The 42785-nt window shown below is 59.0% G+C and carries 44 protein-coding genes (1 of these 44 only partly in view); 35 read left to right on the plus strand and 9 right to left on the minus strand.

Going from position 1 to position 42785, the window contains the following annotated elements:
- The 22 genes from yceD to ABLV54_RS01890 all read left to right on the plus strand — a co-directional run.
- Positions 1-333, plus strand: the 3' portion of a protein-coding gene (gene yceD, locus ABLV54_RS01785; protein ID WP_017900733.1) for a 23S rRNA accumulation protein YceD. 189 nt of this gene lie to the left of the window's left edge; 333 of the gene's 522 nt are visible here — the last part of the coding sequence; its start codon lies beyond the left edge, outside the window; its stop codon occupies positions 331-333.
- 16 nt (positions 334-349) lie between these two features.
- Entirely contained in the window at positions 350-523 is a 174-nt protein-coding gene (gene rpmF / locus ABLV54_RS01790; RefSeq protein WP_000290724.1) for a 50S ribosomal protein L32, read from the plus strand.
- A gap of 203 nt (positions 524-726) precedes the next feature.
- On the plus strand, positions 727-1824 hold the full coding sequence (gene plsX / locus ABLV54_RS01795) for a phosphate acyltransferase PlsX (protein ID WP_202821078.1): 1098 nt from the start codon (positions 727-729) through the stop codon (positions 1822-1824).
- 53 nt (positions 1825-1877) lie between these two features.
- The gene (locus tag ABLV54_RS01800; protein ID WP_002899288.1) at positions 1878-2831 is read left to right on the plus strand and encodes a beta-ketoacyl-ACP synthase III; all 954 of its coding nucleotides are present in this window, start codon (positions 1878-1880) and stop codon (positions 2829-2831) included.
- A gap of 15 nt (positions 2832-2846) precedes the next feature.
- The gene (gene fabD, locus ABLV54_RS01805; RefSeq protein WP_050534254.1) at positions 2847-3776 is read left to right on the plus strand and encodes an ACP S-malonyltransferase; all 930 of its coding nucleotides are present in this window, start codon (positions 2847-2849) and stop codon (positions 3774-3776) included.
- Between the two features lie 12 nt (positions 3777-3788).
- On the plus strand, positions 3789-4523 hold the full coding sequence (fabG, locus tag ABLV54_RS01810) for a 3-oxoacyl-ACP reductase FabG (protein ID WP_002899294.1): 735 nt from the start codon (positions 3789-3791) through the stop codon (positions 4521-4523).
- A gap of 210 nt (positions 4524-4733) precedes the next feature.
- A complete protein-coding gene (gene acpP / locus ABLV54_RS01815; protein ID WP_000103754.1) occupies positions 4734-4970 on the plus strand; it encodes an acyl carrier protein in 237 nt (78 codons plus the stop codon).
- A gap of 89 nt (positions 4971-5059) precedes the next feature.
- The gene (gene fabF / locus ABLV54_RS01820) at positions 5060-6301 is read left to right on the plus strand and encodes a beta-ketoacyl-ACP synthase II (RefSeq protein ID WP_002900666.1); all 1242 of its coding nucleotides are present in this window, start codon (positions 5060-5062) and stop codon (positions 6299-6301) included.
- 125 nt (positions 6302-6426) lie between these two features.
- Complete coding sequence (gene pabC, locus ABLV54_RS01825) at positions 6427-7236, plus strand: aminodeoxychorismate lyase (RefSeq protein WP_023289139.1); 810 nt, start codon at positions 6427-6429, stop codon at positions 7234-7236.
- 1 nt (position 7237) lies between these two features.
- Positions 7238-8260, plus strand: coding sequence for a cell division protein YceG (gene yceG / locus ABLV54_RS01830; protein WP_023289140.1), 1023 nt, complete (start codon positions 7238-7240; stop codon positions 8258-8260).
- Positions 8250-8891 (plus strand): dTMP kinase, encoded by a 642-nt coding sequence (gene tmk / locus ABLV54_RS01835; protein ID WP_023289141.1) that lies wholly within the window; start codon positions 8250-8252, stop codon positions 8889-8891. The genes yceG and tmk overlap by 11 nt, the downstream gene beginning before the upstream one ends.
- A complete protein-coding gene (gene holB / locus ABLV54_RS01840; protein ID WP_050534255.1) occupies positions 8888-9892 on the plus strand; it encodes a DNA polymerase III subunit delta' in 1005 nt (334 codons plus the stop codon). The genes tmk and holB overlap by 4 nt, the downstream gene beginning before the upstream one ends.
- 10 nt (positions 9893-9902) lie before the next feature.
- Positions 9903-10697, plus strand: a complete 795-nt coding sequence (locus ABLV54_RS01845; RefSeq protein ID WP_032452441.1) for a metal-dependent hydrolase — start codon at positions 9903-9905, stop codon at positions 10695-10697.
- A 296-nt stretch (positions 10698-10993) separates the two neighbouring features.
- The gene (ptsG, locus tag ABLV54_RS01850; protein ID WP_002900680.1) at positions 10994-12427 is read left to right on the plus strand and encodes a PTS glucose transporter subunit IIBC; all 1434 of its coding nucleotides are present in this window, start codon (positions 10994-10996) and stop codon (positions 12425-12427) included.
- Between the two features lie 261 nt (positions 12428-12688).
- Positions 12689-13045 carry a purine nucleoside phosphoramidase gene (hinT, locus tag ABLV54_RS01855; RefSeq protein WP_032452442.1) on the plus strand — a complete coding sequence of 119 codons (357 nt, stop codon included), beginning with the start codon at positions 12689-12691 and terminating at the stop codon, positions 13043-13045.
- 4 nt (positions 13046-13049) lie between these two features.
- Positions 13050-13424 carry a YcfL family protein gene (locus ABLV54_RS01860; RefSeq protein WP_004204572.1) on the plus strand — a complete coding sequence of 125 codons (375 nt, stop codon included), beginning with the start codon at positions 13050-13052 and terminating at the stop codon, positions 13422-13424.
- Positions 13425-13445: 21 nt separating this feature from the next.
- On the plus strand, positions 13446-14084 hold the full coding sequence (lpoB, locus tag ABLV54_RS01865; RefSeq protein WP_072096711.1) for a penicillin-binding protein activator LpoB: 639 nt from the start codon (positions 13446-13448) through the stop codon (positions 14082-14084).
- Positions 14065-14892 (plus strand): thiamine kinase, encoded by an 828-nt coding sequence (gene thiK / locus ABLV54_RS01870; protein ID WP_050534256.1) that lies wholly within the window; start codon positions 14065-14067, stop codon positions 14890-14892. The genes lpoB and thiK overlap by 20 nt, the downstream gene beginning before the upstream one ends.
- Positions 14893-14915: 23 nt before the next feature.
- Positions 14916-15926 carry a beta-N-acetylhexosaminidase gene (gene nagZ / locus ABLV54_RS01875; protein WP_072096707.1) on the plus strand — a complete coding sequence of 337 codons (1011 nt, stop codon included), beginning with the start codon at positions 14916-14918 and terminating at the stop codon, positions 15924-15926.
- Positions 15927-15961: 35 nt separating this feature from the next.
- Positions 15962-16504: an alpha/beta hydrolase YcfP gene (gene ycfP, locus ABLV54_RS01880; protein WP_002900775.1), complete on the plus strand. Its 543-nt coding sequence runs from the start codon at positions 15962-15964 to the stop codon at positions 16502-16504.
- 245 nt (positions 16505-16749) lie between these two features.
- Positions 16750-18054: an NAD(P)/FAD-dependent oxidoreductase gene (locus ABLV54_RS01885; RefSeq protein ID WP_008805997.1), complete on the plus strand. Its 1305-nt coding sequence runs from the start codon at positions 16750-16752 to the stop codon at positions 18052-18054.
- A gap of 193 nt (positions 18055-18247) precedes the next feature.
- A complete protein-coding gene (locus ABLV54_RS01890) occupies positions 18248-18787 on the plus strand; it encodes a glycine zipper 2TM domain-containing protein (RefSeq protein WP_002900781.1) in 540 nt (179 codons plus the stop codon).
- A gap of 57 nt (positions 18788-18844) precedes the next feature.
- Here the strand turns inward: ABLV54_RS01890 and ABLV54_RS01895 are convergent, their stop codons facing one another.
- Positions 18845-21034 (minus strand): TonB-dependent siderophore receptor, encoded by a 2190-nt coding sequence (locus ABLV54_RS01895; protein WP_048297236.1) that lies wholly within the window; start codon positions 21032-21034, stop codon positions 18845-18847.
- A gap of 68 nt (positions 21035-21102) precedes the next feature.
- Here ABLV54_RS01895 and ABLV54_RS01900 point away from each other — a divergent pair, with 68 nt between their 5' ends.
- Positions 21103-21225 carry a hypothetical protein gene (locus tag ABLV54_RS01900; protein WP_004140642.1) on the plus strand — a complete coding sequence of 41 codons (123 nt, stop codon included), beginning with the start codon at positions 21103-21105 and terminating at the stop codon, positions 21223-21225.
- Between the two features lie 52 nt (positions 21226-21277).
- Here ABLV54_RS01900 and ABLV54_RS01905 read toward each other — a convergent pair whose 3' ends face one another.
- Positions 21278-21913 carry a TetR/AcrR family transcriptional regulator gene (locus tag ABLV54_RS01905; RefSeq protein WP_023289148.1) on the minus strand — a complete coding sequence of 212 codons (636 nt, stop codon included), beginning with the start codon at positions 21911-21913 and terminating at the stop codon, positions 21278-21280.
- Positions 21910-22029, minus strand: coding sequence for a hypothetical protein (locus tag ABLV54_RS01910; protein ID WP_044522093.1), 120 nt, complete (start codon positions 22027-22029; stop codon positions 21910-21912). The genes ABLV54_RS01905 and ABLV54_RS01910 overlap by 4 nt, the downstream gene beginning before the upstream one ends.
- Positions 22030-22162: 133 nt before the next feature.
- Here ABLV54_RS01910 and bhsA point away from each other — a divergent pair, with 133 nt between their 5' ends.
- Positions 22163-22420 carry a multiple stress resistance protein BhsA gene (gene bhsA, locus ABLV54_RS01915; RefSeq protein ID WP_002900788.1) on the plus strand — a complete coding sequence of 86 codons (258 nt, stop codon included), beginning with the start codon at positions 22163-22165 and terminating at the stop codon, positions 22418-22420.
- A 128-nt stretch (positions 22421-22548) separates the two neighbouring features.
- On the opposite strand, the gene ABLV54_RS01920 is transcribed toward bhsA, so the two are convergent.
- Both ABLV54_RS01920 and mfd read right to left on the minus strand, forming a co-directional pair.
- On the minus strand, positions 22549-23502 hold the full coding sequence (locus ABLV54_RS01920) for a L,D-transpeptidase family protein (RefSeq protein WP_023289149.1): 954 nt from the start codon (positions 23500-23502) through the stop codon (positions 22549-22551).
- Positions 23503-23666: 164 nt separating this feature from the next.
- Positions 23667-27113 carry a transcription-repair coupling factor gene (gene mfd / locus ABLV54_RS01925; RefSeq protein WP_248860974.1) on the minus strand — a complete coding sequence of 1149 codons (3447 nt, stop codon included), beginning with the start codon at positions 27111-27113 and terminating at the stop codon, positions 23667-23669.
- Between the two features lie 39 nt (positions 27114-27152).
- Here mfd and ABLV54_RS01930 point away from each other — a divergent pair, with 39 nt between their 5' ends.
- The 9 genes from ABLV54_RS01930 to ABLV54_RS01970 all read left to right on the plus strand — a co-directional run bounded on the left by ABLV54_RS01930 (position 27153) and on the right by ABLV54_RS01970 (position 36428).
- Positions 27153-27284, plus strand: a complete 132-nt coding sequence (locus tag ABLV54_RS01930) for a hypothetical protein (RefSeq protein ID WP_032428740.1) — start codon at positions 27153-27155, stop codon at positions 27282-27284.
- 133 nt (positions 27285-27417) lie between these two features.
- Positions 27418-28617 carry a lipoprotein-releasing ABC transporter permease subunit LolC gene (gene lolC, locus ABLV54_RS01935; protein ID WP_023289151.1) on the plus strand — a complete coding sequence of 400 codons (1200 nt, stop codon included), beginning with the start codon at positions 27418-27420 and terminating at the stop codon, positions 28615-28617.
- A complete protein-coding gene (lolD, locus tag ABLV54_RS01940; RefSeq protein WP_032452447.1) occupies positions 28610-29311 on the plus strand; it encodes a lipoprotein-releasing ABC transporter ATP-binding protein LolD in 702 nt (233 codons plus the stop codon). Before lolC ends, lolD begins: the two co-directional genes overlap by 8 nt.
- Complete coding sequence (gene lolE, locus ABLV54_RS01945; RefSeq protein WP_023289152.1) at positions 29311-30555, plus strand: lipoprotein-releasing ABC transporter permease subunit LolE; 1245 nt, start codon at positions 29311-29313, stop codon at positions 30553-30555. The genes lolD and lolE overlap by 1 nt, the downstream gene beginning before the upstream one ends.
- A gap of 48 nt (positions 30556-30603) precedes the next feature.
- On the plus strand, positions 30604-31515 hold the full coding sequence (gene nagK / locus ABLV54_RS01950) for an N-acetylglucosamine kinase (protein WP_050534259.1): 912 nt from the start codon (positions 30604-30606) through the stop codon (positions 31513-31515).
- Between the two features lie 14 nt (positions 31516-31529).
- Positions 31530-32360, plus strand: coding sequence for a Sir2 family NAD+-dependent deacetylase (cobB, locus tag ABLV54_RS01955; RefSeq protein ID WP_017898959.1), 831 nt, complete (start codon positions 31530-31532; stop codon positions 32358-32360).
- A 90-nt stretch (positions 32361-32450) separates the two neighbouring features.
- A complete protein-coding gene (locus tag ABLV54_RS01960) occupies positions 32451-32795 on the plus strand; it encodes a hypothetical protein (protein WP_050534260.1) in 345 nt (114 codons plus the stop codon).
- 283 nt (positions 32796-33078) lie between these two features.
- Positions 33079-34707 (plus strand): long-chain fatty acid--CoA ligase, encoded by a 1629-nt coding sequence (locus ABLV54_RS01965; protein ID WP_050534261.1) that lies wholly within the window; start codon positions 33079-33081, stop codon positions 34705-34707.
- Positions 34704-36428, plus strand: a complete 1725-nt coding sequence (locus ABLV54_RS01970; protein ID WP_050534262.1) for an aldehyde dehydrogenase family protein — start codon at positions 34704-34706, stop codon at positions 36426-36428. Before ABLV54_RS01965 ends, ABLV54_RS01970 begins: the two co-directional genes overlap by 4 nt.
- Before the next feature lie 45 nt (positions 36429-36473).
- Here the strand turns inward: ABLV54_RS01970 and potD are convergent, their stop codons facing one another.
- Genes potD through potA form a run of 4 tightly spaced genes read right to left on the minus strand, consistent with a single transcriptional unit; the run spans position 36474 to position 40276 of the window.
- Positions 36474-37520, minus strand: coding sequence for a spermidine/putrescine ABC transporter substrate-binding protein PotD (potD, locus tag ABLV54_RS01975; protein ID WP_023289157.1), 1047 nt, complete (start codon positions 37518-37520; stop codon positions 36474-36476).
- A complete protein-coding gene (potC, locus tag ABLV54_RS01980) occupies positions 37517-38302 on the minus strand; it encodes a spermidine/putrescine ABC transporter permease PotC (protein WP_004150813.1) in 786 nt (261 codons plus the stop codon). The genes potD and potC overlap by 4 nt, the downstream gene beginning before the upstream one ends.
- Positions 38299-39156: a spermidine/putrescine ABC transporter permease PotB gene (gene potB / locus ABLV54_RS01985; RefSeq protein ID WP_004150812.1), complete on the minus strand. Its 858-nt coding sequence runs from the start codon at positions 39154-39156 to the stop codon at positions 38299-38301. The genes potC and potB overlap by 4 nt, the downstream gene beginning before the upstream one ends.
- Entirely contained in the window at positions 39140-40276 is a 1137-nt protein-coding gene (potA, locus tag ABLV54_RS01990) for a spermidine/putrescine ABC transporter ATP-binding protein PotA (protein ID WP_032452454.1), read from the minus strand. Before potA ends, potB begins: the two co-directional genes overlap by 17 nt.
- 257 nt (positions 40277-40533) lie before the next feature.
- Here potA and pepT point away from each other — a divergent pair, with 257 nt between their 5' ends.
- Together pepT and ABLV54_RS02000 are read left to right on the plus strand one after the other, a co-directional pair.
- Complete coding sequence (gene pepT, locus ABLV54_RS01995) at positions 40534-41766, plus strand: peptidase T (RefSeq protein ID WP_050534263.1); 1233 nt, start codon at positions 40534-40536, stop codon at positions 41764-41766.
- A gap of 402 nt (positions 41767-42168) precedes the next feature.
- Positions 42169-42660 (plus strand): transposase, encoded by a 492-nt coding sequence (locus ABLV54_RS02000; protein ID WP_050534264.1) that lies wholly within the window; start codon positions 42169-42171, stop codon positions 42658-42660.
- The last annotated feature ends 125 nt before the right edge of the window (positions 42661-42785 follow it).

Raw genomic sequence — 42785 nt, forward strand, 5'->3', positions numbered from 1 at the left:
GATGCGAAGGTAACGGTAACCCTCGAATGCCAGCGTTGCGGGAAACCGTTCTCCCATCACGTCCACACCACGTATTGTTTTAGCCCCGTCAGAAATGACGAACAGGCCGAAGCACTACCGGAAGCGTATGAGCCGATTGAGGTTAACGAATTCGGTGAAATCGACCTGCAGGCAATGGTCGAGGATGAAATTATCCTCTCCCTGCCCGTAGTTCCGGTGCATGATTCTGAACACTGTGAAGTGTCCGACGCGGACATGGTCTTTGGCGAACTGCCTGAAGAGGCACAAAAACCAAACCCATTTGCCGTATTAGCCAGCTTAAAGCGTAAGTAATTGAGGAGTAAGGTCCATGGCCGTACAACAGAATAAACCAACCCGTTCCAAACGTGGCATGCGTCGTTCCCATGACGCGCTGACCGCAGTCACCAGCCTGTCTGTAGACAAAACTTCTGGTGAGAAACACCTGCGTCACCACATCACTGCCGACGGTTTCTACCGCGGTCGCAAGGTTATCGCTAAGTAATCACGCGATACTCGCAGGATTTCCCGTTGCAGGCCATGGCGGGCGTGTGCGTACCTGGACACTCGGTTAACCCGGTAACCAGAAGCGTCAATGCCCGGATTGTTGCGTCTGCAGCGTGAAAATTCGCGGGTGCCAGCGTGATGAAGCTTAGTGAGGGCTCCCCGGGCAACTGGGGAATCACCGAACCGGGCAGCGACGATACCTTGACACGTCTAACCCTGGCGTTAGATGTCATGGGGGGCGATTTCGGCCCATCCGTGACAGTGCCTGCAGCACTGCAGGCACTGAACTCTAATTCGCAACTCACACTTCTTTTAGTCGGCGATCCCGACGCCATCACGTCATTACTCGCCAAAGCTGACTTCGAACAACGTTCGCGTCTGCAGATTATTCCTGCGCAGTCAGTTATTGCCAGTGATGCGCGACCCGCACAGGCTATCCGCAGCAGTCGCGGAAGCTCAATGCGCGTGGCGCTGGAGCTTGTGAAAGAAGGGCGGGCGGAAGCCTGCGTTAGCGCCGGCAACACCGGCGCGCTGATGGGCCTGGCGAAACTGCTGCTCAAACCGATCGAAGGTATTGAGCGGCCGGCGCTGGTGACGGTTCTGCCGCACCAGCAGAAGGGCAAAACCGTGGTGCTGGATCTCGGCGCCAACGTCGACTGCGACAGCACGATGCTGGTGCAGTTCGCGGTGATGGGCGCGGTGCTGGCGGAAGAGGTGGTCGGCATTGCCAATCCACGCGTCGCCTTGCTGAACATCGGCGAAGAAGAGATGAAAGGCCTCAGCAGCATCCGCGATGCTGCCGCAGTGCTCAAAACGCTGCCTTCCCTCAACTACATCGGCTATCTTGAAGCCAATGAACTGTTGACCGGAAAAACCGATGTGCTGGTTTGTGACGGATTCACGGGCAACGTCACATTAAAAACCATGGAAGGTGTTGTCAGAATGTTCCTTTCACTGCTGAAATCTCAGGGAGAGGGCAAAAAACGGTCGTGGTGGCTGCTGTTACTAAAACGTTGGTTACAAAAAAGCCTGGCGAGGCGATTCAGTCACCTCAACCCCGACCAGTATAATGGCGCCTGTCTGTTAGGATTGCGCGGTTCCGTGATCAAGAGTCATGGTGCTGCCAATCAGCGCGCCTTTAGCGTCGCGATAGAGCAGGCAGTGCAGGCGGTGCAGCGGCAAATTCCTCAACGGATCGCCGCGCGCCTGGAATCTTTATACCCAGCTGGTTTCGAGCTGCCGGAAAGCGACAGTGACGTGAACGCCCGACAGCAAAGCGGGACGAATGGACACCACTGACGCCGCGGCGGTTGAACGAGGCGGGTATATTACCCAAGAGTGACTGAGCGTACATGTATACGAAGATTATTGGTACCGGCAGCTATCTGCCCGAGCAAGTGCGTACAAACGCCGACCTGGAAAAAATGGTAGAGACCTCTGACGAGTGGATTGTCACCCGCACAGGTATCCGTGAGCGTCGTATTGCCGCAGCGCATGAAACAGTTGCTACGATGGGCTTTGAAGCCGCAAAGCAGGCGCTGGCGATGGCGGGCGTGTCCGCGGAGCAAATTGGTCTGATCATCGTTGCGACCACTTCCGGCACGCACGCGTTTCCGAGTTCGGCTTGCCAGATTCAGTCTATGCTGGGCGTCAAAGGCTGCCCGGCGTTTGACGTCGCGGCCGCCTGCGCCGGTTTCACCTATGCGCTGAGCGTCGCCGATCAGTATGTGAAAAACGGCGCGGTGGATTATGCGCTGGTCGTTGGCGCTGATGTGCTGGCGCGCACCTGCGATCCGGCCGATCGCGGGACGATTATTATTTTCGGCGATGGCGCCGGCGCGGTGGTGCTGGGCGCCTCCGAAGAGCCTGGCATTATCTCGACGCATCTGCATGCTGACGGTAGCTATGGCGAACTGCTGACCCTGCCGAACGCCGATCGCGTCGATCCGGAAAATCCGATCTATCTGACGATGGCCGGTAATGAAGTCTTCAAAGTGGCGGTCACCGAGTTAGCGCATATCGTTGATGAGACGCTGGCCGCGAATAATCTTGAACGTTCAGCGCTGGACTGGCTGGTGCCGCATCAGGCAAACCTGCGGATCATCAGCGCGACGGCGAAGAAACTGGGCATGTCGATGGATAACGTCGTAGTGACCCTCGACCGCCATGGCAACACCTCCGCGGCGTCAGTCCCTTGCGCGCTGGATGAGGCCGTCCGCGATGGCCGCATTCAACGTGGGCAGCTGATTTTGCTGGAAGCCTTTGGTGGCGGTTTCACCTGGGGTTCCGCGCTGGTTCGTTTTTAGTATAAGGATTTAAACATGACGCAATTTGCTTTTGTGTTCCCGGGACAGGGCTCTCAGGCCGTAGGCATGCTGGCCGATATGGCGGCGACCTGGCCGGTCATTGAAGAGACCTTCGGTGAAGCTTCCGCAGCGTTGGGTTACGATCTGTGGGCGCTGACGCAACAGGGCCCGGCAGAAGAACTGAATAAGACCTGGCAGACCCAGCCGGCGCTGCTGACCGCCTCCGTGGCGCTGTACCGCGTCTGGCAGCAGCAGGGCGGCAAAGCGCCGGCGCTGTTGGCAGGCCACAGCCTTGGCGAATACTCCGCGCTGGTTTGCGCGGGCGTTATCGCTTTCGCTGACGCCGTTCGCCTGGTTGAACTGCGCGGCAAATTCATGCAGGAAGCCGTACCGGAAGGTACCGGCGCCATGTCAGCGATTATCGGTCTGGACGACGCGGCTATCGCCAAAGCCTGTGAAGACTCGGCCGAAGGGCAGGTCGTCTCTCCGGTGAACTACAATTCCCCGGGACAGGTGGTTATCGCCGGTCACAAAGAGGCCGTCGAACGCGCAGGCGTCGCCTGTAAAGCCGCGGGCGCTAAACGCGCGCTGCCGCTGCCGGTGAGCGTGCCCTCCCACTGTGCGCTGATGAAGCCCGCTGCGGAAAAACTGGCGCTTGAGCTGCAGAACATCACCTTCAACGCGCCGACGATTCCGGTGGTAAATAACGTCGACGTGAAGTGCGAAACCGCGCCGGAAGCCATTCGCGACGCGCTGGTACGCCAGCTGTATAGCCCGGTTCAGTGGACCAAAACCGTTGAGTTTATGGCTGCTCAGGGCGTCACGCATCTGTATGAGGTTGGCCCGGGTAAAGTCCTCACCGGCCTGACCAAACGTATTGTTGACACCCTGACCGCTTCCGCGCTTAACGAGCCGGCGGCGATGTCTGCGGCGCTTGAGCAATAAAAGAGGAAAACCATGAGTTTTGAAGGAAAAATCGCGCTGGTTACCGGTGCAAGCCGCGGTATTGGCCGCGCCATCGCTGAAACGCTCGTCGCCCGCGGCGCGAAAGTTATCGGTACTGCGACCAGCGAAAGCGGCGCGCAGGCGATCAGCGACTATTTAGGCGCCAACGGTAAAGGTCTGATGTTGAATGTGACCGACCCGGCATCTATTGAATCTGTTCTGGAAAATGTGCGCGCAGAGTTTGGCGAAGTGGATATCCTGGTGAATAATGCCGGGATCACTCGCGACAACCTGTTAATGCGCATGAAAGATGACGAGTGGAACGATATTATCGAAACCAACCTGTCATCGGTTTTCCGTCTGTCAAAAGCGGTAATGCGCGCTATGATGAAAAAGCGTCATGGACGTATTATCACTATCGGTTCTGTGGTTGGTACCATGGGAAATGCGGGTCAGGCCAACTACGCTGCGGCGAAAGCGGGTCTGATCGGCTTCAGTAAATCACTGGCGCGTGAAGTTGCGTCACGCGGTATTACTGTAAACGTTGTTGCTCCGGGCTTTATTGAAACGGACATGACGCGTGCGCTGACCGATGAGCAGCGTGCGGGTACGCTGGCGGCAGTTCCTGCGGGGCGCCTTGGCACCCCAAATGAAATCGCCAGCGCGGTGGCATTTTTAGCCTCTGACGAAGCAAGTTACATCACTGGTGAAACCCTGCACGTCAACGGCGGAATGTACATGGTCTGACCGAGATTTGTGCAAAACGTTCAGGAACCGCGCACTTCGCACGGTTCTGTGTGCGGTTTTGTGCGAAAAGATTTGCGTTCTTAGGGCAAACGGCCTCAAAATAGCGCAAAATCGTGGTAAGACCTGCCGGGATTTAGTTGCAAATTTTTCAACATTTTATACACTACGAAAACCATCGCGAAAGCGAGTTTTGATAGGAAATTTAAGAGTATGAGCACTATCGAAGAACGCGTTAAGAAAATTATCGGCGAGCAGCTGGGCGTTAAGCAGGAAGAAGTTACCAACAATGCTTCCTTCGTTGAAGACCTGGGCGCTGATTCTCTTGACACCGTTGAGCTGGTAATGGCTCTGGAAGAAGAGTTTGATACTGAGATTCCGGACGAAGAAGCTGAGAAAATCACCACCGTTCAGGCTGCCATTGATTACATCAACGGCCACCAGGCGTAAGTGAACATCTCCAGGCGGTCATTCGACCGCCTGAGTTTTATCTTTTTTTTGTCCCACAAGAATCTATTTTCCCTCCCTGGAGGACAAACGTGTCTAAGCGTCGTGTAGTTGTGACCGGACTGGGCATGTTGTCTCCTGTCGGCAATACCGTAGAGTCTACCTGGAAAGCTCTCCTTGCCGGTCAGAGTGGCATCAGCCTGATCGACCATTTCGATACTAGCGCCTATGCAACGAAATTTGCTGGCTTAGTAAAGGATTTTAACTGTGATGACATCATCTCGCGCAAAGAGCAGCGCAAGATGGATGCCTTCATTCAATATGGAATTGTCGCTGGCGTTCAGGCCATGCAGGATTCTGGCCTTGAAGTGACGGAAGAGAATGCTACCCGTATTGGCGCCGCGATCGGCTCCGGTATTGGCGGCCTCGGCTTGATCGAAGAAAACCACAGTTCGCTGGTCAACGGTGGACCGCGTAAGATCAGCCCATTCTTCGTTCCCTCCACAATTGTTAACATGGTGGCCGGGCATCTGACCATCATGTTTGGTCTGCGTGGACCAAGTATCTCCATCGCGACCGCCTGTACTTCAGGCGTGCACAACATCGGTCAGGCTGCGCGCATCATCGCCTATGGCGATGCCGATGCGATGGTGGCAGGCGGTGCGGAAAAAGCCAGTACCCCGCTTGGCGTGGGCGGCTTTGGCGCAGCGCGGGCGCTCTCCACGCGCAATGACAACCCGCAGGCGGCAAGCCGTCCGTGGGATAAAGATCGCGACGGCTTCGTGCTGGGCGACGGCGCGGGCATGGTGGTGCTGGAAGAGTACGAGCATGCGAAAAAACGCGGCGCGAAAATCTACGCCGAGATCGTCGGCTTCGGCATGAGCAGCGATGCTTACCACATGACGTCACCGCCGGAAGATGGCGCGGGCGCCGCGCTGGCGATGGTGAATGCCATTCGCGATGCGGGCATCGAACCGGGCCAGATCGGCTACGTCAATGCTCACGGCACCTCGACGCCGGCTGGCGATAAAGCGGAAGCGCAGGCGGTTAAGTCTGTCTTCGGCGATGCGGCGAGCCGCGTACTGGTGAGCTCCACCAAATCCATGACCGGGCATCTGCTGGGCGCGGCAGGGGCGGTAGAGTCGATTTACTCTATCCTGGCGCTGCGCGATCAGGCGGTTCCGCCGACGATCAACCTCGACAACCCGGATGAGGGCTGCGACCTCGACTTCGTTCCGCACGAAGCGCGTCAGGTTTCCGGTATGGAGTACACCCTGTGCAACTCCTTCGGCTTCGGCGGCACTAACGGTTCGCTGATCTTCAAAAAAGTGTGACAGGGCTTGCCCCGGTACTGCTTTAACAAAAGGCCCGTTCGTCGGGCCTTTTTTATTCGGCTTTCTCCGCTTGTCCTCTGCTCCGTGTCCTGAGACACTCACCGACCTGTGAAAAGGAGTCCTTTATGTTCTTGATAAATGGCGTTGAACAGGACACGCTGGCGGCGAACGATCGCGCCGTCCAGTTTGGCGACGGTTGTTTTACCACCGCCCGTATACAGCACGGGCAGGTTGCGTTACTGGACGCCCATCTGCAGCGTTTGCAGACGACCTGCGAAAAGTTACGCATCCCATTTGACGACTGGCTGACGTTGAGCGACGAGATGCAGCGTCTGGCTCGGCCGCACGCCCAGGGTGTGCTTAAGGTGGTCCTCACCCGCGGCGTCGGGGGGAGGGGATACAGCACGGCGGGCTGCGCGTCGCCCACCCGCATTCTGAGCGTCTCTTCGCTTCCGGCGCACTACGCGCGCTGGCGGGAGGAGGGCATTACCCTGACCCGGAGCCCGGTGACCCTGGGGCGCAACCCCTGGCTGGCCGGTCTGAAGCATCTTAACCGTCTGGAGCAGGTGCTGATCCGCTCTCATCTTGAACAGACGGACGCCGATGAGGCGCTGGTCCTTGACAGTGACGGGTGGCTTACGGAATGCTGTGCCGCGAATTTATTCTGGCGTCAGGGACGGGATGTCTTTACTCCGCGACTCGATTATGCCGGGGTCAACGGCATAATGCGGCAGCGTTGTATCGCGCAGCTGGCACCATCGACGTTTCGCGTTGTCGAAGTGACAGCGCGTCCCGAGACGTTGCGGGAGGCCGATGAAGTGCTGATCTGCAATGCGCTTATGCCGCTGGTGCCGGTTCGTCGCTGGGAGGAGACCGTCTGGTCCTCTCGCGAGCTTTACCATTTTTTAGCCCCTTTGTGTGAGCTGTCTGGTTAGTATGAAGAAAATGTTACGTTTTATCCTGTTGCTGGTCGTGCTGTTGGGCATCGCCGCGGCGGCAGGAATGTGGAAGGTACGCCAGCTGGCGGACAGCAAGCTGCTGATTAAAGAAGAGACCATCTTTACCCTCGAAGCCGGCACCGGCCGGCTGGCGCTGGGGCAGGATCTCTATCGCGAGAAGGTGATCAATCGTCCGCGCGTGTTCCAGTGGCTGCTGCGGATGGAGCCTGAGCTGTCTCACTTCAAGGCCGGGACCTATCGTTTCACGCCGCAAATGACGGTACGCGAAATGCTGCAGCTGCTGGCCAGCGGCAAAGAGGCGCAGTTTCCGCTGCGCTTTGTCGAAGGCATGCGCGTCAGCGACTACCTTCGTCAGCTGCGCGATGCCCCCTACGTGAAGCACACGCTTGAAGACGATAGCTACGCGACGGTGGCTAAGGCTTTAGGTCTTGACCACGCCGACTGGGTGGAAGGTTGGTTCTGGCCGGATACCTGGATGTACACCGCCAATACCAGCGACATCGCCATCCTCAAGCGCGCGCATCAGAAAATGGTCACCGAAGTGGCGAAGGTCTGGGAAGGACGGATGGATAATCTGCCCTATGACGATCAGAATCAGCTGTTGACCATGGCCTCGATTATTGAGAAAGAGACCGCGGTGGCGGAAGAGCGCGATCGCGTCGCGTCGGTGTTTATCAACCGCCTGCGCATCGGCATGCGTTTACAGACTGATCCAACGGTGATCTACGGGATGGGAGAAGGGTATAATGGTAAGTTAACGCGTAAGGATCTGGAGACGCCGACCGCGTACAATACCTATACCATCAGCGGCCTGCCGCCAGGCCCTATTGCGGTGCCGGGCGAAGCGTCGCTGAAGGCGGCCGCCCATCCGGCGAAAACGCCATACCTCTATTTTGTCGCCGACGGGAAAGGGGGCCATACGTTTACCACAAACCTGGTCAGCCATAACCGCGCGGTGCAGGACTATCTGAAAGTACTTAAGGAAAAAAATGCGCAGTAACTATATCGTCATCGAGGGGCTGGAGGGCGCCGGGAAGACCACCGCACGTCAACTGGTGGTGGAGACGCTGCAGTCGGCAGGTATTCACGATATGGTGTTTACCCGTGAGCCGGGGGGCACAATCCTTGCCGAAAAACTGCGTAGCCTGGTGCTGGATATCCAGTCCACGGGCGATGAAGTGATTAACGATAAAGCGGAAGTGCTGATGTTTTACGCGGCGCGCGTCCAGCTTGTGGAGACCGTGATTAAGCCTGCTCTGGCTCGCGGCCAGTGGGTGATCGGCGATCGTCACGATCTCTCCACTCAGGCCTATCAGGGTGGCGGCAGGGGGATTGACCGCACGATGCTGGCGACGCTGCGTGACGCCGTTCTCGGCGATTTTCGCCCCAATTTGACGCTGTACCTCGACGTCACGCCGGAAGTGGGCCTGCGGCGCGCCCGCGCCCGCGGCGAACTGGATCGCATTGAGCAGGAGTCCATGAACTTCTTCAATCGTACCCGCGCGCGCTACCTTGAGCTGGCCGCGGCGGATCCTTCTATCCGCACGGTGGACGCGACGCAGCCGCTGGATGCCGTCGCGCGCGATATTCGCGCCACGATCGTCCAGTGGATGGCGGAGCAACCGGCATGAAATGGTATCCGTGGCTGCGCCCCTCGTTCGAGCAACTGGTCGGTAGCTATCAGGCCGGACGAGGCCACCACGCCTTACTGTTACAATCCCTGAGCGGGATGGGCGGCGAGGCGTTGATGTATGCGCTGTGCCGCTTCCTGATGTGCCGCCAGCCCGAAGGGCATAAAAGCTGCGGTCACTGCCACAGTTGCCAGCTGATGCAGGCCGGTACGCACCCCGATTACTACCCGCTGAGCCCCGAGAAAGGCAAGAGCGCGCTGGGTATTGACGCGGTGCGCGATGTCAACGACAAGCTCTATGAGCGCGCGCGCCTCGGTGGGGCGAAGGTGGTATGGATTAGCGATGCCGCCTTGCTGACCGATGCCGCCGCCAACGCGTTGCTGAAAACGCTGGAGGAGCCGCCGGAAAATACCTGGTTCTTCCTCGCTTGCGAGGAGCCGGCGCGTCTGCTGACCACTCTGCGCAGTCGCTGCCGCCTGCACCACCTGTCGCCGCCGACGGAATCTTATGCCCTGGCCTGGCTGGAGCGAGAGGTGAACCTGCCGCAGGAGGCGCTGCTGACCGCGTTACGTCTGTGCGCCAGCGCGCCGGCCGCCGCGCTTGAGCTGCTTAAGGAGCCGCAGTGGACGGCGCGACAGCAGCTGTGTCAGGCGCTGGCGACCACGCTGGCGAGCGGTGACTGGCTGGCGCTGCTGCCAATACTCAATCATGAACAGGCGGCGGTTCGCCTGCACTGGCTGGCATCGCTGCTGGTCGATGCGCAAAAACGACAGCAGGGAATTGCCCTGGTGAGTAATCCGGATGTCTGTCCGCTGCTGGAGCAGTTGGCGCATAGTCTGCCCGCCTCCCGGCTGCAGGCGATTGCCCATGACGTCTGTACCTGCCGCGAGCAATTGCTGAACGTCGTCGGCGTCAACCGCGAACTGCTGCTCACCGAGCGCCTGCTGCGCTGGGAACATTACCTGCAACCCGGGACGGTTTTACCCGTCTCCCACCTCTGAGTGAGACATTATGTTTTTAGTCGACTCCCACTGCCATCTTGATGGTCTGGATTATCAAACTCTGCACAAAAACGTCGATGACGTGCTGGCAAAAGCGGCCGCGCGCGATGTGAAATTTTGCCTGGCGGTCGCCACGACGCTGCCTGGCTACCGCAGTATGCGCGAGCTGGTAGGGAGGCGTGACAATGTCGTTTTCTCCTGTGGCGTGCACCCGTTAAACCAGGACGAGCCCTACGAGGTGGAGACGCTGCGCACGCTGGCGGCGGAAGAGGGCGTCGTCGCGATGGGAGAGACCGGGCTGGATTATTTTTATACCCCGGAGACCAAAGCCCAGCAGCAAACCTCATTCCGTGACCATATCCGCATCGGCCGGGAGCTGAATAAGCCAGTGATCGTGCATACCCGTGACGCTCGCGCCGATACCCTGGCCATTTTACGTGAAGAAAAGGTGACGGATTGCGGAGGCGTACTACACTGTTTCACTGAGGACAGGGAGACGGCGGGTAAGCTGCTCGACATGGGGTTCTATATCTCGTTTTCCGGTATCGTCACTTTCCGTAACGCCGAGCAACTGCGCGATGCGGCGCGCTATGTTCCGCTGGATCGTCTGCTGGTGGAGACCGATTCGCCGTACCTGGCGCCGGTACCCCATCGCGGCAAAGAGAACCAGCCGGCGATGGTTCGTGACGTTGCTGAATACATGGCGGTACTGAAGGGTGTGTCGCTGGAGCAACTGGCTCAGCAGACCACCGACAATTTTGCCACGCTGTTCCACATTGACCCCGCCCGCTTGCAACCTGCTTGATCTGCTTATTATTTTAAGGCTCGTAATTAATAGCCAAAGCGAGTAAAGTTCACCGCCACAAAAGTGGCGGTGAAGGTTTTTTGGCAACATCTGGATACAACTTATGTAAGCTGATGTAAATTTTTACCGGAAGGCTGATTGAAACGTGATAGCCGTCAAACAATCATCCCGTTAATTATTTTACTCTGTGTAATAAATAAAGGGCGCTTAGATGTCCTGTCCACGGCGCGGTTCTCCCCCCGGGCCAATGCGTGAAAACGTAAAAAAGTACCAAATACTCAGGAGCACTCTCAATTATGTTTAAGAATGCATTTGCTAACCTGCAGAAGGTCGGTAAATCGCTGATGCTGCCGGTATCCGTACTGCCTATCGCAGGTATCCTGCTGGGCGTCGGTTCCGCAAACTTCAGCTGGCTGCCAGCCGTGGTCTCCCACGTCATGGCAGAAGCAGGCGGTTCTGTTTTCGCCAACATGCCGCTGATCTTCGCTATCGGTGTGGCCCTCGGCTTCACCAATAACGACGGTGTATCCGCACTGGCTGCAGTCGTAGCTTACGGCATCATGGTGAAAACCATGGCGGTGGTTGCGCCGCTGGTGCTGCATTTACCTGCTGACGAGATTGCGGCAAAACACCTGGCTGATACCGGCGTGCTTGGCGGTATTATCTCCGGTGCTATCGCCGCGTACATGTTCAACCGCTTCTATCGCATCAAGCTGCCAGAATATCTCGGCTTCTTTGCGGGCAAGCGCTTTGTACCGATTATCTCTGGTCTGGCCGCTATCTTCACCGGCGTGATCCTCTCCTTCATTTGGCCGCCGATCGGTTCCGCGATCCAGACCTTCTCCCAGTGGGCTGCTTATCAGAACCCGGTGGTGGCGTTTGGTATCTACGGTTTCATCGAGCGTTGCCTGGTGCCGTTTGGTCTGCACCACATCTGGAACGTTCCTTTCCAGATGCAGATCGGCGAATACACCAACGCGGCGGGTCAGGTATTCCACGGCGATATCCCGCGCTACATGGCAGGCGACCCGACTGCGGGCAAACTGTCTGGCGGCTTCCTGTTCAAAATGTACGGTCTGCCGGCAGCGGCTATCGCGATTTGGCACTCTGCTAAACCGGAAAACCGCGCCAAAGTGGGCGGTATCATGATCTCCGCCGCGCTGACCTCGTTCCTGACCGGTATCACCGAGCCGATCGAGTTCTCGTTCATGTTCGTGGCGCCGATCCTGTACGTTATCCATGCCATCCTGGCGGGTCTGGCGTTCCCGATCTGTATCCTGCTGGGTATGCGTGACGGTACCTCGTTCTCTCACGGCCTGATCGACTTTATCGTGCTGTCCGGTAACAGCAGCAAGCTGTGGCTGTTCCCGATCGTCGGTATCTGCTATGCGATCGTGTACTACGTCATTTTCCGCGTGCTGATTAAAGCCCTGGATCTGAAAACCCCGGGTCGTGAAGATACCACCGAAGAGAGCAAAGCTGGCGCAACCAGCGAGATGGCTCCGGCTCTGGTCGCCGCTTTCGGCGGTAAAGAGAACATCACCAACCTCGACGCATGTATTACTCGTCTGCGTGTTAGCGTGGCGGATGTAGCGAAAGTTGACCAGGCTGGCCTGAAAAAACTGGGCGCCGCTGGCGTGGTAGTGGCAGGTTCTGGCGTACAGGCCATCTTCGGTACCAAGTCCGATAACCTGAAAACTGAAATGGATGAGTACATCCGTAACAGTTAAGACGTAGTATCGGGGAGACTAAGGCAGCCAACTGGCTGCCTTTTTTACGTCACCAGATCGGCCTTCCAGAGGCGATAACCCCGCAAACTGTCCGCCAAATGCTTATTCCCTCAGCAGCTAAGTCTATAGTTGAATAAGAAAAAGAGCTTTCAGGTTGAAAGAGAGGGAGGATGTCGCTCATACTCTTACCGTAACCTGTGCGTCCGCGTTTATCTGCAGAAGCAGGCCAGCGTACGGGATAAAACTAATAAGGAATCAGTCATGGCAGAAGAAACGATTTTCAGCAAAATCATTCGCCGGGAGATCCCGTCGGATATGGTTTATCAGGATGAGCTTGTGACCGCTTTTCGCGACATCTCCCCGCAGGCGCCCACCCACATTCTGATTGTCCCGAACGTTCTGATTCCTACCGTAAATGACGTTACCACTGAACATGAACTGGCCCTGGGCCGGATGATGACCGTCGCGGCGAAGATTGCCCGCGATGAAGGCCTCGCCGACGATGGCTACCGGTTGATCGTCAACTGCAACCGTCACGGCGGCCAGGAAGTTTACCATATCCATATGCATCTGCTGGGCGGTCGTCCGCTGGGTCCGATGCTGGCGCACAAAGGTTAACGTCATGCTCAGGACCCTTTTGGGCGCGTGTCTGGCGGCGGGACTGCTGGCCGGATGTAGTTCACATCCGGAGATCCCGGTTTCTGACCAGCAGGCGCTGGTGATGGAGTCGAGCGTGCTGGCCGCCGGGATCAGCGCCAGCGAGCCTGTCGTCGTGGCGACGGAGATCCAGGCCACCGCCTCCTCTACGCTGTATAACGAGCGCCAACAGCCGGTCACCGTGCATTATCGTTTTTTCTGGTATGACGCCCGAGGGCTGGAGATGCACCCTCTGGAGGCGCCGCGCACCATCGTGGTTCCGGCTCGCTCCTCGGTGACGTTGTATGGCAGCGCCAATATCCTGGGGGCGCATAAGGCCCGCCTTTATCTTTATCTGTAAGGGGTAATTATAATGATGAAAATGTGTCGCTATGCGTTAATCACAGCACTGGCGATATTCCTCGCAGGCTGTGCGGGGCTGCGTGAGCAGCCCGCGCCGGTAGAAGAGGCCAAACCGCAGCCGCAGCAGCCTGCGCAGCCGCAGCCCACGGTGCCGACGGTACCGGCGGTGCCATCCGTCCCGTCGCAGCCAGGACCGATTGAGCATCAGGATCAGCAGTCGGGTCAGCCGGCGCCGCGCGTGCGTCATTATGACTGGAACGGCGCGGTGCAGCCGATGGTGGGACAGATGCTGCAGGCGGGCGGGGTCAATGCCGGCAGTATTCTGCTGGTTGACAGCGTGAACAACCGCACCAACGGTTCGCTGAATGCCGGAGAAGCTACCACCGCGTTACGCAACGCGCTGGCGGGCAACGGCAAATTTACCCTTGTTTCACCGCAGCAGCTGGCGGTCGCCAAGCAGCAGCTGGGCCTGTCGCCGCAGGACAGCCTCGGCAGCCGCAGCAAAGCCATGGGCATCGCCCGCAATGTGGGCGCGCAGTATGTGCTTTACTCCAATGCCACCGGCAACGTCAACGCGCCTGAGCTGAAGATGCAGTTGATGCTGGTGCAAACCGGCGAGATTATCTGGTCAGGTAAAGGTGCTGTTCAGCAACAATAAGCTAACGCGCGACGAGCTCTTGTCGCGCTTCTTTCCCCACTATCATCCTGTCGCCTCGCTGAGCCAGACCGGCCTCAGCGGCGGCAGTGTGATTATCAGCGACGGCGACCGGCGACGAGTGCTGCGTCAGCCGCACGACCCGTCTGCCGCTGCCTGTTATTTTCGCCGTCAGTATCGCGCGCTGCGCCGGCTGCCTGCCAGGCTGGCGCCCAACCCCCTGTTTTACTCGCCCTGCTGGATGGTGGTGGAGTATTGCGCGGGTGAGGTGAAAAGCGAGTTACCTGACTGCCCGCAGCTGTCTGCCTTATTGTATGATTTGCATCAGCAACCGCGGTTCGGCTGGCGTGTGAGTCTCGGGCCGCTGCTGGCGCAGTACTGGCAGAGGAGCGATCCGGCCCGGCGCACGCCGCGCTGGCTACGCTGGCATCAGCGGCTGTGCCGCCGGGGCGAGCCTCGTCCTCTGCGCCTGGCGCCGCTGCATATGGACGTCCATGCCGGCAATATTATCCACAGCGACGCCGGTCTGAAGCTGATCGACTGGGAATATGCCGGCGATGGCGATATCGCGCTGGAGCTGGCCGCCGTATGGATCGCCCCGGGCGAGCGCCGCCAGCTGGTGACGGCGTATGCCCGGCGGGCGGCCATCGACCCGCAGCAGCTATGGCGGCAGGTGGCGCGCTGGCGTCCGTGGGTACTGCTGCTGATGGCGGGCTGGTATGAAATGCGCTGGCGGCAGAGCGGGGATCGGCAATTTATCACGCTGGCAGATGAAACATGGTGTCAGTTAGACAACGAACGCAAAGGATAAGAGAGGTCAGTGTGGGCCCAGTGATGTTGGATGTTGAAGGGTATGAACTGGATGCGGAAGAGCGAGAGATTCTGGCGCATCCGCTGGTGGGAGGGTTGATCCTCTTCACCCGAAATTATCACGATCCGGCGCAGCTGCGGGAGCTGGTGCGCCAGATCCGCGAAGCCTCCCGTAACCATCTGGTGGTGGCGGTCGATCAGGAAGGGGGACGCGTTCAGCGTTTCCGCGAAGGCTTTACCCGTTTACCGGCGGCCCAGTCTTTCGCCGCGCTGCTGGGGATGGAAGAGGGGGGCAAACTGGCCGCCGAGGCCGGCTGGCTGATGGCCAGCGAAATGATCGCCATGGACATCGATATTAGCTTTGCGCCGGTGCTGGACGTCGGCCATATCAGCGCCGCGATCGGCGAACGTTCTTATCATGAAGATCCGCAGAAAGCGCTGACGATGGCGCGTCACTTCATTGACGGCATGCACGCTGCGGGCATGAAAACCACCGGCAAACACTTCCCGGGACACGGGGCGGTGACTGCCGATTCGCACAAAGAGACCCCGTTCGATCCGCGTCCGGCATCGGTCATCCGCGACCACGATATGGCGATATTCAAAAGCCTTATCGCCGAGCAGCGTCTGGATGCCATTATGCCGGCGCATGTGATTTATCCGGAGCTCGATCCGCGTCCGGCCAGCGGTTCAGCGTACTGGCTGAAGACGGTGCTGCGCGGCGAGCTGGGCTTCAACGGGGTGATTTTCTCCGACGATCTGTCGATGGAAGGGGCGGCGATCATGGGTAGCTATGCCGAACGCGGCCAGGCATCGCTCGACGCCGGTTGCGATATGATACTGGTCTGCAATAATCGTAAGGGCGCGGTCAGTGTGCTGGATAACCTGTCGCCGATCAAAGCAGAGCGTGTTACGAAATTGTATCATAAAGGTTCCTTTTCCCGTCAGGAGTTAAGGGATTCAGCCCGTTGGAAAACGGTGAGTGCCCAGCTGGAGCAGCTTCATGCGCGCTGGCAAGAGGCGAAGTCCGCGTAACGCTCTGCGGGGCGTTGTTGTCTGGTGAGGATGCAATGATTATCTATTTACACGGTTTTGACTCGAACAGCCCCGGTAACCACGAGAAGGTGATGCAGTTGCAGTTTATTGACCCTGACGTGCGGTTGATAAGCTACAGCACGCGCCACCCCAAGCACGACATGCAGCATTTGCTGAAAGAGGTCGATAAAATGCTGCAGCTTACCGCCGATGACCGGCCGCTGATCTGCGGCGTTGGACTCGGCGGTTACTGGGCTGAGCGGATTGGTTTCCTGTGCGATATTCGTCAGGCGGTGTTCAATCCGAACCTGTTTCCGCATGAGAATATGGAAGGCAAAATCGACCGACCGGAAGAGTATGCTGACATCGCCACCAAGTGCGTGACCAACTTTCGCGAGAAGAACCGCGATCGCTGCCTGGTGGTGCTTTCCCGGCAGGACGAAGCGCTGGACAGCCAGCGTTCCGCCGACCTTCTGCACCACTATTATGAAATTATCTGGGATGAAGAGCAGACCCATAAGTTTAAAAACATCTCGCCGCACCTGCAGCGGCTGAAAGCGTTTAAAACCCTCGGTTAAGCCTTTTTCCCCTGTCTCCAAACCCGCGCCGGGTTCACCGCGCGGGTTTTTTCATGTCTACACTTATTGGTTTCGCTGAAAAAATACGCGACAAAACTTGATGCACATCAATTTTGGTATGACCAATGCACCGTTCATGGTATTCTCGACAGTGCTGAATGGTTTCATTGACGTAACTTGTTGTTAAATAAAGGCTATTTTAATAACTGTTATTTAACAATTGGTTAATAATTTTAGGGGTACACATGACTACGCCATTGAAAAAAATCGTAATTGTGGGTGGCGGCGCAGGCGGACTGGAACTGGCAACTCAGCTGGGGAAAAAGTTAGGGCGCCATAAGAAAGCGAAAATCACCCTGGTGGACCGTAACCACAGCCATCTGTGGAAGCCGCTGCTGCACGAAGTGGCCACCGGTTCTCTGGATGAAGGCGTTGATGCGCTGAGCTATCTGGCCCATGCCCGCAACCACGGCTTCCAGTTCCAGCTGGGGTCGGTGGTCGATATCAATCGCGAAGGGAAGACCATCACCCTCGGCGAGCTGCGCAATGAAAAAGGCGAGCTGCTGGTGGCTGAGCGTAAACTGCCGTACGACACGCTGGTAATGGCGCTGGGCAGTACCTCGAATGACTTTAACACCCCTGGGGTGAAAGAGAACTGCATTTTCCTCGACAACCCGCATCAGGCGCGTCGTTTCCATCAGGAGATGCTCAACCTGTTCCTTAAGTACTCCGCGAACCTTGGCGCTAACGGTAAAGTGAACATTGCCATCGTCGGTGGCGGCGCCACCGGCGTGGAACTCTCCGCTGAGTTGCATAATGCCGTGAAACAGCTGCACAGCTACGGTTACAAAGGGCTGACCAACGAAGCGCTGAACGTCACGCTGGTCGAAGCGGGCGAACGCATTCTGCCTGCGCTGCCGCCGCGCATTTCCGGCGCGGCGCACAATGAGCTGACCAAGCTGGGCGTACGGGTGCTGACGCAGACCATGGTCACCAGCGCCGATGCGGGCGGCCTGCACACCAAAGATGGCGAATATATTGAAGCGGATCTGATGGTCTGGGCGGCCGGGATCAAAGCGCCAGATTTCATGAAAGAGATCGGCGGCCTGGAAACCAACCGTATCAATCAGCTGGTGGTTGAGCCGACGCTGCAGACCACCCGCGACGCGGATATTTTCGCCATCGGCGATTGCGCCTCCTGCGCCCGTCCGGAAGGCGGGTTTGTGCCACCGCGTGCTCAGGCGGCGCACCAGATGGCCACCTGCGCGCTGAATAACATCCTCGCGCAGATGAAAGGCAAACCGCTGAAGGCGTATACCTATAAAGACCATGGCTCGCTGGTGTCGCTGTCCAATTACTCCACCGTCGGCAGCCTGATGGGCAACCTGATGCGCGGCTCGATGATGGTGGAAGGGCGCATTGCGCGCTTCGTGTACATCTCCCTGTACCGTATGCACCAGATCGCCCTGCACGGCTATTTCAAAACCGGCCTGATGATGCTGGTTGGTCGCATCAACCGCATCATTCGCCCGCGTCTCAAGCTGCACTAATCGCTATCGCGACCCGGAGCGCGCCCTGGCGGCGCCTCCGGGCTCTTCTGCTGAACCGGCGGGGATCTCGCTCGGAATCCTCTGAATCCCTTTGATTTGCAGCGAATTCTCGCACTTTTCATCCGCTATCTGATTTGCGCCTTCCCGGGTCCGGTTGCAAAATTGTATCAACAGCAACAAAGGAGGATCTCCCGTGAATAAATCTATGTTGGCGGGTATAGGGATAGGCGTGGCTGCCGCGCTGGGCGTTGCAGCTGTCGCTGGTCTCAACGTGTTAGATCGCGGCCCGCAGTATGCGCAAGTGGTCTCCAGTACACCGATTAAAGAAACCGTGAAAACGCCGCGCCAGGAATGCCGCAATGTCACCGTGACCCATCGTCGTCCGGTACAGGATGAAAACCGCATCGCCGGTTCCGTGCTGGGCGCGGTGGCGGGCGGGGTGATTGGCCACCAGTTCGGCGGCGGTCACGGACGCAGCGTGGCGACGGTAGTGGGCGCGCTGGGCGGCGGCTATGCCGGTAACCAGATCCAGGGCGCGATGCAGGATAACGACACCTACACCACCACGCAGCAGCGCTGCAAAACGGTGTATGACAAATCCGACAAAATGCTGGGCTACGATGTGACCTATAAGATAGGCGATCAGCAGGGGAAAATCCGTATGGATCACGATCCTGGCAGCCAGATCCCGCTGGACAACAACGGCCAGCTGGTCCTGAACAACAAAATCTAAAAACAGATTTGTGTAATGATTAGCCCCTCAATCGCTCAGGCTGAGGGGCTTTTTTTGTCAGAAAGTTAACGCGTAATTCAGACCGAAGGTACGGCCACGGCCTTTATATTCATACAGCGACGAGCTGCCGTAGGTTGGGCTGTAGAGCAGCGGCGCGCGCTGGCCCCAGATGGTGACATAATCTTCGTTAAGCAGGTTTTCGATACTGAAGGTCAGTTTCCCCACCGGCAGCGCGTAACTGCCGATAAAATCGACGGTATTATAGCCTTCCAGCTTGTTGCCGGCGGCGTCGCTGAGGTCAAACACCTGCTGGCTCTGCACGCGCAGGCTCCACGGATCCGGCGCCCAGCCTACCCAGGCGGTGGCTTTGGACGGCGAGGCGAGGGTGACGTCCCATTTTTGCCAGCGGCCATCGGTCTGCACCTGTGATTTCAGCACGTTGAAGTTGCCGCCGACGCTCCAGTCGCTGTCCGGAATAAAGTAATCGACCGCTCCCTCAACGCCGTAAATACGCCGCTTGTCGGACTGAACATCGATGGTCATGTCGGTACGGTTGACCACGATGGTCTTATCCGAAGTCGAGTAATACGCCGCCAGCTGGGTGCGCAGGTTATCGCCGGTGTAGCGCCAGCCCAGCTCATACGAGTTAACTTTGATCCCCTGCAGCGGCGAGTCATCGACGTTGACGCTGGAGAGCAGCGGCAGATGACCATTGACCGCGGCGCCGTATTTCCCGATGCCATAGTATTTACCCGGATCCGGCAGCTCAACGCCCTGCGAGAAGTTAAACCAGGTCTGTTGACGCTCGGTCAGATGGGCGACGATCCCGGCGTTAAACAGGAAGTTGTCATAATCGGTTTTGCCGCCTTTGATGGCGTCGGCGGAGCGCGCTTTGCCGTTGGCGATATCCTGTTGCTGGGCGTAGCCGACAAAGTCGTCAACCCGGTTTTCGGTCCACTGGTAGCGAACCCCGCCGCTAATGGTAAAGATATCGTTCAGATCGTAGCTTGACTGCAGGAACGGCGCGACGTTGGAGATGCTGTATCCTGGGTAGCGGCCGGTGGTATAGATCGATTCGTTGTGCAGCCCACCGGAAGCCAGCGATTGTTGCAGATCGAAGAACATCTGATTGGCATTGAAGGTCTCATGATCGGCGTCGAGACCCCAGGTGAGATCCCAGCCCGCCAGCGGCTGACTGTTCAGGGTCAGCTTTGCCCCATACTGATCGGTATCCTGCTGCGACGAGGAGAAACTGCTGACCTGGCCTTTGCTGAGCGTCGGGAACGGATAGAAGGTGAGGGATTCATCGCGATAGTACACCTGGCTCACCAGATTCTGACCGAAGAAGTCGGCATCGGAGTACTGGAGGCTGATCAGATGGCGCTCGGTGCCGGGGATACGATCGGAATTGAGCCCATCGGTGGTGTACGCTTTGCCGCCGCTGGTCACCGCGGACATATTCTTTCCGAGCCACAGGCCATAGTCATCATCGCCCTGGCTTTTATAATACTGGGTGACCAGCTGCAGCTGGCGGTTGTCGTCGATCTCGATCGTCCCCGTTCCCATGACGTCCAGACGGTCGGAGTGCTGGAGCCCCGTTTGGGTGTTATCGAGGAGCAGCGCATCGTTGTTGCCATCGTACCAGCCGCCGAAACGCTGATAGGCTACCGATAAACGCCCGGACGCGTGGTCTGTCCCGCCGCTGACGGCCGCCGCGACGCGCTCATCATGATCGTTGCTGTTGGCAAACCCGCTCTTGCTGCCCACCTCAAGATCGACCTGCCGATCCTGCTGCCCTTTTTTGGTGACGATGTTGATAAGTCCGCCGGTACTGCCGCCGCCGTACAGTGAGGTCGCCCCGGAGATCACTTCGATATGTTCGATGTTGAACGGATCGATGGCGTCGAGCTGGCGACTGTCGGTGCGTGAGGAGTTGAGCCGGACGCCGTCAATCAGCACGACGATGGCGCGCCCGCGCATGTTCATCCCGTAATTGGTGCGCCCCTGGCTGCTGACATCGATGCCCGGGATCAGCTGCGCCAGCACGTCTTTGAACTCTTTCCCGCCCTGGACCTGCTGCTCAATCTCCTGGCCCTCAATGACCCAGGTGGTTTGGGCCATCTCGGCCACGGTGCGGTGGGTGCGGTTCGCGCTAACGATGATGCTGTCTTCATCAGACTGAGCCGCCAGCGCAGGCAGCGCGCTGGCCAGCAGCAGAGGGTGGAGCACCCAGAGGCGCTTTTTCATATCCATTCCTTTTATGAGCAAGTTGCTTTGTCGTTGTTATGGGCCGGCGTCGGCCGGTATTCGTTACAATGCGAAACATCTGGAAAAACTCAAAAAAGGATTTTGCACATAATGAATATCGCAATCAATATCATTTGCGTTTATCTTGCGCGAGAAAAGGTAATAAAAATCAATCTATTTTGTGGGGGTAAAGCGAAACGGCGGGCGGTTCCGGCGGCAGAATACCGCCGGAAGCGGGGCGCATCAGGACTCGAGGACCAGCGGCCAGAGACGGAGAGTGGTGTCAGTGATTTGCATCAGTTTGTCGAAATCGGCGCCTTCCCGTGCGCTGATGGACATCCCCTGCAGGACACAGTTGAGAAACTGCGCGAGCTGCGCCACGTCGCGGCCCGCGGGCAGTTCGCCCTGCGCTTGCCGCTGCTGTAGAAACTGGGTTAGCGCCTGCTCCTGCATCGCATGGCGGGATTTGATGGTGTTGGCGATATCCGTCGAGGAGGCGGCCAGCGCGGCGGAGGTATTGATGATAAAGCAGCCGGCCGGCGTCTCTTTGCTGGTAAAGCAGGTGGCGACCGCGGTGAAGTAGTCGCGCAACGCCCGATCGACGGTTTTTCCCTCAGCAAACAGCACGGCTTCGTGCTTCGCGGCAAAGCGCGAAATGTAACGATCCAATACTGCGCGGAACAGTCCTTCTTTATTCACAAATTCCGCATACAGGGTGGGGGCTTTTGCTCCTGTCGCCTCGACCAGATCGGCGAGCGAGGTCGCCTCATAGCCGTGCTGCCAGAAGAGTGTCATGGCTTTGTCCAGCGCCGCATCCCTGTCGAACACCTTCGGTCGGCCACGGCTTTTTTTGGCGCAACTTTGAACGTCAGTTGTCATGATGCCGTTGTACCTATGTTGGTTTGGTGAATGGCCATTATAAAAATAAACGATCGCCGGGGCCAGCGCTGTTGGTTCAAAAATAAATAATTCATATGCGTATGAAAATTAAGCATTTTATAAATAGTTAAACGATCGTTATAAAAATGCGTTGACGTGTGACTTAGATCACATTATTATTTACCTATCGATCGTTAAGTTAATGCTTACGACCCTACTATAAAATTCATCTGCATAGGTATAATAATCATGAAAACCGTTAATACTCTGGCTATTGCCGCCGTGCTTAGCTCCCTCTCTTTCGCCAGCTTTGCCGCTGTTGAGGTGCAGTCCACCCCAGCCGGCCAGCATAAAGTGGGCACCATCTCTGCGTCCGCAGGGACTAACCTGGGGTCGCTGGAAGACCAGCTGGCGCAGAAAGCGGATGAAATGGGCGCCACCTCATACCGTATTACTTCGGTAACCGGCCCGAATACTCTTCACGGTACCGCGGTTATCTACAAGTAAACCCGATGCGTCGCTGCCCGGCCCCCTTCACCGGTCAGCGATGAGTAAGACCCTGTTGTACCCCTGTTTGACCCTTGCCAACAAAAAACCCGCCGTCAGGCGGGTTTTTTGTTTTCTGCAGCGTGAGGTTACAGCGACTGCGGACCAGGGTCGGCATGACGGGTAACGTCAATGGGCATGCCCGAGCGGTAATTCATCGCGCGCTCCATTACCGTACCGTCGGTCTGCGGCGCCTGTTTGAACGCCTTCATGGCCGCGTTAAGCGTAATAGGCAGCGTCTGCGGGTCGTCATCGATATGCTCAGACAGCGGCTGGTGGATTTCGACCAGACGGCGGCCGTCCGGCTCCACCGACGCCTTAATCGGCGTGTTGATAATATTCACCTTCGTGCCCGGCGAGATCGCGTTGTACAGCGCCTTGATATCGTTGTCGCGCAGACGAATACAGCCGGAGCTGACGCGCATGCCGATGCCGAAATCGGCATTGGTGCCGTGCAGGAGATAGACTCCGCCATAGGCGGCAAGGCGGATAGCGTGATGGCCCATCGGGTTGTCAGGACCGGCAGGCACCACCGCCGGCAGCTCAATCCCCATCGCTTTGTAGCGCGCGCGAATGTTAGCGGTTGGCGTCCAGGTCGGATTAGCCCGCTTGTCGGACACGGTGGTGACCATCGTCGGTGTGATGGTGGTTCCGCCCAGTTGGCCGATGCCGATCGGGTAGACGGTCACTTCATTCTTGCCCGGCGGGTAATAGTAGAGGCGCAGTTCGGCAAGGTTGATCACCAGCCCTTCGCGCGGCGCATCGGGCAGCAGCGTTTGCAGGGGGATAGTCAGCACGCTGCCGGCGCGCGGAACATAGGGGTCTACCCCGGGATTGGCCTGCAGCAGGGCCAGAAAGCCGACATTGTACTTTTTGGCAATCGCCTCCAGCGAACCGCCGTTATCCTGTACCACATGGAACTGATTCTGCCCCACCAGCCGGCTGCCCGGCGGGGGAAGGGGCCAGGTGTTAGCGCGCGCAGGCAGCGCCAGCGCGGCAACCAGCGCGACCAGCGCCAGCGCCAGGGGGAAACGGTTTCTCATTACCATAACTCCAAAATATATAACTGGTTATTTTTATATGAAAAAGGAGATGAGATTATGGCGTGAGTCTGTGTGGGGAAATCCAGGCGGATTGCAAAATGTTTGTAAAGATTGCCAGATATGTGAAAAGGGAGATACGGCGTACCGGCCGTATCTCCCTGCGATCAGGCGACGGCGTTCTCTTCCAGCTGGCGCATGAACTGGCGAACCCAATCCATCCGCGTCTTTCGCTCCTCGAGATCCTGCATGAACTTCAGGCGCGTCGGCCCGTCCAGGCGGAAGTGCTGCGCCTGCTTCTGCAGCAGGCCGATCAACCACACCGGATTGACGTTGTTTTTCTCGTTAAATTCGATCACGCCGCCTTTTTCATTGCTCTCCAGCTTACGGATCCCCAGCTTCTGCGCTTGCTGACGCAGACGGGCGATATCCAGCAGATTGCGGGCGGCGTCGGGCAGGCGGCCAAAACGATCGATCAGCTCGACTTTGATCTCCTCCAGATCCTGTTCGTTTTTGGCGCTGGCAATGCGCTTATAGAACGATAGACGAGTATTGACGTCGGGGATGAAATCATCAGGCAGCAGGGAAGGCATGCGCAGTTCGACTTCCGTCTGCTGGCTGGTGAGATCTTCCAGCGACGGCTCGCGCCCGGCTTTCAGGGCATCTACCGCATTCTCCAGCAGCTCCATATACAGGGAGAAGCCGATGGTCTCCATCTGACCGCTCTGATCTTCGCCCAGCAGCTCCCCGGCGCCGCGGATCTCCAGATCGTGGGTCGCCAGCGCAAAGCCGGCGCCAAGATCTTCCAGCGAGGCAATGGCTTCGAGGCGCTTTTGCGCATCGGTGGTCATCGCCTTCGGATGCGGCGTCAGCAGCCAGGCATAGGCCTGGTGATGGGAGCGGCCAACGCGGCCGCGCAGCTGGTGCAGCTGGGCGAGGCCAAAGTGGTCGGCGCGTTCGATAATGATGGTGTTGGCGGTGGGAATGTCGATCCCGGTTTCGATGATGGTGGTGCACACCAGCACATTGAAGCGCTGGTGATGGAAGTCATTCATCACCCGCTCCAGCTCGCGCTCCCGCATCTGACCGTGGCCGATGGCGATCCGCGCCTCAGGCACCAGCTCCGCCAGCTTGTCGGCGGCTTTCTGGATGTTCTCGACGTCATTAAACAAGTAGTAAACCTGACCGCCGCGCAGCGTTTCACGCAGGATCGCCTCGCGCACGACCAGCGCATCGTATTCGCGAACGAAGGTCTTTACCGCCAGGCGGCGCGCCGGCGGCGTGGCGATGATCGACAGATCCCGCATCCCGCTCATCGCCATGTTCAGCGTTCGCGGGATCGGCGTGGCGGTGAGGGTCAGGATATCGACATCGGCGCGCATCGCTTTGATGCGCTCTTTATGCCGCACGCCAAACCGGTGCTCTTCGTCGACGATCAGCAGCCCCAGATCGCGCAGCTTCACCTCGCTCTGCAGCAGCTTATGGGTGCCGATCAAGATATCGATTTTGCCTTCCGCGGCCTGCTCGAGGATCTGCGCCTGCTCTTTAGCGCTGCGGAAGCGGGAGAGCATTTCGATGCGTACCGGCCAGTTGGCGAAACGATCGCGGAAGTTGTCATAGTGCTGCTGAGCCAGCAGGGTGGTCGGCACCAGTACCGCCACCTGTTTGTGGTTCTCCACGGCGAGGAAGGCGGCGCGCATGGCCACTTCGGTCTTGCCGAAGCCCACATCGCCACACACCAGGCGGTCCATGGCCAGCGGCTGGCACATATCGCTGAGGACGGCGTTGATCGCCTGTGCCTGATCCGGCGTGGTTTCAAACGGGAAACCGTCGCAGAACAGCTGATACTGTTCGCGGTCGTGTTTAAAGGCAAACCCGGCTTTCGCCGCGCGCTGGGCGTAGATATCCAGCAGTTCGGCCGCTACGTCGCGTACCTTCTCGGCCGCTTTTTGCCGCGCCCGGGTCCAGGCATCGCCGCCCAGCTTGTGCAGGGGCGCGTTCTCTTCCGCTCCGCCGGCGTAGCGACTAATAAGATGCAGCGAGGAGACCGGAACGTATAATTTGGCATCGTTGGCGTAGGTCAGCATCAGGTATTCGCCGGTGATGCCGCCCGCCTCCAGGGTGGTCATCCCCGCATAGCGGCCCACGCCGTGTTCCAGGTGAACGACCGGCTGGCCGATATGCAGTTCGGCAAGGTTGCGAATTAGCGTGTCAGGGTTAATGGTGCGACGGGAATCCTGACGACGGCGCGCTACGCGCTCGCCGAGCAGGTCGCTCTCGCAAATCAGCGCCAGGCCGCGCTGGCTGTCGATAAACCCGTGCTCGGCGGCGCCAATCATCAGATAGCGCCCGTTGCCGGTGGCTTCCTCCAGGCGCAGCAGGTGTTTCGGCGCAATTTTGATCCGCGCCAGCATTTCGCTCAGCGCTTCCCGGCGACCCTCGCTTTCAACGGAGAAGATCACCGGACCGGCAAACGCGTCGAGGAAGCGGCGCAGATTATCCAGCGGCGCTTTGTTTTGCGCCAGGACGGCGAGGTCCGGCAGCGTCTGGTAGCCCAGGTTGGTATTCGCTGCTTTTTCGGCCAGGCGCTCGGTTTTCAGCTGAACGCGCGGCCACTTTTTCAGTTCGCTGAACAGCTCATCGCTGCGCAGCCACAGCAGTTCCGGCGGCAGGAGCGGGCGCATCGGATCGACGCCGCGGTTTTCAAAGCGGGCGCGGGCTTCATTCTGGAAACGCTCCGCGCTGGCCTCGAGATCGCCGGTGTTGACGATCAGCGTGCTGGCCGGGAAATAGCTAAATAACGGCGGCAGCGGCTCGCTGAAGAACAGCGGCTGCCAGTATTCGATACCGGCAGGCAGCGTCCCTTTACTGACCTGCTGATAGATATGCTCGGCGTCGCGCTTCACCTCAAAGCGGTCGCGCCACTGACTGCGGAACAGCTCGATGGCGGTCTGGTCGGTGGGGAATTCGTGCGCCGGCAGCAGGTTAATGGCCGCCACTTCCTCCAGCGTGCGCTGGCTGTCGACGTCGAACAGGCGCAGGCTGTCGATTTCATCGTCAAAAAAATCGAGGCGGTAGGGCTGGTCGCTGCCCATCGGGAACAGGTCGAGCAGCGCGCCGCGGGTGGCGTATTCGCCATGCTCCATCACCTGATCGACATGGCGGTAGCCGGCCCCCTCGAGCTGGTCGCGCAGCGCATCGCGCGACAGGCGCTGACCCTTTTTCATCACCAGCGCGTGGCCGTGAAGGAAGCTGTGCGGACAGACGCGCTGCATCAGCGTGCTGACCGGGACGATCAGCACGCCGCGCTGCATAGTGGGTAACTGGTAAAGGGTGGCAAGACGGGAGGAGATAATGTCCTGATGCGGCGAGAAGCTGTCGTAAGGGAGCGTTTCCCAGTCCGCCAGCCCCATCACCAGGCTGTCGGTGAACTGCCTGATCTCGTCGTTCAGACGCAGCGCGTTTTGCATGTCAGGCGCCACCAGCACCACCGGGCCCTTGTGGCGTTCGGCCATCTCCGCCACCAGGGTGGCGCAGGCTGCGCCGGTCAACTCGCCAAGCTGGCGCTGGTCACCGGCTTTCACCGGCAATGAGTATCGATATTGTTCAGGCATAGACGGTTTCATGGTCTCTTAGGGATTCGCTCTGCCGATATGGAGGGCAACTCGCTGATATTCAATAGTGAGATTATCCGCGATTGGTCTGGATTCGCCAACCCGAATTGCCATCGCGTGTTGAGTGAAGAAAGGTCAGCGCTGTCGATAAGCGTAAAGATTAATAAGTAAGTACTTATCTATCCGTTTGTATTTGCTTGATTTTTAGGATTATTGCTAATAAAGTCGTCAGGTATCAGTCATTTACGCTGCCCCTAATCGCTTATATACTCGGGAATCGGCTATCAGCAACCAGATGGATGACATGTACCAACCTGCCGCACTCTTTATCGGCCTGCGCTATATGCGCGGGCGCGCAGCCGACCGCTTCGGTCGTTTCGTCTCCTGGCTTTCCACCATCGGTATTACCCTCGGCGTCATGGCGCTGGTGACGGTCCTGTCGGTGATGAACGGCTTTGAACGCGAACTGCAAAACAACATCCTGGGGCTGATGCCCCAGGCCATTCTTAGCGCCAAACAGGGTTCGGTGAATCCCCAACAGCTGCCGGAGCGCGAGGCGAAACTCCAGGGCGTCACCCGCGTGGCGCCGATCACCACCGGCGACGTGGTGCTGCAGAGCGCGCGCAGCGTGGCGGTCGGCGTGATGCTGGGCATCGACCCGGCGCAGAACGATCCCCTGACACCGTACCTGGTGAACGTCAAACAGAGCGATCTGCAGGCGGGCAAATATAACGTGATTCTCGGCGAGCAGCTGGCGGGCCAGCTGGGGGTGAATCGCGGCGATAAAATTCGCGTGATGGTCCCCTCCGCCAGCCAGTTTACGCCGATGGGGCGCGTGCCGAGCCAGCGTCTGTTTACAGTCATCGGCACCTTCGCCGCCAACAGCGAAGTCGATGGTTATCAGATGCTGACCAACATCGACGATGCTTCCCGTTTGATGCGCTATCCGCTGGGGAATATCACCGGCTGGCGCCTGTGGCTGGATAAACCGCTGCAAGTGGATACCCTCAGCCAGCAGACGCTGCCGTCGGGCACCCAGTGGCAGGACTGGCGCGAGCGCAAGGGCGAACTGTTCCAGGCGGTGCGTATGGAGAAAAATATGATGGGCCTGCTGCTCAGCCTGATCGTCGCCGTCGCGGCCTTCAATATTATTACCTCGCTGGGGATGATGGTGATGGAGAAGCAGGGCGAAGTGGCGATCCTGCAGACCCAGGGGCTGACGCCGCGACAGATTATGGCCGTCTTTATGGTGCAGGGCGCCAGCGCCGGGATCGTCGGCGCGCTGCTGGGAGCCGTGCTTGGCGCGCTGCTGGCCAGCCAGTTGAATAATTTAATGCCGATCATCGGCGCCTTCCTTGACGGCGCGGCGCTGCCGGTGGCGATTGAGCCGCTGCAGGTCGTCGTGATCGCCCTGGTGGCGATGGCGCTGGCATTGTTGTCTACGTTGTACCCTTCCTGGCGCGCTGCCGCCACTCAACCCGCTGAGGCTTTACGTTATGAATAAGATCCTGCTGCAATGCGACAACCTGTGCAAACGCTATCAGGAAGGCAATGTGCAAACCGATGTCCTGCACAATGTCAGCTTCAGCATTGATGAAGGCGAGATGATGGCCATCGTCGGCACCTCCGGCTCCGGTAAAAGTACCCTGCTGCATCTGCTGGGCGGCCTCGATACGCCCACCTCTGGCGACGTGATTTTCTCCGGCCAGCCGATGAGCAAGCTCTCTACCGCCGCGCGCGCCGACCTGCGCAACCGCGAGCTGGGCTTTATCTATCAGTTCCACCATCTGCTGCCGGACTTTAGCGCGCTGGAAAACGTGGCGATGCCGCTGCTGATTGGCAAAAAGAAGCCGGCGGACATTGAACGTCAGGCGAAAGCGATGCTGCATGCGGTCGGGCTTGAACACCGCAGCCATCACCGTCCGTCGGAGCTCTCCGGCGGCGAACGCCAGCGGGTGGCGATTGCCCGCGCGCTGGTGAACAAGCCGCGGCTGGTATTGGCGGATGAGCCGACCGGTAACCTCGACGCCCGCAACGCCGACAGCATCTTCCAGCTGCTGGGCGAACTGAACCTCGCGCAGCGCACCGCGTTTCTGGTGGTGACCCACGACCTGCAGCTGGCGAAGCGGATGAGCCGCCAGCTGGAGATGCGCGATGGCCGCCTGACCGCCGATCTGACCCTGATGGGGGCCGAGTAATGGCCTCTCCGTTATCGTTATTAATTGCATTGCGTTTCAGCCGCGGCCGGCGGCGCGGCGGCATGGTGTCGCTGATCTCGGTGATCTCCACCATCGGTATTGCGCTGGGGGTGGCGGTGCTGATCGTCGGTCTCAGCGCGATGAACGGCTTTGAGCGCGAGCTGAACCACCGCGTGCTGGCGGTGGTGCCGCACGGTGAAATCGAACCCGTGAACCAGCCGTGGAATAACTGGCAGGAGGCGCTGGCGAAGGTGCAGAAGGTGAAGGGGATTGTCGCGGCGGCGCCCTATATTAACTTCACCGGCCTGGTGGAGAGCGGCAGCAATATGCGCGCCATCCAGGTGAAAGGGGTCGACCCGCAGCAGGAAACCCGGCTCAGCGCGCTGCCCACCTTTGTGCAGAATAACGCGTGGGCCGGCTTCAAGGCCGGCGAACAGCAGGTGATTCTGGGTAAAGGCGTCGCCGATGCCCTGCACGTGAAGCAGGGGGACTGGGTGTCGATCATGATCCCTAACGCCGACGCCGACCATCAACTGCTGCAGCCGAAACGCGTCAGGCTGCATGTGACCGGTATTTTACAGCTGAGCGGCCAGCTCGATCATAGTTTTGCCATGATCCCGATGCAGGATGCGCAGCAGTACCTGGAGATGGGCGGCAGCGTGACCGGCATCGCCATCAAGGTCACCGACGTTTTCCATGCTAACAAGCTGGTGCGCGACGCCGGCGAGGTGACCAACAGCTACGTCTACATCAAGAGCTGGATTGGCACCTACGGCTATATGTATCGCGATATCCAGATGATCCGCGCCATTATGTACCTGGCGATGGTACTGGTGATCGGCGTGGCCTGCTTCAACATCGTCTCGACGCTGGTGATGGCGGTCAAAGACAAAAGCGGCGATATTGCGGTGCTGCGCACGCTTGGCGCAAAAGACGGCTTAATTCGCGCGATTTTCGTGTGGTATGGTTTATTAGCCGGATCGGTAGGCAGCCTGTTCGGGGTGGTGATCGGCGTGATCTGCGCGTTGAATCTGACGTCAATCATCAACGGCATCGAATACCTGATTGGGCATAAATTCCTCTCCGGCGACATCTATTTTATTGACTTCCTGCCGTCTGAACTGCACTGGCTGGACGTCTTTTATGTGCTGGTGACAGCACTGTTGCTGAGTTTGCTGGCCAGCTGGTATCCCGCCCGCCGCGCCAGCCGTATCGACCCGGCGAGGGTGCTGAGTGGCCAGTAATTTATCGTCATCGTCGGCCTGGCTGACGACACAAGAGGAATTGCTGAAATGTACTATGGATTTGACATTGGCGGCAGCAAGATAGCGCTGGGCGTATTTAATCAGGAGCGGCGGCTGCAGTGGGAAAAACGCGTCGCCACGCCGAAAAGCAGTTATGAGGATTTTCTCCAGGCGGTGGAGGCGCTGGTCCGCGAGGCCGATGCGCGCTTCGACCGGCAGGGGACGGTTGGGATCGGTATCCCGGGGATGCCGGAAACGGCGGACGGCACGCTGTATGCCGCTAACGTGCCTGCCGCCAGCGGCCGGCCGCTGCGCGCCGACCTCAGCGCGCGGCTGGGGCGCGATGTGCGCCTCGATAATGACGCCAATTGCTTCGCGCTGTCGGAAGCGTGGGACGATGAGTTTACGCAATACCCGCTGGTGATGGGGCTGATCCTCGGCACCGGCGTGGGCGGCGGCCTGGTGTTGAACGGTAAATCGATTACCGGACATAGCTATATCACCGGCGAGTTTGGTCATATTCGTCTGCCGGTGGATGCCCTGGAGGTGGTCGGGCGTGATTTTCCGCTGCTTCGCTGCGGCTGCGGCCAGCTGGGCTGCATTGAAAATTATCTCTCCGGCCGCGGTTTCGCCTGGCTGTATGAACATTTTTATCAGCAACCGCTTACCTCGCCGGAGATTGTGGCGCAGTGGCAGCAGCACGATCCGCGCGCCCAGGCGCATGTAGAGCGCTATCTCGATCTGCTGGCGGCGTGTCTGGGAAATATACTGACCATTGTCGACCCGGATTTGCTGGTGCTCGGCGGTGGATTATCTAACTTTACGGCCATTAGCGAAGGGCTGGCGCAGCGATTGCCGCGCCATCTTCTGCCGGTCGCCAGGGTACCGCGCATTGAGCGCGCGCGCCACGGCGATGCCGGGGGAATGCGCGGTGCGGCCTTCCTTCATCTGAGCCATTAACCACAGAGGTAGCTATGCAGTCGCGCCGTTTACATCGATTGAGCCGTTTTCGTCGCAATAAACGTCAGTTGCGTGACCGTCTGCGTCAGCGGATTTTCTTTAGGGAGGACAGGATGAAGCCTGAAGCGATGGCCAAACCGAGAGTGGTGGTGTTAACCGGCGCGGGCATATCGGCGGAGTCGGGGATCAAAACTTTCCGCGCGGCCGATGGCCTGTGGGAAGAGCATCGGGTGGAAGATGTGGCGACGCCGGAAGGCTTCGCCCGCGACCCGGCGCTGGTGCAGGCGTTCTACAACGCCCGCCGTCGTCAGCTGCAGAGTCCGGAGATCGCGCCGAACGCGGCGCATCTGGCGCTGGCGCGTCTGGAGGATCTGCTGGGCGACCATTTTCTGCTGGTCACCCAGAATATCGATAATCTGCACGAACGCGCCGGCAACCGCCGGGTGATCCATATGCACGGCGAGCTGCTGAAGGTGCGCTGTTCGTGGAGCGGCCAGGTGCTGGAGTGGACCGGGGACGTCACCGCAGAGGACAAATGCCACTGCTGCCAGTTCCCGGCGGCGCTGCGTCCGCACGTGGTCTGGTTTGGCGAAATGCCGCTGGGGATGGACGAGATCTACAGCGCGCTGGCCGAAGCGGATATCTTTATCGCCATCGGCACCTCCGGCCACGTCTATCCGGCGGCCGGCTTTGTGCACGAGGCGCGACTGCACGGCGCCCATACCGTTGAACTGAACCTCGAGCCCAGCCAGGTGGGCAGCGAGTTTGCCGAAAAGCACTACGGGCTGGCAAGCGAAGTGGTACCCGCCTTTATCGATAAGCTGCTGCAGGAAAACGCGCTGTAAACTGAATCAGCCTGCCGGGGGGCAGGGCGACGCCCACCGCTTCCGGCAGCGCTGTTGACAAGGATGTCACGTCATGACAGGAGTCAGACCATGCATCATCCCCTGGTCATTGCATCGATCGCCTTGATCGCGTCCATTATCGTCGGCATCTGGAGCCAGCGTGCGCTACCTGAATACGCCGATAGCCGACCGATCCTCTTCCTGCTGTGCCTGTTGATCGGCACCGGCAGCGCGTTGTGCCTGCTGCTGGATGGCTTAGCCCTGCTGTTTACCGGTCAGGTCGCGACGGGCGGTGTGCGGGTATACGGCCCCATGCTGCTGCTGGTGGTGCTGTGGAAACCCCTCAACGGGCTCTTCGGCATCATTGAAGATTTTGTGCAACGGCGAGCCGAAAAAGGGAAGGACAAAGGCCAGCCCGACGATGGGCGACGCTGAGCCGCTTTCCTCTGAAGCGCGCATCACGTACTCCAGGCTATCGTCAGTCCCCGGCAGTCGCTCTGGCGATATCGCCCGGACCGGCGCCGGGCAATGCCCTTCATCATATCATTCTCGGCTTCTCCTTTCTGAGCGATTACCCGCGATAATTTTGTGCGTGACCGCTGATTTCCGTACGTTTTTTTGTGCAGACCGGCAAATGTAGACCAGATTCAATAGGCGTCCGCACGTTCGCGCCGCGACCCTGTTCCCCCGCCCGGAAGTCTGTAAAGGAGACCCCGCCATGCCGTCACCGATGATTTATCAGGATCTCACTACCACCGCGCTGCTCAGCCATGCGGCGCAATACCACAGCGAGACGGAGATCGTCTCGGTGGGCGCCGGCGGTGAGAAGGAGCGCAGCAGCTGGGGGGAAATGGCCAGCCGCGCTCAGCGGCTGGCATCGGCGCTGGCGTCGCTGGGGCTGCCGCCGGGTGCCCGCTGCGCCACCCTCGCATGGAACAATCGCCGCCACCTGGAGATCTATTTTGCCGTCGCCTCCGGCGGCTGGGTGACGCACACCGTCAATCCGCGGCTGTCGGTTGACCATCTGCGGTATATCCTCAACGACGCTGCCGACGAGGTGCTGTTCTTTGACCAGACCTTTTTGCCGCTGGTGGCGCAGCTCCTGCCGCAGCTGCCGACGGTGAAACACGTCGTGCTGATGGCGCCCCGCAGCGAAGCGGCGCTCAGCCAGCTGCCCTCATTGCTGTTTTTTGACGAACTGTTGCAGCAGGGGATGGCAGACTATCGCTGGCCGCCGCTCAATGAACTGACGCCGGCCTCGCTCTGCTACACCTCGGGGACCACCGGCCGACCGAAAGGGGTGTTGAATACCCATCGTTCGCTGGTCCTGCATGCCCTGAGCGGCAATCAGCCGGACGCCGCCGGGATCTCGGCCAGGGATAGCCTGTTGCCGGTGGTGCCGATGTTCCATGTCAACGCGTGGGGGACGCCGTTTATCGCCGCCATGGTCGGCGCGCGGCTGGTGCTGCCGGGGCCGCACCTCGATGGCGACAGCCTGCTGCAGCTGCTGGCCGCCGAGAAGGTGACGGTGGCGTTCGGCGTGCCGGTGATCTGGGCCGGTCTGTTGGCGGCGATGCGGCGGTCGGACATGCGGCTGCCTGATTTTAAACGTGCGTTTGTCGGGGGCTCCGCGCTGCCGCCGTCGATGATGGAGGCCTTTCAGCACGATTACGGCATTACGCTGATCCACGCCTGGGGAATGACCGAAACATCGCCCATCGGCACCATTAACACGCTGTTGAGCAAACATGACGCACTCCCGGCGCCGGAGCAGCAAAAACAGCGTACCGGTCAGGGGCGGCCTATTTTTGGCATCGAGCTACAGGTGGTGGATGTCGAGGGCGACCCACTGCCCATGGACGGTCAAAGTCAGAGATATCTGCAGGTCAGAGGGCACTGGGTGGTGGAGCAGTACTATGGTCAGGACGAAAGCGCCCTGACCGCGGCAGGCTGGTTTGATACCGGCGATATCGGTACGCTCGACGCCAATGGTTATCTGGTGATCAGCGATCGGGCAAAGGATATCATCAAGTCCGGCGGCGAGTGGATCTCCACCGTTGAGCTGGAGAATATCGCCATCGCGCATCAGGCGGTGCGCAGCGCGGCGGCCATCGCCGCCCGCCACCCGCGCTGGGACGAGCGGCCGGTGCTGCTGTGCGTTCGCGTGGAAGGGGGCGAAGTGGAAGAGAGCGATCTGCTGGCCTGGTTTGAGAAACGGGTGCCCAAATGGCAGATCCCGGACCGGGTGATATTTGTCGATGCGCTACCGGTCAGCGCCACGGGCAAGGTGCTCAAGAATCAGCTGCGCCAGGCCTATGGAGAGATTTTAATGAGTGAGGGAAAATGAGCCACGCGCGACCCGGTCTGACGACCTGCTCTCAGTATGACGCAGCGCTGCACGCCTTGTCGGCGGCGCGCCAGCGCTGGGCGGAGACTTCAGTGAATCGTCGTCTGGCGCTCCTGCGCCAGATCAAGGATGCCCTGGCTTCAATTGCTCCTGCGTGGGTGGAGGCGGCGGCGAGGGCCAAAGGACTACCGCCAGGCGATCCGCTGACGGGCGAAGAGTGGCTGGCAGGCCCCTGCGCGCTGATGGTCGGCTGCAACGGGCTTATCGCCACCCTGGAGCAGCTGGAGGAGAAAACCTTTCTCCGGCGGATCCCGCTGCGGACGCTGGCGGACGGCCGTCTGGCGCTGCGGGTAGTGCCCGGCACGCTCTGGGATCGACTGTTGCTGTCTGGTGTTCGCGCTGAAATTTGGATGCAGCCGGGGGTCACCCGGGCCAATCTCGATCGCTGCGCGGCAGCCGCATACGATATCCCGCCGGCCGCGCGGCAGGGCAAGCTGGCGCTGGTGCTCGGCGCCGGGAATGTGGCCGCTATCGCGCCGCTGGACGTATTACACAAACTGTTTATTGAAAATCAGGTCTGCCTGCTGAAGCTCAACCCGGTGAATGATTATCTGCACGATCTGCTGGCTCAGGCTCTGGCGCCGCTGATCGCCATGGATGCGCTCCGCATCGTCACCGGCGACGCCCAGGCGGGGGCGTGGCTGACCACCCATCCCGCTGTCGATGAGATCCATATCACCGGCTCGCGGGAGAGCCATGACGCTATCGTCTGGGGCGATGGTGAGGCGGCTCGCCAGCGTCGGGCCGCCGGGACGCCGCTGAACCCGCGTCGGGTGACCTCGGAGCTGGGCGGCGTCAGCCCTACCATTATCGTCCCCGGTCCGTGGAGCGAGGCGGATATCGCTTTTCAGGCGCAGCAGCTGGCGACGCAGAAGATGAACAATGGCGGGTTTAACTGCGTGGCCAGCCAGGTGCTGATCCTGCAGCAGGGCTGGGAGCCGGCGTCGGCCCTGCTTAGTCAGCTGTACCGGCTGATCGCCGCCAATACCCGTCCGGACTATTACCCCGGCGCGGAAAACCGGCTGACTGACTTTCGCCTGCGCGCCCGTCAGCCGCTGGAGATAGCCCGCGGCGACGCGCTGCCGTTGATTGTGGCGAACACCGAGGATGATCCGGACTTCTGCCAGCAGGAGGTCTTTGGCCCGGGGCTGTCGATCACCCGCCTTGAGGCCGACAGCGCGGAAAGCTTTTTGCGCCAGGCGATCGGCTATGCCAATCAGCGGCTGCAGGGCACGCTGGGGGCCAATATTGTGATCCACCCGCGCACCCGCAAGGCGATTGGGCGTAAGCGTTTTAACGCGCTGATCGCCGAGCTGCGCTATGGCACGGTGGCGATCAACTGCTGGAACGGGGTGGCCTTCCTGTTAGCTCCCTGCCCGTGGGGGGCGTTTCCCGGCCACAGGCTCGACGATATTCAGAGCGGGCAGGGCAAGGTGCATAACAGCTTTATGCTGGAGAAAACCGAGCGCACGGTGATTGAGGCGCCGTTTCGGCCGTTTCCGCGCAGTCTGTGGCATGGCGAACTGACGCTGATGCCCCTGCCGCCCTGGTTTATTACTCACCGGGGGCAGGAAGCGGTGGCGCAGCGGCTAGTGGATTTTTACCATCGGCCGCGCTGGCGCAAGCTGCCGGCGATCCTCTGGCGCGCGCTGAGGGGCTAAAGTGAGGACAAAAAAAGGGCGGAACCGCGGTTCCGCCCGGCGGGATTAGCGGCCCGCTTTCAGCTTCTGGTAATACTCTTCATAAATAGCGCTGGCGCTGCCGACGTCATTTTGCCATTCGCCTTTCTCGATGGTGGCGGCGTCCGGATAGAGCGATTTATCGTTGGCCACGGCCGGGCTGAGCATTTTGCGCGCCGCCAGGTTTGGCGTGGGGTAGCCGATGGTTTCCGCGACCTGCTTGGCGACATCCGGGCGTAGCAGGAAGTTAATCAGCTTCAGCGCGCCGTCGACGTTTTTCGCATTTGCCGGGATCGACAGGCTGTCCATCCAGAAGATGCCGCCTTCTTTCGGCCAGATCACTTCCAGCGGCGTACCGGCCTGGCGGGCGACGTAAGCCGAACCGTTCCATACCATGCCGAGGTTCACTTCGCCTTCCATATACGGGTTCGCCGGGTTATCGGAGTTAAACGCCGCGACGTTGGGCATCAGTTTTTTCAGCTCGTTATAGGCGGCTTCAATCTCTTTCGGGTCGGTAGTGTTGCCGGAATAGCCCAGCTTACGCAGCGCTATCTGGAACACTTCGCGCGCGTCGTCGGTCAGCAGCAGGCTGCTTTTGTATTCCGGCTTCCACAGGTCGGCCCAGCTGGTGACGGTTTTCGGATCGATAGCGTCGCTGTTGACGCCGATGGCCGTCGCCCCCCAGATGTAGGGGATGGAGTAGTCGTTATTCGGGTCGAACGGTTTGTTCAGCATCTGCGGATCGAGGTTGCTGAAGTTAGTCAGCTTGCTCTTATCGATCTTCTGCAGCATGCCTTCTTTACGCATCTTGTCGACGAAGTAGGTCGACGGGACGACCAGGTCGTACGCCCCGTCTTTATAGGTCTTGAGCTTGGCGTACATGGTTTCGTTCGACTCGTAGGTCGAGTAGATAACCTTGATGCCGGTCTCTTTGGTGAACTGCTCCAGCAGGCCCGGCGGCACATATTCGGTCCAGTTGTAGAAGTAGAGCGTTTTGCTGTCGTCCGCGTGGGCGGCACTCATGCCGATTGCCAGAGCGCCCGCCGCGAGCAGGTGGCGTGACCATTTTTTCATTTTAACGTCCCCTGAGTTTTATCACGTGCAATTAACTGACTGGCGATGACCATCACCAGCGACAGAACCAACAGTATCGTTGCCAGAGCGTTCACCTCTGGCGAAACGCCGACCTTGACCATCGAATAGATCTTCAGCGGCAGGATTTCATACCCCGGACCGGTGACGAACGAGGAGACCACCACGTCATCCATCGACAGCGTGAAGCTCAGCAGCCACCCGGCCGCCACCGCCGGCAGGGCCAGCGGCAGGATGATTTTGCGCAGGATGGTCATCTCGCTGGCGCCCAGATCTTTCGCCGCCTCCAGCATCCGCACATCGAAGCCTTTCAGCCGGGAGTAAACGGTGACCACCACAAACGGCAGGCAAAAGGTGATATGCGAAAACAGCAGCGACCAGAAGCCAAGCTGGACGCCAATCAGCATAAACAGCACCAGCAGGGAGATGGCCATGACAATATCGGGCGACATCATCACCACAAACAGCATGCCGCTAACGAACGGTTTGCCGCGAAAACGGTAGCGGTACAGCGCCACGGCGGTTAGCGAGCCGATAAGGGTGGCGAAGGTCGCCGACAGCACCGCCATGGTCAGCGAGTGCTGGGCGGCCTGCAGCAGGCTATCGTTGTTCATCAGCAGACTATACCAGTCGGTGGTGAACCCCTGCCAGTTGATGCCGAAACGCGACCGGTTAAACGAGTTAACGATCAGAATAATAATAGGGATGTAGAGATACGCGTAGATGGCGGTCATAAAGCCGCCGCGCAGCAGTCGACCGATCATTCCAGCTCCACCTTTTTATTCAGCAGGCGCGCCGCGCGCCAGTAAATCAACAGCATCAGGCCCATCACCAGGGTTAAGGTAATGCTGGTTGCCGCGCCGAACGGCCAGTCGCGAATATTGAGGAACTGGCTCTTGATCACATTGCCGATCAGCAGGTTCTTGGCGCCGCCCATCAGGTCGGAAACGTAGAACAGCCCCATCGCCGGCAACATGACCAGCAGGCAGCCGGCGATGATCCCCGGCATGGTCAGCGGAATGATGATGCGGATAAACGTCTGCAGCTTGCTGGCGCCGAGATCTTTCGCCGCTTCCAGCAGCGGCCGATCCAGTTTCTCAATGCTGGAGTAGAGCGGCATCACCATAAACGGCAGCAGGATGTACACCAGGCCGATAATCACCGCCGACGGGGTGAACATAATGCGTATCGGCGTGTCGATCACTCCCAGCCACAGGAGAAACTCGTTCAGGTAGCCTTTGGTGCTGAGGAAAATCTTCAGCCCGTAGATGCGGATCAATGAGTTGGTCCAGAAGGGAACGATCAGCAGGAACAGCAGCAGGGGCCGCACCTTCTGCGGCAGCCGGGCAAGGAACCACGCAAACGGGTAGCCCAGCGCCAGGCAGGCGAGGGTCGCCAGCAGCGCCATGTTCAGCGAATGCAGCAGCACGTCGTAATAGAGCGGATCCAGCAGCCGCGAGTAGTTGTCCAGCGTGAAGACCAGCTTGACGAAGTTAGCGTCGTCGCGGGTCAGGAAGCTGGTGGCGATGATCATCAGGTTGGGCAGAAAGACAAACAGCACCAGCCAACCGACGATGGTGGCGATCACCACATTCTGGAATTTACTGGTGTTCTTCATCGGCCAGCACCACCTCCCAGCTCTCCACCCAATTGATAGACATTTTCTGGTCAAGAGAGTGGTCGAAATCCGGGTCGTCTTCGTTAAAGAATTCGCTGACCATCACCATTTTGCCGTTTTCCAGCTCCACCACCGACTCGAGGGTCATGCCCTTATAGTTGCGCTCGCGCACATAGCCGATCAGGCCGTCGGCGTCGCTGTTGTGGTGGATCTCATCGACGCGCAGATCTTCCGGGCGCAGCAGGACATGCAGACGCTGGCCGGCCTCCACCGCAAAATTGACGGTGATATTGCATTCACGCCCTTCCACGCTGGCCCGCACGCGCTGTTCGTCGAGGCGTTCAATGACCGTGGCGTCGAAGATATTGATCTCGCCGATAAAGCTGGCGACGAACAGGTTTTTTGGCTCTTCGTAGATCTCGCGCGGGGTGCCGTCCTGTTCGATTTTGCCATCACGCATCACCACGATGCGATCGGACATGGTCAGGGCCTCTTCCTGGTCGTGAGTGACGAAGACGAAGGTGATGCCGAGCTTACGCTGCAGCGCTTTCAGTTCGTTCTGCATCTGCTTGCGCAGCTTGTAATCCAGCGCCGAAAGGGATTCATCGAGCAGCAGCAGGCGCGGTTTGTTGACCACCGCGCGGGCGATGGCCACGCGCTGCTGCTGGCCGCCGGAGAGCTGGTGCGGTTTGCGCTGGGCAAACGTCTCCAGCTGCACCATCTTTAAGGCATCCATCACCCGCGGAGTGATTTCCGCCGCCGGGGTTTTCTGCATCCGCAGGCCGAAGGCGACGTTCTCGAACACCGTCATATGCGGAAACAGGGCGTAGCTTTGGAATACGGTATTAACGTGGCGGTTTTCCGCCGGAACATGAGTGATATCGTGATCTTCGAGATGGATCCGTCCGCTGTCGACGTTTTCCAGGCCGGCGATAAGGCGCAGAACGGTGGTTTTACCGCAGCCAGAGGGGCCAAGCAGGGTGAGAAACTCACCATTGTTGATGGTCAGGTTAAGGTTATCGATGACCGTTTTACCATCAAAGCTTTTGCGAATTCCCGCCAGTTGCACCAGCGGCGAACGCGAACGCGGTTGTATATTCAATTTTTGACTCTGTCCCATGTAGACGCAACGGAAACTTCCGACCGCTGCGGGGTTTGTGATTAACCACCTTTGGGGTTGCACGTTTTTAATAAGGGCCAGCATTCTACGGCAAACGAGGGTAATCGCCAATCCTTGATACGCCTGCATAGTCTACCTTTACACCATAACGTCGGTTCCGTTATTAAATTTCGCTTTACGGGCTAAGAATGACCTGACGCAATATTTGTCTTTTCTGGCTTATCAATAATGTTGTCACAAAAGAAGAGGGTGGCTACATGGATAAATTGCTTGAGCGTTTTTTGCAGTACGTTTCTTTGGACACGCAGTCGAAGCCTGGCGTTCGTCAGGTCCCCAGCACGGAAGGGCAGTGGAAGCTGTTACGCCTGTTGCAGGCGCAGCTGGAAGAAATGGGACTGGTCAAGGTAACGCTGAGTGAAAAAGGGACGGTAATGGGAACCCTGCCCGCCAACGTCGAGGGCGATATCCCGGCCATCGGCTTTATCTCTCACGTCGACACCTCCCCGGATTTCAGCGGCAAAAACGTTAACCCGCAGATTGTCGAAAACTATCGCGGCGGCGATATTGCGCTGGGTATCGGCGATGAGGTGCTCTCCCCGGTGATGTTCCCGGTTCTGCATCAGCTTTTGGGGCAGACGCTGATCACCACCGACGGGAAAACGCTGCTGGGGGCGGACGATAAGGCCGGCATCGCCGAGATCATGACCGCGCTGGCGACCCTGCAGGCGAAAAACATCCCCCACGGCGATATCCGCGTGGCCTTCACCCCCGATGAAGAAGTCGGAAAAGGGGCGAAGCATTTCGACGTCGAGGCCTTTGACGCCCGCTGGGCCTATACCGTTGACGGCGGCGGGGTCGGCGAACTGGAGTTTGAAAACTTCAATGCCGCCTCGGTGACCATTAAGATCGTCGGTAACAACGTGCACCCTGGCACCGCGAAAGGGGTGATGGTCAACGCGCTGTCGCTGGCCGCGCGGATTCATGCCGAAGTGCCGGCCGACGAGGCACCGGAGACCACCGAAGGCTATGACGGCTTTTATCATCTCACCAGCATCAAAGGCAGCGTCGATCGGGCCGAGATGCACTACATCATCCGCGATTTTGACCGTAAGCACTTCGAGGCGCGCAAGCGCAAGATGATGGAGATCGCCAAAAAGGTGGGCAAGGGGCTGCACCCGGACTGCTATATCGAGCTGGTGATCGAGGACAGTTATTACAACATGCATGAGCAGGTGATCGCCCATCCGCACGTTGTCGATATTGCCCGCCAGGCCATGGTGGACTGCGATATCGAACCGCAGATGAAGCCGATCCGCGGCGGTACCGACGGCGCGCAGCTCTCGTTTATGGGACTGCCATGCCCGAACCTGTTTACCGGCGGCTACAACTATCACGGCAAACATGAGTTTGTCACCCTGGAAGGGATGGAGAAAGCGGTGAAGGTGATCGTGCGTATCGCCGAGCTGACGGCGGCACGAAAAGGGCATTAATCTTCTCAGGCAGCCCGGTAGGGCCGCGAGTCGGACAAGACGCCGGATGGCGGCTGCGCCTTATCCGGCCTACAGTCCAACCGGTGACTGCGGAACCCGTAGGCCCGGCAAGCGCAGCGCCGCCGGGCAGCCAACAGCAGAGCGGATACTCGTTTTTATGCCGGATGGCGGCTAACGCCTTATCCGGCCTACGGTCCAACCGGTGGCCGCGGAACCCGTAGGCCCGGCAAGCGCAGCGCCGTCGGACGGTCAACAGCAGAGCGGGTACTCGTCTTTATGCCGGATGGCGGCTGCGCCTTATCCGGCCTACAGTCCAACCGGTGGCCGCGGAACCCGTAGGCCCGGCAAGCGCAGCGCCGCCGGGCAAAAGCGATAAGGCTAATACTGAGGAGGGAACCTCACATGTCTGATTATCGTAGCAGTTATATCCCCGGCGGCTGCTGGTTCTTCACCGTTAACCTGCAAAATCGCCACAGCGATCTCCTGACGCGGCATATTGCTCATCTGCGTACCGCTACAGCGCTGGTTAAAAGCAAAAAACCTTTTCTGATTAACGCCTGGGTGGTTTTACCGGAGCATATGCACTGCATCTGGACCCTGCCTGAGGGGGATACCGATTATTCCGGTCGCTGGCGGGATATTAAAAAAACGTTTACCCGGGCGCTGGCGCAGCGTCACATCTGGCAACCGCGCTTCTGGGAACATGCCATCCGTAATGAAGAAGATTACCGGCGGCATATGGATTACGTTTATATCAATCCCGTTAAGCACGGTTATGTCCGTCGGGTGCAGAATTGGCCGTATTCGACCTTTCATCGTGATGTGCGCCGGGGATGGTACCCCCCGGAGTGGGCGGGTGAGGTAAGCGAATTTGATGCAGGCGAGAGGCGATAATGCTCGGGTAAGACATTGCCGCCATCGAAACCACAAAGTGCCGGATGGCGGCTGCGCCTTATCCGGCCTACGGTCCAACCGGTGACTGCGGAACCCGTAGGCCCGGCAAGCGCAGCGCCGCCGGG

The organism is Klebsiella sp. JB_Kp042, from assembly GCF_040065275.1.
GTDB lineage: Bacteria > Pseudomonadota > Gammaproteobacteria > Enterobacterales > Enterobacteriaceae > Klebsiella > Klebsiella quasipneumoniae.

What these genes read in the sequence shown, in the direction of transcription:
- rpmF (WP_000290724.1), top strand. Translation starts at nt 350, where the DNA reads ATGGCCGTACAACAGAATAAACCAACCCGTTCCAAACGTGGCATGCGT.
- ABLV54_RS01800 (WP_002899288.1), top strand. Translation starts at nt 1,878, where the DNA reads ATGTATACGAAGATTATTGGTACCGGCAGCTATCTGCCCGAGCAAGTG.
- fabD (WP_050534254.1), top strand. Translation starts at nt 2,847, where the DNA reads ATGACGCAATTTGCTTTTGTGTTCCCGGGACAGGGCTCTCAGGCCGTA.
- fabG (WP_002899294.1), top strand. Translation starts at nt 3,789, where the DNA reads ATGAGTTTTGAAGGAAAAATCGCGCTGGTTACCGGTGCAAGCCGCGGT.
- acpP (WP_000103754.1), top strand. Translation starts at nt 4,734, where the DNA reads ATGAGCACTATCGAAGAACGCGTTAAGAAAATTATCGGCGAGCAGCTG.
- pabC (WP_023289139.1), top strand. Translation starts at nt 6,427, where the DNA reads ATGTTCTTGATAAATGGCGTTGAACAGGACACGCTGGCGGCGAACGAT.
- yceG (WP_023289140.1), top strand. Translation starts at nt 7,238, where the DNA reads ATGAAGAAAATGTTACGTTTTATCCTGTTGCTGGTCGTGCTGTTGGGC.
- tmk (WP_023289141.1), top strand. Translation starts at nt 8,250, where the DNA reads ATGCGCAGTAACTATATCGTCATCGAGGGGCTGGAGGGCGCCGGGAAG.
- holB (WP_050534255.1), top strand. Translation starts at nt 8,888, where the DNA reads ATGAAATGGTATCCGTGGCTGCGCCCCTCGTTCGAGCAACTGGTCGGT.
- ABLV54_RS01845 (WP_032452441.1), top strand. Translation starts at nt 9,903, where the DNA reads ATGTTTTTAGTCGACTCCCACTGCCATCTTGATGGTCTGGATTATCAA.
- ptsG (WP_002900680.1), top strand. Translation starts at nt 10,994, where the DNA reads ATGTTTAAGAATGCATTTGCTAACCTGCAGAAGGTCGGTAAATCGCTG.
- hinT (WP_032452442.1), top strand. Translation starts at nt 12,689, where the DNA reads ATGGCAGAAGAAACGATTTTCAGCAAAATCATTCGCCGGGAGATCCCG.
- ABLV54_RS01860 (WP_004204572.1), top strand. Translation starts at nt 13,050, where the DNA reads ATGCTCAGGACCCTTTTGGGCGCGTGTCTGGCGGCGGGACTGCTGGCC.
- lpoB (WP_072096711.1), top strand. Translation starts at nt 13,446, where the DNA reads ATGTGTCGCTATGCGTTAATCACAGCACTGGCGATATTCCTCGCAGGC.
- nagZ (WP_072096707.1), top strand. Translation starts at nt 14,916, where the DNA reads ATGTTGGATGTTGAAGGGTATGAACTGGATGCGGAAGAGCGAGAGATT.
- ycfP (WP_002900775.1), top strand. Translation starts at nt 15,962, where the DNA reads ATGATTATCTATTTACACGGTTTTGACTCGAACAGCCCCGGTAACCAC.
- ABLV54_RS01885 (WP_008805997.1), top strand. Translation starts at nt 16,750, where the DNA reads ATGACTACGCCATTGAAAAAAATCGTAATTGTGGGTGGCGGCGCAGGC.
- ABLV54_RS01895 (WP_048297236.1), bottom strand. Translation starts at nt 21,034, where the DNA reads ATGAAAAAGCGCCTCTGGGTGCTCCACCCTCTGCTGCTGGCCAGCGCG.
- ABLV54_RS01900 (WP_004140642.1), top strand. Translation starts at nt 21,103, where the DNA reads ATGCGAAACATCTGGAAAAACTCAAAAAAGGATTTTGCACATAATGAA.
- ABLV54_RS01905 (WP_023289148.1), bottom strand. Translation starts at nt 21,913, where the DNA reads ATGACAACTGACGTTCAAAGTTGCGCCAAAAAAAGCCGTGGCCGACCG.
- ABLV54_RS01910 (WP_044522093.1), bottom strand. Translation starts at nt 22,029, where the DNA reads ATGCTTAATTTTCATACGCATATGAATTATTTATTTTTGAACCAACAG.
- bhsA (WP_002900788.1), top strand. Translation starts at nt 22,163, where the DNA reads ATGAAAACCGTTAATACTCTGGCTATTGCCGCCGTGCTTAGCTCCCTC.
- ABLV54_RS01920 (WP_023289149.1), bottom strand. Translation starts at nt 23,502, where the DNA reads ATGAGAAACCGTTTCCCCCTGGCGCTGGCGCTGGTCGCGCTGGTTGCC.
- mfd (WP_248860974.1), bottom strand. Translation starts at nt 27,113, where the DNA reads ATGCCTGAACAATATCGATACTCATTGCCGGTGAAAGCCGGTGACCAG.
- ABLV54_RS01930 (WP_032428740.1), top strand. Translation starts at nt 27,153, where the DNA reads ATGGAGGGCAACTCGCTGATATTCAATAGTGAGATTATCCGCGATTGG.
- lolC (WP_023289151.1), top strand. Translation starts at nt 27,418, where the DNA reads ATGTACCAACCTGCCGCACTCTTTATCGGCCTGCGCTATATGCGCGGG.
- lolD (WP_032452447.1), top strand. Translation starts at nt 28,610, where the DNA reads ATGAATAAGATCCTGCTGCAATGCGACAACCTGTGCAAACGCTATCAG.
- lolE (WP_023289152.1), top strand. Translation starts at nt 29,311, where the DNA reads ATGGCCTCTCCGTTATCGTTATTAATTGCATTGCGTTTCAGCCGCGGC.
- nagK (WP_050534259.1), top strand. Translation starts at nt 30,604, where the DNA reads ATGTACTATGGATTTGACATTGGCGGCAGCAAGATAGCGCTGGGCGTA.
- cobB (WP_017898959.1), top strand. Translation starts at nt 31,530, where the DNA reads ATGCAGTCGCGCCGTTTACATCGATTGAGCCGTTTTCGTCGCAATAAA.
- ABLV54_RS01960 (WP_050534260.1), top strand. Translation starts at nt 32,451, where the DNA reads ATGCATCATCCCCTGGTCATTGCATCGATCGCCTTGATCGCGTCCATT.
- ABLV54_RS01965 (WP_050534261.1), top strand. Translation starts at nt 33,079, where the DNA reads ATGCCGTCACCGATGATTTATCAGGATCTCACTACCACCGCGCTGCTC.
- ABLV54_RS01970 (WP_050534262.1), top strand. Translation starts at nt 34,704, where the DNA reads ATGAGCCACGCGCGACCCGGTCTGACGACCTGCTCTCAGTATGACGCA.
- potD (WP_023289157.1), bottom strand. Translation starts at nt 37,520, where the DNA reads ATGAAAAAATGGTCACGCCACCTGCTCGCGGCGGGCGCTCTGGCAATC.
- potC (WP_004150813.1), bottom strand. Translation starts at nt 38,302, where the DNA reads ATGATCGGTCGACTGCTGCGCGGCGGCTTTATGACCGCCATCTACGCG.
- potB (WP_004150812.1), bottom strand. Translation starts at nt 39,156, where the DNA reads ATGAAGAACACCAGTAAATTCCAGAATGTGGTGATCGCCACCATCGTC.
- potA (WP_032452454.1), bottom strand. Translation starts at nt 40,276, where the DNA reads ATGGGACAGAGTCAAAAATTGAATATACAACCGCGTTCGCGTTCGCCG.
- pepT (WP_050534263.1), top strand. Translation starts at nt 40,534, where the DNA reads ATGGATAAATTGCTTGAGCGTTTTTTGCAGTACGTTTCTTTGGACACG.
- ABLV54_RS02000 (WP_050534264.1), top strand. Translation starts at nt 42,169, where the DNA reads ATGTCTGATTATCGTAGCAGTTATATCCCCGGCGGCTGCTGGTTCTTC.